This window comes from Clostridium sp. Marseille-Q5894, from assembly GCF_946902305.1.
GTDB lineage: Bacteria > Bacillota_I > Bacilli_A > Erysipelotrichales > Coprobacillaceae > Thomasclavelia.
Genome location: NZ_CAMPPT010000001.1, coordinates 1 through 57,671, shown reverse-complemented (window position 1 = coordinate 57,671; position 57,671 = coordinate 1). Strand labels below are relative to the sequence as shown.

At 30.8% G+C, this 57,671-nt stretch carries 47 protein-coding genes and 1 pseudogene (1 of these 48 running past the window's edge); 38 read left to right on the top strand and 10 right to left on the bottom strand.

The annotated features are described in order from the left end of the window. Positions 1 to 1,891, top strand: partial view of a L,D-transpeptidase family protein gene (locus OC535_RS00240; RefSeq protein WP_498822876.1) — the 3' portion only. It extends 161 nt beyond the left edge of the window; 1,891 of the gene's 2,052 nt are visible here — the last part of the coding sequence; the start codon falls outside the window, past its left edge; it ends in the stop codon at positions 1,889 to 1,891. A 48-nt stretch (positions 1,892 to 1,939) separates the two neighbouring features. Here the strand turns inward: OC535_RS00240 and OC535_RS00235 are convergent, their stop codons facing one another. Next, complete coding sequence (locus OC535_RS00235; protein ID WP_227052978.1) at positions 1,940 to 2,566, bottom strand: LexA family protein; 627 nt, start codon at positions 2,564 to 2,566, stop codon at positions 1,940 to 1,942. A gap of 152 nt (positions 2,567 to 2,718) precedes the next feature. On the opposite strand from OC535_RS00235, the gene OC535_RS00230 reads away from it, so the two are divergent. The 5 genes from OC535_RS00230 (at position 2,719) to OC535_RS00210 (ending at position 4,966) form a co-directional block, all read left to right on the top strand. After that, positions 2,719 to 2,982, top strand: a complete 264-nt coding sequence (locus OC535_RS00230; RefSeq protein WP_498822875.1) for a hypothetical protein — start codon at positions 2,719 to 2,721, stop codon at positions 2,980 to 2,982. A 108-nt stretch (positions 2,983 to 3,090) separates the two neighbouring features. Continuing rightward, a complete protein-coding gene (locus tag OC535_RS00225; protein WP_498822874.1) occupies positions 3,091 to 3,402 on the top strand; it encodes a hypothetical protein in 312 nt (103 codons plus the stop codon). 277 nt (positions 3,403 to 3,679) lie between these two features. After that, a complete protein-coding gene (locus OC535_RS00220; RefSeq protein ID WP_498822873.1) occupies positions 3,680 to 4,087 on the top strand; it encodes a chloramphenicol resistance protein in 408 nt (135 codons plus the stop codon). 2 nt (positions 4,088 to 4,089) lie between these two features. Beyond that, positions 4,090 to 4,575, top strand: a complete 486-nt coding sequence (locus OC535_RS00215) for a hypothetical protein (RefSeq protein WP_024722456.1) — start codon at positions 4,090 to 4,092, stop codon at positions 4,573 to 4,575. A gap of 16 nt (positions 4,576 to 4,591) precedes the next feature. Further along, positions 4,592 to 4,966, top strand: a complete 375-nt coding sequence (locus tag OC535_RS00210) for a DUF6673 family protein (RefSeq protein ID WP_024722457.1) — start codon at positions 4,592 to 4,594, stop codon at positions 4,964 to 4,966. A gap of 162 nt (positions 4,967 to 5,128) precedes the next feature. Here OC535_RS00210 and OC535_RS00205 read toward each other — a convergent pair whose 3' ends face one another. Together OC535_RS00205 and OC535_RS00200 are read right to left on the bottom strand one after the other, a co-directional pair. Beyond that, a complete protein-coding gene (locus tag OC535_RS00205) occupies positions 5,129 to 5,341 on the bottom strand; it encodes a hypothetical protein (protein WP_024722851.1) in 213 nt (70 codons plus the stop codon). Further along, entirely contained in the window at positions 5,338 to 6,744 is a 1,407-nt protein-coding gene (locus OC535_RS00200; RefSeq protein ID WP_498822872.1) for an IS91 family transposase, read from the bottom strand. Before OC535_RS00200 ends, OC535_RS00205 begins: the two co-directional genes overlap by 4 nt. Before the next feature lie 156 nt (positions 6,745 to 6,900). Here OC535_RS00200 and OC535_RS00195 point away from each other — a divergent pair, with 156 nt between their 5' ends. Continuing rightward, positions 6,901 to 8,106, top strand: coding sequence for an ISNCY family transposase (locus OC535_RS00195; RefSeq protein ID WP_498822871.1), 1,206 nt, complete (start codon positions 6,901 to 6,903; stop codon positions 8,104 to 8,106). A gap of 195 nt (positions 8,107 to 8,301) precedes the next feature. Beyond that, positions 8,302 to 9,171, top strand: coding sequence for an IS21 family transposase (locus tag OC535_RS00190; protein WP_051592759.1), 870 nt, complete (start codon positions 8,302 to 8,304; stop codon positions 9,169 to 9,171). Here the strand turns inward: OC535_RS00190 and OC535_RS00185 are convergent. From OC535_RS00185 to OC535_RS00175, 3 genes are read right to left on the bottom strand one after another with little or no spacing between them, the layout of a single operon-like run. Then, positions 9,163 to 9,501: a DUF6618 family protein gene (locus OC535_RS00185; protein ID WP_498823073.1), complete on the bottom strand. Its 339-nt coding sequence runs from the start codon at positions 9,499 to 9,501 to the stop codon at positions 9,163 to 9,165. The two genes, OC535_RS00190 and OC535_RS00185, sit on opposite strands and share 9 nt — an antisense overlap. A 12-nt stretch (positions 9,502 to 9,513) precedes the next feature. Next, positions 9,514 to 10,320 carry an ExeA family protein gene (locus OC535_RS00180; protein ID WP_051592760.1) on the bottom strand — a complete coding sequence of 269 codons (807 nt, stop codon included), beginning with the start codon at positions 10,318 to 10,320 and terminating at the stop codon, positions 9,514 to 9,516. Further along, positions 10,320 to 11,618: a TnsB C-terminal domain-containing protein gene (locus OC535_RS00175; RefSeq protein ID WP_027089463.1), complete on the bottom strand. Its 1,299-nt coding sequence runs from the start codon at positions 11,616 to 11,618 to the stop codon at positions 10,320 to 10,322. Before OC535_RS00175 ends, OC535_RS00180 begins: the two co-directional genes overlap by 1 nt. Before the next feature lie 975 nt (positions 11,619 to 12,593). Here OC535_RS00175 and OC535_RS00170 point away from each other — a divergent pair. From OC535_RS00170 to OC535_RS00140, 7 genes are all read left to right on the top strand, one after another. Beyond that, a complete protein-coding gene (locus OC535_RS00170) occupies positions 12,594 to 14,612 on the top strand; it encodes a type IV secretory system conjugative DNA transfer family protein (protein WP_027090488.1) in 2,019 nt (672 codons plus the stop codon). 13 nt (positions 14,613 to 14,625) lie between these two features. Further along, complete coding sequence (locus OC535_RS00165; protein WP_027090487.1) at positions 14,626 to 16,050, top strand: pentapeptide repeat-containing protein; 1,425 nt, start codon at positions 14,626 to 14,628, stop codon at positions 16,048 to 16,050. A gap of 2 nt (positions 16,051 to 16,052) precedes the next feature. After that, positions 16,053 to 17,138 carry an immunoglobulin-like domain-containing protein gene (locus OC535_RS00160; RefSeq protein ID WP_161635139.1) on the top strand — a complete coding sequence of 362 codons (1,086 nt, stop codon included), beginning with the start codon at positions 16,053 to 16,055 and terminating at the stop codon, positions 17,136 to 17,138. An 18-nt stretch (positions 17,139 to 17,156) separates the two neighbouring features. Further along, complete coding sequence (locus OC535_RS00155) at positions 17,157 to 17,783, top strand: hypothetical protein (RefSeq protein ID WP_027090485.1); 627 nt, start codon at positions 17,157 to 17,159, stop codon at positions 17,781 to 17,783. A gap of 218 nt (positions 17,784 to 18,001) precedes the next feature. After that, a complete protein-coding gene (locus OC535_RS00150) occupies positions 18,002 to 18,739 on the top strand; it encodes a site-specific integrase (RefSeq protein ID WP_027090484.1) in 738 nt (245 codons plus the stop codon). Continuing rightward, positions 18,733 to 19,062, top strand: a complete 330-nt coding sequence (locus OC535_RS00145; protein WP_027090483.1) for a site-specific integrase — start codon at positions 18,733 to 18,735, stop codon at positions 19,060 to 19,062. Before OC535_RS00150 ends, OC535_RS00145 begins: the two co-directional genes overlap by 7 nt. A 475-nt stretch (positions 19,063 to 19,537) precedes the next feature. After that, a complete protein-coding gene (locus OC535_RS00140) occupies positions 19,538 to 20,809 on the top strand; it encodes a YdcF family protein (protein ID WP_498822870.1) in 1,272 nt (423 codons plus the stop codon). Between the two features lie 226 nt (positions 20,810 to 21,035). Here OC535_RS00140 and OC535_RS00135 read toward each other — a convergent pair whose 3' ends face one another. Next, positions 21,036 to 21,899: a LysR family transcriptional regulator gene (locus OC535_RS00135; RefSeq protein WP_024721033.1), complete on the bottom strand. Its 864-nt coding sequence runs from the start codon at positions 21,897 to 21,899 to the stop codon at positions 21,036 to 21,038. Positions 21,900 to 22,005: 106 nt separating this feature from the next. Here OC535_RS00135 and OC535_RS00130 point away from each other — a divergent pair, with 106 nt between their 5' ends. The 4 genes from OC535_RS00130 to OC535_RS00115 all read left to right on the top strand — a co-directional run bounded on the left by OC535_RS00130 (position 22,006) and on the right by OC535_RS00115 (position 28,805). Further along, the gene (locus OC535_RS00130; protein ID WP_024721034.1) at positions 22,006 to 22,602 is read left to right on the top strand and encodes a chromate transporter; all 597 of its coding nucleotides are present in this window, start codon (positions 22,006 to 22,008) and stop codon (positions 22,600 to 22,602) included. Continuing rightward, positions 22,599 to 23,168 carry a chromate transporter gene (locus OC535_RS00125; protein ID WP_024721035.1) on the top strand — a complete coding sequence of 190 codons (570 nt, stop codon included), beginning with the start codon at positions 22,599 to 22,601 and terminating at the stop codon, positions 23,166 to 23,168. Before OC535_RS00130 ends, OC535_RS00125 begins: the two co-directional genes overlap by 4 nt. Positions 23,169 to 23,492: 324 nt before the next feature. Beyond that, on the top strand, positions 23,493 to 24,635 hold the full coding sequence (locus OC535_RS00120) for a hypothetical protein (RefSeq protein WP_498822869.1): 1,143 nt from the start codon (positions 23,493 to 23,495) through the stop codon (positions 24,633 to 24,635). Between the two features lie 186 nt (positions 24,636 to 24,821). After that, positions 24,822 to 28,805 (top strand): SpaA isopeptide-forming pilin-related protein, encoded by a 3,984-nt coding sequence (locus OC535_RS00115; protein WP_498822868.1) that lies wholly within the window; start codon positions 24,822 to 24,824, stop codon positions 28,803 to 28,805. 44 nt (positions 28,806 to 28,849) lie between these two features. Here the strand turns inward: OC535_RS00115 and OC535_RS00110 are convergent, their stop codons facing one another. Continuing rightward, a complete protein-coding gene (locus OC535_RS00110; RefSeq protein ID WP_027089079.1) occupies positions 28,850 to 29,086 on the bottom strand; it encodes an RDAC family protein in 237 nt (78 codons plus the stop codon). 65 nt (positions 29,087 to 29,151) lie between these two features. On the opposite strand from OC535_RS00110, the gene OC535_RS00105 reads away from it, so the two are divergent. Both OC535_RS00105 and OC535_RS00100 read left to right on the top strand, forming a co-directional pair. Next, positions 29,152 to 29,412 (top strand): hypothetical protein, encoded by a 261-nt coding sequence (locus OC535_RS00105; RefSeq protein ID WP_027089080.1) that lies wholly within the window; start codon positions 29,152 to 29,154, stop codon positions 29,410 to 29,412. A 71-nt stretch (positions 29,413 to 29,483) separates the two neighbouring features. Further along, positions 29,484 to 30,461: pseudogene (locus OC535_RS00100) on the top strand (dipeptidase); the annotation flags it as partial. Positions 30,462 to 30,591: 130 nt separating this feature from the next. Here OC535_RS00100 and OC535_RS00095 read toward each other — a convergent pair. Next, positions 30,592 to 31,047 carry a DUF1697 domain-containing protein gene (locus tag OC535_RS00095; RefSeq protein ID WP_498822867.1) on the bottom strand — a complete coding sequence of 152 codons (456 nt, stop codon included), beginning with the start codon at positions 31,045 to 31,047 and terminating at the stop codon, positions 30,592 to 30,594. A gap of 541 nt (positions 31,048 to 31,588) precedes the next feature. Here OC535_RS00095 and OC535_RS00090 point away from each other — a divergent pair. The 7 genes from OC535_RS00090 (at position 31,589) to nrdG (ending at position 45,480) form a co-directional block, all read left to right on the top strand. Continuing rightward, positions 31,589 to 37,393: a GH92 family glycosyl hydrolase gene (locus OC535_RS00090; protein ID WP_498822866.1), complete on the top strand. Its 5,805-nt coding sequence runs from the start codon at positions 31,589 to 31,591 to the stop codon at positions 37,391 to 37,393. A gap of 844 nt (positions 37,394 to 38,237) precedes the next feature. Beyond that, on the top strand, positions 38,238 to 39,080 hold the full coding sequence (locus OC535_RS00085; protein ID WP_024721041.1) for a fumarate hydratase: 843 nt from the start codon (positions 38,238 to 38,240) through the stop codon (positions 39,078 to 39,080). After that, entirely contained in the window at positions 39,077 to 39,631 is a 555-nt protein-coding gene (locus OC535_RS00080; protein WP_024721042.1) for a Fe-S-containing hydro-lyase, read from the top strand. The genes OC535_RS00085 and OC535_RS00080 overlap by 4 nt, the downstream gene beginning before the upstream one ends. 18 nt (positions 39,632 to 39,649) lie before the next feature. Continuing rightward, the gene (locus OC535_RS00075) at positions 39,650 to 40,897 is read left to right on the top strand and encodes a M15 family metallopeptidase (protein ID WP_498822865.1); all 1,248 of its coding nucleotides are present in this window, start codon (positions 39,650 to 39,652) and stop codon (positions 40,895 to 40,897) included. A 40-nt stretch (positions 40,898 to 40,937) separates the two neighbouring features. After that, positions 40,938 to 42,569, top strand: coding sequence for a B12-binding domain-containing radical SAM protein (locus tag OC535_RS00070; RefSeq protein ID WP_498822864.1), 1,632 nt, complete (start codon positions 40,938 to 40,940; stop codon positions 42,567 to 42,569). Between the two features lie 95 nt (positions 42,570 to 42,664). Continuing rightward, positions 42,665 to 44,968, top strand: a complete 2,304-nt coding sequence (locus OC535_RS00065) for an anaerobic ribonucleoside triphosphate reductase (RefSeq protein WP_024721045.1) — start codon at positions 42,665 to 42,667, stop codon at positions 44,966 to 44,968. Further along, positions 44,968 to 45,480 carry an anaerobic ribonucleoside-triphosphate reductase activating protein gene (gene nrdG / locus OC535_RS00060; protein ID WP_024721046.1) on the top strand — a complete coding sequence of 171 codons (513 nt, stop codon included), beginning with the start codon at positions 44,968 to 44,970 and terminating at the stop codon, positions 45,478 to 45,480. The genes OC535_RS00065 and nrdG overlap by 1 nt, the downstream gene beginning before the upstream one ends. 72 nt (positions 45,481 to 45,552) lie before the next feature. On the opposite strand, the gene OC535_RS00055 is transcribed toward nrdG, so the two are convergent. Further along, positions 45,553 to 47,301, bottom strand: a complete 1,749-nt coding sequence (locus OC535_RS00055) for a M24B family metallopeptidase (RefSeq protein ID WP_498822863.1) — start codon at positions 47,299 to 47,301, stop codon at positions 45,553 to 45,555. 387 nt (positions 47,302 to 47,688) lie between these two features. Between OC535_RS00055 and OC535_RS00050 the strand changes: the two genes are divergently transcribed. The 10 genes from OC535_RS00050 to OC535_RS00005 are packed head-to-tail and all read left to right on the top strand — an operon-like array spanning position 47,689 to position 57,541. Continuing rightward, the gene (locus OC535_RS00050; RefSeq protein WP_024721048.1) at positions 47,689 to 47,997 is read left to right on the top strand and encodes a hypothetical protein; all 309 of its coding nucleotides are present in this window, start codon (positions 47,689 to 47,691) and stop codon (positions 47,995 to 47,997) included. A 12-nt stretch (positions 47,998 to 48,009) separates the two neighbouring features. Beyond that, positions 48,010 to 49,041 (top strand): V0D/AC39 family V-type ATPase subunit, encoded by a 1,032-nt coding sequence (locus tag OC535_RS00045; protein ID WP_024721049.1) that lies wholly within the window; start codon positions 48,010 to 48,012, stop codon positions 49,039 to 49,041. 12 nt (positions 49,042 to 49,053) lie between these two features. Beyond that, positions 49,054 to 50,415, top strand: coding sequence for a V-type ATP synthase subunit I (locus OC535_RS00040; RefSeq protein WP_027089088.1), 1,362 nt, complete (start codon positions 49,054 to 49,056; stop codon positions 50,413 to 50,415). Positions 50,416 to 50,425: 10 nt separating this feature from the next. Then, positions 50,426 to 52,318, top strand: a complete 1,893-nt coding sequence (locus OC535_RS00035) for a V-type ATP synthase subunit I (protein WP_227053103.1) — start codon at positions 50,426 to 50,428, stop codon at positions 52,316 to 52,318. 17 nt (positions 52,319 to 52,335) lie between these two features. Further along, positions 52,336 to 52,770, top strand: coding sequence for an ATP synthase subunit C-like protein (locus tag OC535_RS00030; RefSeq protein ID WP_024721051.1), 435 nt, complete (start codon positions 52,336 to 52,338; stop codon positions 52,768 to 52,770). A 19-nt stretch (positions 52,771 to 52,789) separates the two neighbouring features. Beyond that, complete coding sequence (locus tag OC535_RS00025) at positions 52,790 to 53,098, top strand: V-type ATP synthase subunit F (protein ID WP_024721052.1); 309 nt, start codon at positions 52,790 to 52,792, stop codon at positions 53,096 to 53,098. A 12-nt stretch (positions 53,099 to 53,110) separates the two neighbouring features. Beyond that, complete coding sequence (locus tag OC535_RS00020) at positions 53,111 to 53,707, top strand: V-type ATP synthase subunit E family protein (RefSeq protein ID WP_027089090.1); 597 nt, start codon at positions 53,111 to 53,113, stop codon at positions 53,705 to 53,707. A 15-nt stretch (positions 53,708 to 53,722) separates the two neighbouring features. Next, positions 53,723 to 55,474, top strand: a complete 1,752-nt coding sequence (locus tag OC535_RS00015) for a V-type ATP synthase subunit A (RefSeq protein WP_024721054.1) — start codon at positions 53,723 to 53,725, stop codon at positions 55,472 to 55,474. A gap of 13 nt (positions 55,475 to 55,487) precedes the next feature. Then, positions 55,488 to 56,930 (top strand): V-type ATP synthase subunit B, encoded by a 1,443-nt coding sequence (locus OC535_RS00010; RefSeq protein ID WP_024721055.1) that lies wholly within the window; start codon positions 55,488 to 55,490, stop codon positions 56,928 to 56,930. Between the two features lie 2 nt (positions 56,931 to 56,932). After that, the gene (locus tag OC535_RS00005) at positions 56,933 to 57,541 is read left to right on the top strand and encodes a V-type ATP synthase subunit D (RefSeq protein ID WP_027089092.1); all 609 of its coding nucleotides are present in this window, start codon (positions 56,933 to 56,935) and stop codon (positions 57,539 to 57,541) included. Positions 57,542 to 57,671: the final 130 nt, after the last annotated feature.

Sequence of the window (57,671 nt, the reverse complement as noted above, 5' to 3'; positions counted from 1 at the left end):
AGAATTATCAGGTACAACGAATCAATCAAAGAGATTAGAAGCAATTAGAATAAATATTATTAATGATACAGAATACACAGGAAGTGTACAATATCGTAGTCATATTCAGGATATCGGCTGGCAGAGCTGGCAAAGTAATGGAGCAATCTCAGGAACAAGTGGACAATCAAAAAGATTAGAAGCTATTGAAATAAAGTTAATTGGTCAAATGGCTAATTACTATGATATATATTATCGAGTACATGCCCAGGAATTTGGCTGGTTAGATTGGGCCAAAAATGGTGAATCAGCAGGAACAGCAGGATATAGTTATCGTCTAGAAGCGATCCAGATTGTACTGGTAGAAAAAGGAGGAAAAGCACCAGGAGCCACAACAAGACCATTTGTACAGCACTATGTAAGTTATAGTACACATGTACAGGATATCGGCTGGCAAGAAGCAAAATATGATGGAGAAGTTTCAGGAACAAGCGGGCAGTCAAAAAGAATAGAAGGAATAACAATAGCGTTAGAAAATCCTAATTATTCAGGATTGATTCAATATCGAAGTCATGTACAAGATCTTGGCTGGCAGAGCTGGCAAAGTAATGGAGCAATCTCAGGAACAAGTGGACAATCAAAAAGATTAGAAGCTATTGAAATAAAGTTAATTGGTCAAATGGCTAATTACTATGATATTTATTATCGCGTACATGCTCAGGAATTCGGTTGGTTAGATTGGGCTAAAAATGGAGAATCAGCAGGGACAGCAGGATATAGTTATCGTCTAGAAGCAATCCAGGTTGTACTGGTAGAAAAAGGTGGAGAAGCACCAGGAGCCACAACAAGACCATTTGTACAGCATTATGTAAGTTATAGCACACATGTACAAGATATCGGCTGGCAAACAAAAGTATTTGATGGAGCAATCTCAGGAACTAGTGGAAAAGCCAAACAGTTAGAAGCGATAAAGATAACGTTAGAGAATCCTAAATATCAAGGGAATATTCAATATCGATCACATATAGAAGATTACGGCTGGGAAAGTAATTGGAAAGCAAATGGTGAGATATCAGGGACAATTGGAAAGGCAAAACAGCTAGAAGCAATCCAGATAAGATTGACTGGCGAAATGGCAAATCAATACGATATTTATTATCGAGTACATGCCCAAGAATTTGGCTGGTTAGGCTGGGCTAAAAATGGAGAATCAGCAGGGACTGAAGGATATAATTACCGTTTAGAAGCAGTTGAAGTAAAATTAATAGAGAAGGGTGAAGAAACTCCTGACGATACTAAAGAAAGTTTTTATAAATATAATTCATGGGTTGCAAATTTAAAGGCATCTCAAACTAGTTCACAATTAATAATTGTATCAGTATTTAATGGCAGCTATGCGACAGTTTCAATGCATAGTAAAGATGCGGATGGATATTGGATGGATAATTATTCAGTACTTGGTCGTGTAGGAAAAAATGGTATTAACAAATTAGCGGAAGGTGATGGAAAAACTCCTACAGGAATTTTTTCTCTTCATACGCCATTTGGAATAAAAGGGGATCCTGGATGTCCACTAGGTTATATACAAGTGAACAATAATCATTATTGGGGTGGTGGTGATCCTGAATATTACAATAAATTGGTAGATGCTTCTACTATTAGTAACTATAATCCTGCAGGATCTGAGCATATTATTGATTATGGTAATGTTTATAATTATTGCCTTGCGGTTGGTTATAATATGGAGCAGATTGTCGGAAAGGGATCAGCAATATTTTTACATTGTAGTGGAAAAGGTGCTACTGGAGGATGTATATCGATTCCTGAAGACAAAATGATTTATACTTTAAGAAATTTGAGACAAGATACTAAAATTATTATTGATTATGATTTTAATATAAGTAAATATTAAAAATAAAAAGATGATTTAATTCTATTTAAATAGTTTTAATCATCTTTTTTATTGGCGATTATTTATTACAAGAGCAAGTTTACCAATAATTTTAAAACCAGTATGTTTTGAAGTGATAATAATAGGCTGAAAATCATTATTTGCAGGTAGTAACATAATTATAGATGTAACAGGATCTCGTTTAAATATTTTACAAGTAGCTTCATTTTCATCAATACAAAAACATCCAATATCTCCATTATTAATGATATTAGTATGTTCAAAAATAATCAAATCCCCGTCATTAATATTTTCTTCAATCATCGAATTACCCATAGCATAATTGGCAAAATACTTTTTATGAGGTTGTAACATTTTTTTTGGTATAGAAATATAATCAATGATATTATCTTCAGTAAAATAGCCATCACCACAGCATAAGGGCGGATAAACAGGTATTTTTTCAAATTCATGCTCAACTGGTTTAAGGTTTTCTTCCCAGCCTAATAAGTAAGCAGGATCAGTATGTAAAATTTTTGCTGCTAAGGAAATTTTAGATTGTGGAAGATCACTTCTTCCAATTTCTATTTTATTAATAGATGAGCGAGATGAATAACCTAATTTATGTGCTAATTCATCTTGGGTCATTTTATGTTTTTCGCGTAATTGTTTGATTCTATTTCCCATATGTGACATATATTTTCACTTCCTTTTATTATTATAATAACATTATGTTTCTTTTTTTTCAACAAAACAATATAAATATTTTAATGTGTTGACAATTTTTCTATAAAATCTTAATATAGATATGTAGATAATTTTTCTACTAAGAAAAAGGGAGGGAAAAAATGACAAATACCGATAAATTAATGAATTATATTGTTCGAAGTAATTATACTTTGAATACTATTGCAAAAATATTACAGATTTCTAAAACATGTTTAATTAGTAAAATAAATGGTGAAAAAGAATTCAAAGCAGAAGAAATAATAGAAATTGCAAAAATATTAGAAATGAATAAAGCAGAAATGTTATATATTTTTTTGATTGGAAGTAGACAATTTATCTACAAAGAAAGAGGTAATGGGATGAAGGAAAGTAAATATGAATAAAAAAACTGGAAGCGATGGAAACATACTCTTTATTTATTAAAGAAAACAAGAGAAGAATTAAATGATAAAAAAATAATTATTGACGATGAACATCAAGAAATAAATAAAATGATGCAAGATATTGTTAGTAAAATAGAGCATTATGATCTTATTATTTATAATTACGAATTTTTTATCAAAAGACTTGAAGAAGCGATCAATAAAATACTTACTAATGAAGAAAAAACATGTGTATTAATATATGCCAATGAACCTGATAATGCAGCAAAAAGAGAATATACAGCTTTGGAAAAAGGAATTTCAAGAACTGTATATTATAAAACATTAAGTAATGCTTGCAACAAATTAGATAAAGTATTAGCACCTTTTAATGACCAGGATCTTAATAATTATATATGTAAAAAATCTATAGAACTTTAATTGGGATTTATTTGGGACTAAATTATTTACATTTGCTGTTATTATATGGGTGTAGTAAGAAATTACTACAAAAAAATATGCATATTAATAAAGTCTTAGCTAAGCTATAAGGAATTAAATAAGTGTAATTTAAATTAATAAAATACACAAAAAGTATTGATAATCTATCAAAATAGCAAATTGAAAATATCATAGTTTTGCATCAGATAGATATTATTAATTTGAATAAAAAATAGATAAAAAGCAGAATCTATTTTTAGTAAAAAGGAGTATTAAAATGAGTATAACAAAAGCGATAAGAGACTATTTACTAACATGTCCTTATTTAAATCAAAAAAAAATTAATATTGATTATCTTGGAAGTGATGCAGATGAATATTCAATTGAAAAAATTTCATGTGAGCCGGTTATCAAACAGTATATTGATGGTTCTACAATTAGACAATATCAATTTGCTTTAACTTCAATTAAATTTTATGACAGTAATTATAGTATAAATATGGAAAATAATGATTTCTATGAATTATTTGAACAATGGATAAAAAAACAAAACGATGCAAATAATTTTCCTGATATTGAAGGTGTATATGCAATTGAGGTTATTCAAGATAGTAGTTTAGAAACAAAAGAAACTGATACAGCAAAATATCAAATACAATTAAGAGTTTTATATAGGAGGAATTAAAAATGGCAGGAGAACAAACTTTAGTAACAAGAAATAAAAAAGTAGCTTTTTATAAAGTAGGAGATAAATTTTTAAGAATGACAGGATTTACATCAATGGCAAAGAGTGCAAATCCTAAAGAATACTCACGTCAATATGTTGATGAAACTGGTGAAATTACAGATGTAACAGGGTATAGTCCATCAATTGAATACACTTTTGATCAATATACTAATAATGAGGTGCATCAGGATATTGCAGAAATTACTGAAGATGAAAAATTAGGTAATGATGCTGTACGTGAAATTGTTATCGTTGATATGACAGCACCAGTTGGACAAAATAGTAATGAATTTGAAGCAAGAAAACGCTTGTTTGCTGTAGTCCCAGGTACTGATGGTGATAATGCTGATACATATTCTTATACAGGTACGTTAAAATCTAAATCTGGAAGTATTAAAGGTGTAGCAACATTAGATGAAGCTGGAACATCATTAACATTTAAATAAAATTTAGGAGGAGTCTATGAGCCAAGGAAAATGGAATTATAATGGATTAGAATTAGAAGCTGATTTTGAAGATGTTGATTTTTTAGAGAAGTATAGTAAAGCAATGTATAAATTAAGTGATAGTAGCAAGAATTTGCCTAAAGATGGTAAAGATATTGATCGAATTAAGGATATTTGTAAATGTTATCAGAAATTTTTTGATGATGTTTTTGGTCCTGATACATCACTTGCATTGTTTGGAAGTAAACAAAATCTTAGATTATATGAGGAAGCCTTTATTAGTTTAGTGAATTTAAATGAAAAGGTTAATGAACAGATGAATGTTAGAAGAATGTCATTACAGCCTAAAAATCGTGCTCAACATCATAAATCATTTATAAATAATGATTAATCTATTATATGAGTCTTTACCGAACAGCATCGCTGTTCGGAACAAAGACTTTTTAATCTAATAGGAATTTCGATTCGTTTAGGTATAAAATAAAAATATCCAACCATAAGGGTACATTTATTGGCTGGATATTTTTATGTGGCTAAAAAAGTGTTAGAAATATCATTTTTTCCTAACCATTCTTCCATTGCATTTTGGACACTGACAGCTGTATCCTTGATTCTCTTTACCTGAATATATTTCTTCACCTAAAAACTCTTCTAGTATCCATTCCGGTACTTCTTCTTCATAACCACATCTCTTACATTTCATCGGTATCATTACCTCTGGTTCCCCTAATAATTCTGCTAGTTCTTCATCGGTCAGATTGATCACTTGTTTACCTTCTTCCTATGCTCATAGCTGTATTTTGCTTTGAGAATCTTTCGGTCACGATATTCTCTGTCATTTTTATCGTTTCCACCAAATGGTTCATAGCTTTCTTTATATTCCATTGTTTCTCCACATTCACAAAGCAATGGATCCCGTTGAAATGATTTTATCATATTATATCTGAAATGTAACTCTTTTTGTCTCTTTTCTATCATCACCCTTCTGTCATTTTTTAGTTCTTCTACTCTTTTTTGTTTATGGCTCAACAGTTCAGCCATCCTGTTATAGGTCTTTATTGATTTATTTGAATAAAAACCAAAATATCTTACCATCTTGAAGTTCTTTTCAGGACAGTGCATCAATACCTTGTTAAGAAAACTGTAAACAGATTCTGTGACATCTACACGCTTATTATCTTCATGACGATGATAGAACCAATGAATCATTTTCTTATCATCATCATAGTTTACTATCCTGCTTTCAGCCATTATTGGTCTGCTGGTATAACGGGTTATATATTGAACACATTTTTCAATGTCGTCCTTAGTCTGTTCATCTTTGATTTTTGGAGCATAGACATAGAACCCTTCCTCGTATTTTCGGTAGAACCAGCTTTTAAGGCTTTGAAATTCTTTGTCGTTGCCAATGTGTCTGTCAAGATAGCTGAGTAATTGATAACGCCATGTCTGGCGAAGTTTTTTATAGTCCATATAACTGAAGTTTTTGATTTTGTCATCTTTAGAATCATAAGCATCTTCGCATACCAGAACATGGATATGCGGATTCCAGTCAAGAGGTCTGCCAAAAGTGTGCAATGAGGCAATGGCACCAAAGATCACATTATCAGTTGTATCTTTGTAAAGATATTGAGATTTATTGCTTTTTTTATGATAGAAGATACCTTTCTTTTTTTCAAGACGCTTTTGTCTGCGATATTTTCTGTCGTTGAAAAGGGAAGCCAGAGTATTTCTGGCAACGACAAAAAGACCATCAAGCAGTGATCGGTTTTTGATAAAGTAGAAGCGAAGCTGAGCAGGGATGGTAAAGACGATATGACGATGTTTGGATTTAAAAGCCATAGAGCTGACATAAGCAGCGCGTCTTTGACTGGATTTAGAACCACATTTGGTACAGTATCTGGAACTGCAGGTATGAGCAACAATAGTTTCATTGCCGCAGTTAGGACAGACAAAGAGATCATAACCAAGATGGATAGAAGAACAAAGGATAGTTTTTTGAACATTATCAAAAGAAACATCCCTGAGTTTGCCTTTATCATGTAGATTAATGATATAGTCGTAATTGTCAAAGAAGATATATTTAAAAGTATTTTTACCGTCTTTTTTAACAAACTGCTTAAAATTAAAAAGACCTAATGTATCAGAAGGAACAGATAAATCGATCATAAAGTCATCTCCTAAAATCATTATAATACCAAAAAGGATGAAAGGCATTTAAAATGCACTATCACCCAGGTGGACAAAATTTATTTTGTCCCTTTTTTATTGGACAAAAAAGAAATTGTTGATCTGTTGTCTAAAAAAATAAATGGTGATTTAAATATGTCTTATGATCAATTATCTATTCTTACTGGCTATTCTAGGCGTCAACTTATTCGTATTTCTAAATCATTAAAAGAAAAAGGTATAGATTCCACTTTGATTCACGGCAATAAAGGTTTGGCCGCCAATAACCGTGCTTCAAATACTGAAGTTGACTATATCGTCAATTTCAAAAAACTATACCCTAATATCACTATATCACAATTTAGAGATATTTATCTTGAAGATGTTATTTTCAATCCATCTAAAGAGCTTGATGTTCTAAAATATCAGCTTAAACCTAGAAGTATTTCATTCTTTCAGCGCCTTTATAAACAATTCAAGTGGTCATCTCCGGTAAAACATAGAAGTCATAAAAGAGCTTCTCCTCTACATTTATTAAGAAAAAGAAGTCCTCGAGCTGGTATGCTTATTCAAGTTGATGGAACTCCTTTTGACTGGTTTGGTAATGGTCAGCTCTACACATTACATATGGCTGTAGATGATGCAACCAATGATATACTTGCAGGATGGTTTACCAAAAACGAATGTATGTTTGGATATTGTAAAATAATGGAACTGATTATTAGAAAAAAAGGAATTCCCATAGCGATTTATTCAGACAAACATACTATTTTTAAAAGTTCTGAAGGTAATACGACATCTTTTGGATTAATGATGGAAAAGCTCGGTATTGAAATGATTTTCGCTAATACATCACAAGCAAAAGGATTAATAGAAAGATACAATGGAACCGCACAACGAAGATTACCGAATGATATTATTAGATTTAAAATAAAAGATTATGATCAGCTAAACTTATGGTTCAATGACTTCTATATAAAATATCTAAATGAAAAATTTGCGCATTTACCCATTGATCCAATCTATGAATTTGTAGAATTAACCGAAAATTATGATTTAAATTTAGTATTTACAATTTCAAATAAAAGAAAAATCGTTGAAGGTAATATGTTTTCTTATGAAGGTTATTATTATGTTCCATATGATAATAATGGAGAAGTCATAAAAATCAGATCATCAACGGAAATTACTGTTTTATATTTTGTGTTGGAAAACAAAGTAAGAATGAAATATATAGGTAGAATTTATGATTGTGCAATAGTTGGTACTAATCATAAAAACAGAAAAGTTGTGATTAACAATCACAAAGACTTAAATAATCTCATCCAAGAATTAGACAATAAAACAAAGGGTTCTCACTAGTTGAACCCTTCTTCATTTTTGGTGACATTTTCGCTGAACGTTAACAGTTTAAAACGTCGCTCGGTGATAGATCTTACTTGTTATGAATGTAGAATTATAAATGATACTATTAATACGTACAAAAATGATCATATAAAAATGTACAAAATCAATTATATATAATATAATAATCCAGTTTTATTGGAGGATTATATTATGATTATGAATTTATCAGTTAATTCAAGTATCGAAATCAAATCTTTACTTGAATTGAAAGTATTAATAGAGGAGTTAAAATTGAAAGTTAATAAATCACAGATTGCAAGAGAGCTTGGTGTAGATAGAAGATTAATAGATAAATATATGAATGGTTATACCAAGCCAGAGAAAAGAAAAAGAAAAAGTAAGTTAGATGATTTCTATCATATAGTATATGACTTGCTTATCAACCAGAAAACTCAGGTTTTCTTTTATAAAAGAGTTTTATGGCAGTATCTAAAAGATAATCATGGATTAGAATGCTCGGCTTCACATTTTAGAAAATGGATCAGTCAACATGAAGAATTCAACAAATATTTTAATGGAAAAACAAACAGAACAGTAAATGGTGAAGTTAGAAATTGTTCTACTAATCATCAGGCAATCAAAAGAGAGAGTGGTATGGGAGTTGAAGCACAACTAGACTGGAAAGAAAGTATGAATTACACATTAAAAACTGGTGAAGTTATTAATTTGAATATCTTTGCCCTTGTTTATTCCTATTCAAGATATAGTGTTAATTTTATATCACTTACCAAGAAACAAGGAGCTCTATTTCATTATCTTGATCAGGCTTTTGAATCAGCAGGTGGTATACCTGATATCCTAAAGACCGATAACATGAAAACGGTTATGGATGAAGCAAGAACAGAGTATTCGAGCGGAAAAGTCAACGTTAAGTTTCAACAGTTTGCAGATGATTATGGATTTATGGTGAAACCATGTATTGCCGGAAATGTTAAACTGCAAACTCTCCCCACTTTGCAACTGCAAATTAAAATAATCAGATTTTTATACTTTTTGAATTGTAACCGCAAATTATTTTAACTTGTTATCTGTTAAATAAAAAAAGAATGCAATTATGCATTCTCTTGTTTTTTCATATATCGCTTTTATTCCATATGCTATTTTTAAACTTATTTCAATATCTTCAAATACTTCATATATCGCTTTCATATTCCAATAGACATCTCTTGGATGTGCAAGTTCTACATTTTTTCTAATATCAATAAAATGTATGCACCATTCATTTAATAAATGCTCCATCTGACACCATATTATTTTATCTTTTATTTTTATTGAAAAATCATATACTGGTGTTATTACCAGTCCTTCTATTGTTCCTACACACTTTTCTTCTTGTGAATTTCTATATATAATCCATAATCATTACCCAATCATCAATTCCTTGCTTGCTTTCATTATTAATTCACTATCTATTACATCTTTTTTATAATGCATTCCCAGTATCAGACTCTTGTTTATTAAAAGGTTGAGTATTCTTACAGAAGTATTCATTAATGAATATAGTGTATGATAACATTCTTCTTTGAAAAGATCGCTTCTGCAGTTAACTGATTTGAGTCTTGAGACAACATAGTTTTTGACCTCTTCTTCATTGAAGCCAGTAAATGTATAATTCATATTGATGCGTTGTCTAAATGGTTCAAGTGATTTGAGTCTTAATGTTCTTAAAAATTCATTCTGCCCTACAAATATAAGTGTGCAGTAATCTTTAGAATCATAATCAAAATTCATAAGCATGATGAATTCTCTGAGTACTTCTTTTCTTAAAAACTGTGCCTCATCAACAGCTATGATGACTTCCATCTTGTTTTCTGATGTCAGTCTTTTGAGTTCTTCCTGTATCTGATTGAACATTTGCGATTTCTTCGTTGTTTCTTCCAGACCAAGTGCATCATTAAGCATACGATAAAAATCAATCGCTGTTATAGTTGTCATGCATATATAGATGACGACATAACGATTTGGATTGAGTGATTCAAGTGTCTTTCTTAAACATGTCGTCTTTCCCATTCCTGGACTGCTTAAAAATACACCAATACCCCTTGAACGTATGATAAAATCCAGTCTATTTGTCATCTGATTGAAATCATTCGATGCATAAAGTGTTGAAACTGTTGCATCCTTGGTAAAAGGATTTTTATCCATTCCATAATATGTTGTCATTTCCATCAGTAAATGATCTCCTCTCTTCTTGTTTTTCCATTTTCAACTCTATCTGTTCTCTTTAGGAATACTTTTTTCTTTTGTGATGTATCATAAAGATATGTTCCTTCAAAAGTACGAGGATTATAACGAATAATAACTCGAATCCCTATATAAACAGAAGGAACATCAAATAATACATTCTCTATAAGAACTGTTGAATCTCCATTAACCTTTCTTGTCGTTTCATGAAGAAATACATCATCAAGCCATGAAGAATAATCAGCCGGTGATTTATTGGAAAGTCTTGATACTTCAATATCTCTCATATCATACATATACCTTTCAAATGGTGTATGATTATCGTGTTCATCATCTTTCATGGATGAATGGACCGTTCTGTTGTATTCATTGATCCATTTATTGAGATCATCATTCAATTGATGGAGTGACTGATAATCACTTCCTTTATGTACATCTAAAAATCTCATTTTCATGGTATGAAAAAATCTTTCAATAACAGCTTTTCCCGTTGGAGAATAAGGGGGATTATAGATAATCTTAGTTCCCAATTTTGCTTCTATTTCTTTTGTGCTCTTATTTTTATAGCTGCTTCCATTATCTAAGATAATGACTTTGCTTCTCCCATACCTTAAAACAGCATCATGCCACACTTTTTGAAAGTTGACTGCATTATCATTGAAAAAGAATTCAGCACCAACGATCATCCTTGAATGATTATCAATAATAGCTATCAGATATGTTTTTCGATATTCTCCATTTTTATCAAAAATATAAAATGTATGACATGTATCAGCTTCATATCCATCACATGAATGGGCAAATTCCCAAGCCCTTCTTTCTTTGGTCAGTGTTTTACCCTGTCCGTTTCTTAAACCACTGTTTTTGATATAACGCTGAACCGTATCTACCGAACAGTCTCCTTGATTTAACACACCATCTTCGATCATTTTTTCATAGATCATAACTCCTGTTATTTTAGGATATTCTTTAATGAGATTAGCGATATATTTCTTATGTTCCTCATCAAGTTTCCTGACTCTCCCAAGATCGAGTCTATCTTTAGGCATAAGTCCTTCAAAGCCAAATTTTCTGTAAATATGGAGCCAGTATTTCATTGTCTGTCCAGAAAAGTGGCGTTTTGTACCATCAGGCCATTCAATTTCACTGTTTCCAATGCGCTTGAAATAGGCAGTTATAGAATCATCAGTAAATGTATGTGAAACAACTGGCGCAATCATCGAAAATTTGACCTGTGCTACAAGCTTTCGATACTCATAGCTGTCTGTTTTTTGTATATTCATATTATTTTACCTCCTGATTTGAGTATAGAACAGACAATCATGAAATGACATTGCCAACATATTTATTTGATTATCTTTCAAGAACGATCAGGATATTGATTGAAACAGCTTGCGACTGTTTTGAAAAAGAGTATGAAGAGTCATACCGAAAATATCACTGATGAGACTTTCGTAGTCATAGATCAAATGAATGAAGAAATGCATATGATATTTATTTTTTAAAAAGCTGAATATCCTTAAATAATATGAATATTTTTTTATCCAGCGGTAAAGTGTTGAAACAGATATCTGAAATATATTGACGATTTTTTCAATGGTCAATGAAGAAAACATCTTCAAAGAGAGGACATGAAGTACAAAAAATATGGAATATGATGAATGAGGTATGATAAAAGAAGCAGGCAAAATAGAATGAAAATGACCGTCATTACGGCAGTACATCACAGGGACTTCAAGCATCTGATCATCAATTTGGCCATTATGAAAAGAGATATAATGTCTCTGATAGGACTGATAATATTTGATATTGGAAGATTTACAGACGATGCCGTTATGAGTATGTAAAGATGACAGCTCCAAATGATTGAGACAGTAGAATTCGAAATCGCGGATTTGTGAAAAAGAAGGTTCATTATAGAATTTAATATTTTGAGAATCAAAAGCTGACTTGATATTGAGTATAAAATCCTGTATCATATAATTTGTATCATCAGTATCAACTGACGATTGAAAAGGGACAGTGTTAGAGGGTGAGAAGCTTTAACGGGCTGTTTCTTTTCTTTTTCCTTTCATAATATTGATCGATAGATATCATACACTATTCTGCAAATAAAAAACAGATTAAGGTTGATGCAGTGCAGTTTGAAACGGCATCTTTCTTAATCCGTTTGTTTTTTTTATTTGCAGTTTTTGTATTATTTTTTTTGTAGAGAATTTGCGGTTTAACACTTAATGAACAAGAGGGGAGGGAGTTTAATGAAAAAAATAGTCGTTAGCATTATTTCATTTGTATTAACCAAAGTAGTTGTTGATTTTATAGGTATGCAGTTAATTAAGTTATTTGTATTAAAGGATTTTGATTTTAAATATATTTTTGATTATAGTTTGTTATTCTTGGATGGTAACAGGCTTTTTTTATTATTATCTTTTTTTGCGTTTTTAGTATGGTTTGAAATTATCTACGGAATATTTTTTAGAGATGATGTCAAAAAAAGACGTCTTACAAAAAATGAACAGCTTAAATACGCTAAAATTGATAAAACAAGAGATGTAAAGAAATCTTTACTAAGAGTTGATTTTAATAAAACTGGACTGGTTGAACATAGAATGTCAAAACAAGCATTAAAAATCAAAATGACACCAATTATCAATAAAATAAATAACACCACAAAGGATATGCCTATTTTAAATAATACACAAAAGGTATTGATTCCTGCTCAATGTTGGAATATTGGTGATAAGAAATGTTATGTACGTGCTGGATTTCCAATTACAGGAAATAGGAAATGTATTTATGTTGATCCGGGTGATGTTCATAATTTAGTTATAGGTACTACTGGATCAGGAAAGACATGGACTTTTGTAAATGAATATTTAGAGTTGTGTGCTATGTGTGGAGAAAGTGTAGTCGTGAATGATCCTAAGGGAGAGCTCGCAAAACATACTTTGCAGAAATTTAAAGATAAAGGGTTCAAGACTGTTGTAATAAATTTTGTTGATCCTGAATTCAGCAACTGCTGGAATCCGTTTAAACTTGCATTTGATGAATGGAAAAAAGCAGATGAAATATATATAAAAAAATATGAAGAATGGAAAATTAAAAATAAAAATGGAATATTAGAGTATGAATTGCTTGGGCTAGATACAAAAGAAATTGAAAATAAATTAAGAAAACCCAAGCCAAATCATTCAAAAGCAATGGACTTATTAAGAGATGCCTGCAATACAATTTGTTTAGAGGAAAACCCTAAAGATCCAATCTGGACTGAAACAGCTAGGGATATGCTTGTTGGTTGCGGTGCTCTAATGTGCGAAGAGGGTAAGGTGGAGTACATGAATGCGACTTCATTCAAAAAAATTATTGAAATTGGAAAGAAACAGCTACCAGGTATAAGAAATTCTAAAACAATACTGAAAGCTTTTCTTAATTCGGAAAGAAGTATAACTGACTACAGTGTAAATTATCTGGAGGGGTATGTAGGATCAAGTGGAGATACATCGACTGGATTTGAATCTCAGTTTAACAACAAGCTGAGTATTTTGACAGCTAATGAAGATATCCAAAGAATAACAAGTCATAGCGACTTTGATTTTCGTCAAATTGGTAATGAAAAGACTGCTATTTTCTTGATTGTCCATGATGAAAAGAAAACATACTATCCTTTGGTTACACTGTTTATCAAACAACTATATGAAGTGCTGGTACGTACTGCGAGGGATGAAATTAATCTAAGATTAAAAGTACCTATTAATTTGATTTTAGATGAATTTGGTAATATGCCAGCATTACCTGATGTTGATGCAATGTTGACAGCTGCTAGATCACGTGGTATTAGACTAACAGCAATTATTCAAGGACTAGAACAACTGGAAAAACATTATGGAAAAATGGCGGAAACACTTAAAGGTAATTTTACAAATACAATTTATCTACTATCTGGTTCTGATAGCACGGTTGAAGAAATATCTAAAAAGGCAGGCAGTGAACGTGTTTGGAATAAGGATATGAGAAAATATGAAGATCAACGTATTTTTACACCGGAACGTCTTAAGGATTTTAAAATGGGAGAAATTTTGTTTCTTAGACAGAGACATAAGAATCCTTACTACACTAGGTTACTGCCGTATGATAAATACGTGTTTTTTGATAAGAGTAAGTTTTATTTGAATTTACCTATAGTTGAAAAGCCAGATGTAGAATTATTTAACATTGAATATGAATATCTAAAAAGACATGGTAAAGCAGATAAATTTGATAGAATAGTAAGAAGTTAAGGAGTAAATAAAAATGAGCTGGGATGAAAAAGAACAAGCTAAAAAAATTAGAGAAGAATATAATATAAGATATAATAATTATATGACTCTAAACCTGGAACAATTAAATCTATGTGAAGATAAAGAAACTAATGCAAGTGATTTTGAGTGTGAGTCAAGAACATTTGCTGACCGCATAATTGTAGGGAAAGATAGAAAAAGATTTGCGGTCAAGAATAGTTATTTTGAATACATTAATTTCAGAAAATTTGAATGTGAAGAGACAGTATTTATTAATTGTTTTTTCAAGGGAGTTAAATTTATAGATTGTGATGTAGCAAATATTAAATTTATTAATTGTAATTTTGATGACTTTGAGATTATAAGATCTAATTTTATTGGAAGTATATTTTCTGGGTGCTTATTTATTAGAAGCAGAGTTGAAGAAAGTACGTTGGATGAGAGTACATTTCCGCTTTCAAATTATTATGACATAGAAATTGATACAGATAAGAGCAAGCCTAATTATTCGACTGTCAAAGGAGTATTGGCTAGTGAACAAAAAGAGGTTAGCAGTATAGAAACAATTTTAAAATCAGATGAAGTTGTGCTGGTTGAAGTAGAAACTATTGAAAATAAGATATATAAGCATGAAACGATTGTTATTGAGGAATTAAAAAATAATAAATTTGTAAAATGTGAGTTTATCGAATGCGTATTTGAAAACGATAAAGAAACTGATAATTATATTAACGATTTATCAATTGAATTTTGGAATTCTAATTTTAAAAAATGTCTTTTTAATGCGACTTTTTTTAAGACTGTTTTTGATGGCTCTAACTTTTTAGAATGTAGATTTAAAGACAAGTATATAAGATGCAGTTTTTGTGATACTGTATGGAATAATAATATTCTTGAAGATACAGCAATTTTCAATTATTCGATGATTATTAATGCGGTATTGGATTTTGATTTTACATCTATACCAGAAAGAAATAGAAAAAATGTTGGAATAGGAACAACTGCAAATAGCAAAAATATTGTTAATAATCTATCAGAAAAAGAGAGACAAATTGAGCAGCTAAACAAAGATAATAATCTATTAAAGGAAGAGTTGGAAAAGTTAGATGGTAAAAAGAAAAATATAATTTCATTTGAAGAGTTTGATGATCAGCTATTGAATGAAGCATTTAGACTGATTATTGCACGTTGTCAGAGACCAGAGCCTGTCGAATTTGATTTATGGAATGAGATTAAGGCGCACATTGACAGTTTATCGGATTTGGATTTTATACAGTTTGTTAATAATATTAATAACTATAAGTTGTCATCAAATAATCATGTAGATGATGATAAGCAAGAAAAAAATACGGATAAGCCTGATAGCAACTATAGTCATGGGGACACTCAAGAAGAAAAGAAAGAAAAATTACCAGGTTTAGAAGATGGAGTGGTTTAATGATGACTAAGTTAGAAGATTTGAAACATCTTGCTTTTTCTCCGTTACAAATGAATGTTTTACGAAAGGCAGAAAAAGAAGGATTAAATCTTGAGTGGTTGGCTAATACAAATTTAGATTATCTTCAGATGGAAGAAATTTATTTATGCTTAAAATATGATGTAGATCCATCTTCAATATCTGACCCTGATATACCAGCTGAGTCAATGAGATCTTTGCGTGAACATTTATTTGAAATGCAAGGTGTTTATGAGGATGAAAGAATTAAAATTAATAAACAAAAAACAAAACTCACAATTTTAATTGTGGGTTTTGTTTTAGTGCTTTTTTCACTGACGGCAGTTGTATATATTAACAGGGATTATATATCATTGTACTTTGAAGATATTAACCTGACTTTAAAAGCGGATAAAGTTGAAATAGGGATGTCAAAATCTTTTAATCCTAGTGATTATATAAAAGAGTATGATAAAAGGTATGATTTAACGCTCCCAAAGAATACAAATTTTGAAACACCTGGGGAATATACGGTTATTTATAAACTTTCTAATGAAGTAAAATCCATAAAAAAGAGGTTAATTGTGAAAGTTATTGATGATATTGAACCAGTTTTAGTTTTAAATAAAACAAATTTAACATTAGAGTATGGTCAAAATATTAATCTTAAAGACTATATTGAAAAAGCAGAGGACAATATAGATGGAAATCTTGTACAAAAAGTTGATTATAATCAAATTGATACTTCTAAGCCTGGTAATCATGTTGTTACTTATAGTGTAAAAGATAAAGCAGGTAATCATGTTTCGGCAGAGATGAGTATCAATATAAATGAAAAGCTAAAAGTTACTGAAAAATCTACAAATAGTAATACAGAAAATAATGTTCCTACTAATAAATCTAATGATTCAAATAATTCAAAGTCAGGACAAGAAAATATTCCTTCACAATTTGATAAATTTTTTGCAGGTAATAGTATAGATGTGTATAATCAAGCGAATTCCTATGCTGAAGAGATTTTTAGTAGTGGTAAAGTAAAAGGATTTTCAGTGAATCCAACAGGTGAAGGGTTTCAAGTCAGTTTTTCATAATATGAGGAGGTAGGAAGAATGGCGTTGTTTGAAACGGTTAAAGACATTATGTTTGCAGAAATTATGGAAACCACATTAACAGAAATATCGAAGGAACTTCTGAGGGCTAATGAATTGAAAGAAAAGGAGTTAGCACTGAAAAGCAAAGAATTGGAGTTGCTAAATTCTGAAGAATTTAAATATAACCATATAGAAAGATATAAGCGTGCTTTTTTAGATGCGTGCAATCGTTTAGAAGAATTAGATGGGCTATTGTATGAAATGGATCAAACTGTTGAACCTATGTCTAAAGAGGAGTATAAAGAAGCAATATTGTCAAATATTCAAAATATGGATAAAAATCAATATGACTATGATAAAACAAAAGATTTTGAAGTATCAAGTAAAGAATTTATAGATTATATTAATCGGTTTGATTCAGCAAAATTGGAAGATAGAGATTACTATAAAAAAATTAATGAAAAATTTGGAGATAGCTTTATGTATTATGACATGGAAGAACAGCTTTATGTTTGTTACGACTTTTTATATGGCGATGCTGGTTTACCAAATATAGAAACAATAAAAGATAGAAAAATGGCCATAAAATGGCTTGAAGGAAAAATTGAGATGAATGAGGTTATACATAATTCCTGTATTAGATAATACTTTAAAAAAATTATGTGATTAGATTTTTGATAAATGTTAACATGTTCATGCAAAAAAGGAGGTGGAAATGAGCATGATTATGCTATACAATAAAAGTTTTTGAAATAGGAAGATAATTTATACTGAAACTGCTGTTCGCAGTTTTTTTGTAAAAGTTATTTAAATTCAAAGATAACAAAATCGATTAATTGATATTATTCTTAATGGGGGAGTTTATGATGAAAGACTTATTATTCAAAGAAATGATAGAACCATATTACTATAGCAAAAAAGGTACAGTTAGAAATTATACTTTGAAGACATATAGACAAAAGATTGACATACATATATTACCTTTTTTTGAAAATTTGGAGATTAAAAACATTGACAAAAAAGTAATTATTGATTGGCAAAACTGGATGTTGGACAGGGGACAAACAATTAAGAATACAAATAAAATAAGATCTATTCTATACAATATTATTGAATATTTTGTTGCTGAGGAGTTGATGGAAAATAATCCACTTAATAATGTAAAAAGGATGGTTGATAATTCACCAACTGAAGAAATGTTATTTTGGACATATGATGAGTTTAAGAAATTTATAAGAGCAGTAGACGAACCAGTGTATAGAAGATTTTATAAATTCTTATATTATACAGGTTGTCGAAAGAGCGAGGCAAAGGCACTGATATGGAAGCAGATTGATTTTAATAGACATGTTATTGCAATAACCCGGTCATTAGAACGTATAAATGATGATGGTACGCATATTGTAAACAAGCCTAAAAATAAGATGAATAGGCACATACTGATGAATAAAGAATTGGAAGATGAGCTTTATAGTTATTATTTAGATCGAAGAATGCATTTTGACTTTAGCATGAATGAATATGTATTTGGTATAGATAAGCCGCTCGCTGATACTACGATCGAGAAAAAAAGAACAAGTATTGCAATGATGCAATGGTAAAACAGATTAGAATTCATGATTTTAGGCATAGTAGTGCTTCGTTATGGATAAGTATTAATGAGAATGTTATGGTGATTAGCGAGCGATTAGGGCATAGGGATAGGAATCAGACATTAAATCGTTATGCACATCTTTTTCCTAATGCACAACAAAATGGTATAAAGAAAATAAATAGATTATCAAATATCTATGATGAAGCAGATATTAGGCTAGGTGCAATAGTTGTAGATTTTTTAGAAAAATTAGATAATATTGAAAATCCGAATCAGCAGGAGCAAGAATTCATAGACTCATTTAAGCAGCTGGTCTTTAAAAGTAAGTAAGTTAAAATTCAATTTGATAAATTTCATGTAAAAATGTATAATAAAGAAGAAAAAAGTTAAAAATAGTGTTGTGTATCGTTCTACACAATGGTATAATATAGTCAAGTTAGAGAACGAGGATATAAATAATGGGTGGAGTAAAATGAAAAGCTAGATTCCTGTCACCCGCACCATTTAGATATTAAAAGTATATGCGGAAGCGATGGGGATTGATTTCATCGCTTTTTTGCATTTTTATAAAAAAGAAAGTATTATTATAGTGATTAAATTCAAGATTAGTCAGATAACTAGGAATTTATAAGAAATAATAGAATCTATGTATAGTATAAATATTAAAGATTAAAAGTATAACTTTTGATATAGACGATAAGAATTGACAAATATAAAGATGCTTATTAGAATAATTATATAAGTTAAATATTTTACTTAAATTATGGTACGGTAATGATTATTTATATGAGAAAGGATTGGGAAAATGAAAAAAGTATTGAAAAGTGTTTTAGCAGTCTGTATTTCATTTGTTATGTTGTTTTCTGTGACGTCAAATATTTCAGCAGCGAATACTGCAACAGTTGCTGAACAAGATTTGATAAGCCAAATTTTAACATACTACTATAAATATACAGAAGGTGATTTTAATTCAGATAATGGATGGTCAGCCTCTGCTATTAATGCTGATATTGATATCGAAAGATGTTTATCAGAATTAAAAGAATTAAATCCAAATTTGGGACAGGCATACAGTAATATTATTGAACGCTGGATATATGCTGATACAACAATGCCAATTAACAAAGATGTATTACCTGATGGATTACCAAACGATAATAGTTTATGTATTGTAACTTTAGGATTTCAATTAAATCAGGAAACAGGTGAAATGCAGCCAGAATTGATTGATCGTTTAAATGTTACATTGGCAAGTGCTCAAAAATATCCTAATGCATATATTGCTGTAACAGGTGGTGGAACTTCTCCTGCTGATCCAACTAAAACAGAGGGGGAAGAAATGGCGGCCTGGTTAATTGAACATGGTGTTGATGAAAATCGTATCATTGTTGAAAATAGAGCTCCAACCACTGTTGGTAATGCTACTAATACATTTGCATTATTAAAAGAAAGACCAGAAGTAAAATCAATTGCAATGATTTCATCAGCTTCTCATATTCAAAGAGCTGTTGCAATTTTTGAAACAGTTTTCCAATTAGAAGCATATAAAACTAATAGTGAGGCAATTACTATTTTAGATAATGCTAGTTGTCCTGTTAGTAGACAAGAGTCATTGGCTCAACAAGTTGCTGCAGTTGCTCAAGCAACCGAGTTTTGTTTGAATTCAAGTATTGAATTATCAGATTCAATTCAATTATCAAATCTTGATAGCCTTGAATTAAGTATTAATGAAGAATATGTTCAAGGTGCTAAAGTTGAACCAAAAGTTGTAGCAAGTTTTACAACTGCTGATGGTAAACAATTCCAAAGTGATGTTACTAAAAATGCTGTGATTGAAGGAATTGATACAAATAAATTAGGAAGACAAACGATAAAAGCTGAATATAGTTACAATAATGTAACTAAAGAGGTGGCTAAAGATATAACTATTAAAGCTGTTGTTGATACAACTGTAGATTCGTTACCAGAGAAAACACCATCAGTAGCGACTGGTGATGATATGATAATGAGTGGATTTGTTAGTTTAATGATGTTAACTGCTGGTGGTTATGTATATTTAAAAAGAAAAGAAAGTTAATTTTGATGAGTTTAATAATACTGTACTAAAGTAAAAGTTTAATTTAAGAGAATACAGAAATAGGATTGATAATTATCAATCCTATCTTTTTGTTTATTTATTAAAATAATAGATGAAAATGAATTGTTTTAAATAGTAATTAAATGTTTAAAAATTAATATTTTTTCAATAATAATTAAGACAATTGAATAGATTTGATCTAAAAATGGATTTTATTGAAGAAAATTTAAGTAAGAGATTGAAATATTTTTTCATAAATATAATATTTTGGATCACCTTTTCGATATATAAAATAAAGTGGGTGTTGCAACTGATAATCTTTTATTTTAACATGTGCTAATTTTCCGTTACTTAATTCTTTTTTTACCACTCCTTCATATAAAAAAGTTACGGCTGATGATTGTGAAATTAATTTTTTTATTAATAAAATACTCCCAATTTCAATAACTGTTTGAAATGATTGTGGACTGACGTTTCTTTGAGATAACCAATTTTCAAGAATTTCTCTTGTTCCTGAATCTGGTTCTCTTAAAATAAGGGGATAATCTTGTAGTTGTTGTAGTGTAACTTCTTTGTTGGAAAGCGGATGAGTAGAGGCAACAACGGGAATAAATGATTCGTTTTTATATAGTTTTGTTTCAAAGAAAGCTGTATCAAATATTCCCTCAACGAATGCACAGTCAATATCGCCATTTTGTAATTTTTTTAAAAGATTTGTTGTGTTTTCAACTGTGATACGTATACGATCTTTATCTGTTAATAAGTTTTTTATTAGAAATTGCGGCAAGTAATAATCTGCAATTGATAAAGAAGCTCCAATACATAAGGGCCTAACAGTATTTTTTAGGAGATGAAAAAAATGTTTTTCATTTGCTTGTTGTAAACTTAAATATGTATATAGTCTTTTGCCGGCATTTGTAATTTTAATTGTGTGCTGACTGCTATCAACCAGTTTACAATTATAATAGGCTTCTAGTTTATGAATATGTTGAGTTACAGCAGGTTGTGTCATATGTAAAATTTCAGCGGTTTTAGTATAACTTTTATATTTTACAACGGTTAAAAAAGTCTCAATCTTATGATCTAACATAGCAATGCTCCTTATATATAAATATTTATTATATAGTATAATATATCATAATTTGTAATTATTAATAACTAGTGATAGCATATTCTTGGAAAGAGGAGGTAATCTAATGAATAATAAAAGTGATCGTTCAACTTTGTGGCAGCTATTTTGTTCAATGTTTATGTTGAGTGCTTGTACATTTGGTGGAGGGTTTGTTATTGTATCATTGATGAAAAAAGAATTTGTTGAAAAATTAAATTGGTTACAGGAAGATGAAATGTTGGATGTTACAGCTATTGCTCAATCTTCACCTGGACCAATACCGGTTAATGCTTCGGTAATTATAGGTTATAGAATTAAGGGAATAATTGGATCATTAACAGCGGTTTTAGGGACTATAATACCACCAATGGTTATTATATCCATTATCGCGATTTTTTATAAACAGTTTAGATCAAATGTTATCATTGCTATTGCATTGCAAGTTATGAGAGCTGGAGTTGCAGCAGTAATTTTTGATGTAGTTTTAAATTTAGCTAAAAATGTTTGTGCAACAAAAAGATTTATATATATATCTTTAATGATAATTTCATTTTTTTGTGCAGTTGTACTAGATATTAGTGCTATGTTGATTATTCTTGTTTGTTTAGGGATCGGGATAATTGATTTATGTTATGAATTAGTAAAAAAAGAAAAGAGTGTTGGAGGGGATGATGTTAAATGATATTGTTAAAGTTATTTATTAGTTTTATCCAAGTTGGTCTATTTTCAGTTGGTGGCGGGTATGCTGCTATACCATTGATTCAAAATCAAATTGTTAATGTTCGGGCATTGATGTCAATGGCAGAATTTACGGATTTAATTACTATTGCAGAAATGACTCCTGGGCCGATTTCAATAAATTCAGCTACTTTTGTAGGAACACGCTTGGCAGGGCCCCTTGGTGCTTTAATATGCACACTTGGATGTATCATACCATCATTTTTCATTTGTCTTCTGTTAGCACACTTTTATTATAAATATCGGGATTTTAGCGGTGTTCAAAAAGTATTATCGGCTTTGAGACCTGCAGTAGTTGCTTTAGTTGCTTCAGCGGGATTATCTATTTTAGTATTAGGGCTATTTAATTCAGATATGGCAGCAATACATCTAGATCAATTTAGAGTTATAGAATTTATTTTGTTTGTGGGAGCATTATTTTTGTTGAGAAAGTACAAAATGAATGCAATTCTAATTATTTTTGGAACAGGAATTATTGGTACTCTAATGTATTTGCCTATAGTGCTTTAGAAAATATTATGTGATGTATGATTTTATCATGTAAATCTCAAATTTGTCTCAAATTTGTCTCAATAAAATATAGATGATTTTAAAAAAATATACATACAATTTATTATTTTCATAAAAAATATTAAATTATTTTCTTAAATCAAAAAAAATAATTAAATTAAGAAAACAAAGATTTAATTAATAGTTATTTGAAAGAATTGACAAGCCTAGAAAACAATGATAACATAGATGCAGAGATGTAAGTGCGAGATAGCCGTGAAAATGTACCCAGTTGGTGGTACATTTTTGTTTTCTCTAAATAATTTATATAAGAGGGGGATAAAAATGATATCTAAGAAAATGATAAAGTTTAAGGAAATTAAAATAATTGTTTCTATATTGATTGTTTTAATATTAGCAATAGGTGTTTTTCTATTGACTAGACCGAAGGAAGCATTGAAATTAAAGAAAGAGGAAATGATTATTGAATATGGTCAAGCGATTTCAACTGATCCTAAAGATTATTTGAATTTTGATGAGGTAGACAGTAAGAAAAAAATAGAAATTTTAAAAAATGCAAAACTTAAATCCAATATTAGTAATGAAGTTGAAATCATTACTAACGAAGATGGTTCGACAAGTGAAAAAGATAAAGGATATGCTAAAGTTGGTAACTATGAAATAACTTTAACTTATAAAAAAGAAATTAAAACGGTAAAGATTAAAGTAAAAGATACAGTTGCTCCAGAACTAACAGTTCCTGAAAGTGTGGAAATAGTTCAGGGTACTGATCTATCAACTTATGATTTTAAATCATTAATGATGGCAACTGATTTAGCACAGTTATCTGATTATACGATCGATACTGCTATGATCGATGTAAACGTACCTGGTGAGTATAGTGCAAAAGTTAGTATTGAAGATACCAGTAAAAACAAAACCGAAAAAGAATTTAGGGTCATTGTTGTTGCATCTGTAGCTGATCCAAATGTAGAGATAACTAGTGAAGTTCAAACAGATCCAGTTACAGGGCAGAAAAAAACAGTTGTAACAACAAAGCCAAAACAAAATACAACTACTAATAGTTCATCAAATTCTAGTAGTTCAAGTAGCAGTAATCATAGTTCTAATAAACCTTCTAGTGGAAATACAGATAATTCATCAAGTGGAAATTCAGACAGTACAAATCAACCATCAAGTGGAGGTAATTCAAGTTCTGGAGGAAGCGGTAGTTCAGGTAATTCTTCTGGAAATAGTGGCGGAACTTCAAGTGGAGCGAATTCTGATAATGCTGATAAGACAAAAAAATATGTAGAAATTTCATGGTCTTATAAAATAGGTGCTAGAACGATGAATGAATCGTGGGTAGGAAGTGAAGATAAATGGTCAGAGAGTTTAGTTAATTTACCAAAAGATGCTTATGATTATAGTGGTGTTAGTAAAAGATATATAACTTACGAAGAGTATAAATATATAATGGGATATTAGTAGAAGAACACTTCATTTTTGAAGTGTTTTTTATTTTAGGAGGAGCAAAATAATGTTTGGATGTAGAGATCCATGTTAAATGATCTATAATAATTCATATTTATTACAAAATGGGCAACTAGAAGGTTGCTTTTTTAAGTAGAAGGGCATTTAATTTGTTACAAAATTAAATGAAAGGTTGGACAAATGAAAAAAATAATACGAAATTGGAAACAGTTGATCATTGTTACGACAATGATTTTCAGTGTTATATCCACAAATTTAAGTACAGTTAGTGCGGATGGAGGTACAGTTAGTTTCACATGGGGTGAAGAGATCATGTATCCCAGCTGGCTTGGTAACTGGTCAACTAAAATGTGTTATGTTAATGGAAGTTTGGCATACTGTTTAGAAGCAAGTAAAAATACTCCGCCAGAGAATCTTAGTGCATCTTATGTAATCGATAATAATGAAGCGTTGCTTAAAGTTTTATATTATGGCTATGGTGGACCGGCTGATATTTTTAAAGATGATACAGTGTCGACAGATAAGGAAAAATATTTATTTACACATATCATGGCTAGTTATGCATATAGCGGTGATCTATATGGTGGCAATACCTGGGATTATTTGACTAGTATTGGTGTTGGTTTAAAAACGAGATATGATCAAATCCAGTCTATGCCAGTACCTTCAAATGAGCTTTATTTTAATGGTCAGGCAAACCCGATTTTTACTGCTTATTATGAAAGTGGAATTCAGCGTACTGAAAATATCACATTAAATACTAATGAATCAGCAGTTGTATATATTCCTTTGCAGGATGGAGTTGAACTGCATAATGTGACAAAAGGAACTGTTAGTGTTGGAACTGTTACTGTAAATGGCGGTGATACTTTTTATTTGAGTGCGCCAATGAAAGCATTAGATGATTATTCAAGTGGACAGTTAAGTGGTAAAGGATTATTGAAATATGCTCCTCTTGTTATTAGGGGTAATTCAACTTATCAATCAGAAGGTACGTTGTCAAGAATAGAAGACCCTGTATCTGTACAATTAAATGTAAGCTGGTTAAAAGTCGGTTCTTTAGAACTTACTAAAACTAACACTAATAAAGATTTGATCGATGGGGCTGTTTTTAATTTAAAATCAGTATCTTTTGATGGTTATGATGAAAATATTACAGTCACTGATGGTAAGATCAAAGTTGATAATCTGCTTGCCGGTACTTATAAATTGAAGGAAGTTTTGGCTCCTGATGGTTATCTCTTTGATGAAACAGAATATGAAGTTACTATCAATGTCGGTGAAACTACTTCTAAAGTAGTGGAAAATAACGAACCTACTGGTTCTGTTTCACTGACAAAAGAGATCAATACCGCTTTAACTGACGGCAAGTCTGGTGATGCTTATTTACAGGGCAATGAGTATAAACTTATCGCAAGAGAAGATATTACCAATAAGGCTGATACAGTTACTTATTTTAATAAAGGTGATGTTGTCGATACTCAGACAACTGATAATGCCGGTAAATTAGTATTTGATGATCTGCATATCGGTAAATATTATATCGAAGAAAGCAAGAGCAATGAATCATTAGTGTTGAATTCTAAAGATATCAATATCGATATTGAATATGAAGGACAGACTGTTTCTAAAGTTCTACGCTCTACCAATACTGATAATCGTGTCAATATGCAAAAGATTCAGATCCATAAATCAGGTGAAAAAGACGGTATAAGCGGTCTTGTTAAAGGACTGCAGGGGGCTGAATTTACTTTCAAATTAAAAAGTGAAGTAGACCATGTAGGCTGGGATAACGCTGAAGTATACGATGTCATTATTACTGATGAAAATGGTCAAGCTAATACTAAGTATCTGCCTTATGGTGAATATTTAGTTCGTGAAACAAAAACACCTAAGGATTATATCACGGCACCTGATTTTACAGTATCAGTGACTAAAGATTACAGTGAATATCCTGATATCGCTCAAATCAAGATCATTGATATCAATAATCGCCCTTATACAACCCAGTTAAAACTTGTTAAAAAGGATCTCGACAGCAATAAGACTGTTACTTTGAATAGTGCAACGTTTAAAGTAAAAGCCAGAGAAGATATTGTTTCTAATGGTAAGATCATTTATAAAGCCGGAGAGACGATCAAACAAAAAGTTGGCGGTAAGACTTATGATAGTTTTACGACATCTGCAGATAATGTAGTGATCCCATCAGGGTCTTACAATGTTAATGACAGTGATAAAGGTACAATAGTTTTACCGTTACAGTTAGATGCCGGTAAATACTATATCGATGAAATAAAGACACCGACTGGTTATTTATCATTAGAAGATAGAGTTGAATTTGATGTCGAAAACATCAGAGACTATGATAAAGATTCTGATGGTGATCCAATTCTTGAAGTAGTCATTAAAAATGATAAGCCGGTAGGAGAATTGGAAGTATATAAAGATGTATCATATGGAATATTGGCAGTACCTAATTCTTTAGAAAGAGCGCATTTAGGTGATGGATATGATTTTGTTGACAGATCTGATCTAAGTAAGATCAAGTTTAGATTGACAGCTAAAGAAGATATCTTAGATATGGCTGATGGCAGTATCGTTTATGCCAAAGGAGCTCTTGTAGGAGAATATAATTTAGATCGTAGTGGATACTTGAAGGTATCTGATTTGCCGATGGGAACATATGAACTACAGGAGATCGAAACATTAGATGGTGTAGTATTAGATGAAACTAAATATGAAGTCAAATTTGAACAGACAAATCTAACTACTAAAGTTTATAATGTTACTAAAGAACTTGTGAATGAACCAACGATCGTTGAAATAAGTAAAACTGATGTTACTGGTGAAGCTGAATTACCAGGAGCCAAGATGAGTGTTAGTGACGATGAAGGAAATATCATTGCAGAGTGGATTTCAGGTGAAAATGCGATGGTCATTCAGGGACTTAGTGTAGGGAAAACTTATACATTGAAAGAAGATCTTGCACCACTGGGATATGTTCAGGCTAAAGAAATTAAATTTACTGTAGCCAGTACCACAGATATTCAAAAAGTCCAGATGATCGATAAAGTTGTAACGGTAAGAAAAGCTGAAACAAATGGAAAAGCAGTAGAAGGAGCCGTGTTACAGGTCGTATCGAATAAAACGAAAAATGTTGTCGATCAGTGGAAAGTTGATGCAGGTGGAAATCATAATGTAAGAGGACTGCTTGCAGGTGAAACATATATTTTAAAAGAAATCAATGTACCAAAAGGATATGTAAAAGCAGATGATATGATGTTTACAGTTGTAGATGATAATAAAGATCAAATGATTGAAATGACAGATAATCAGGTTCAGGTCATTAAAGAAGATGAGGAAGGTAGTTTATTAAAAGGGGCTAGACTTCAAGTCATCAATAATAAGACGGATGAAATTATTGATGAATGGATCAGCGGCGGACATATTATTGATATAAGTAAAGAAATGAAGTCACTTTTACAAAAGGGAGAGACCATAAATGATATGTATATTGATGAAGAAGATTCATCAGTATTATACAGAATCACACCAAATAAAGATGCCAAAGATTATACATTGATGCTGCAGTCTAATGGTGAAACAGAATATTATCGTATCGATATTGAAGGGAATGAAACCAGTCATTTAGTAAGAGGATTAAATCAAAATGATGAGTACTTACTTAAAGAAGTGGAAGCACCAAAAGGCTATGCAACTGCAGATACTCAGGAGCTAAAAGTTGATAATAAAGATATTGTATTGAAGATGGTAGATGAAATAACGAAAATCGAGATTTCTAAATTAGATATCACAACATCAAAAGAATTACCGGGAGCGCATTTACAGGTGAGTGATGAAGAAGGGAATATCGTAGACAGCTGGATTTCTGGTGAAGAGGCACATATGATCAAAGGGTTATATGTAGGAAAGACTTATACTTTGACAGAAACGATTGCGCCTGATGGTTATCAAGTAGCTCAAAGTATTGAATTTACTGTTGATGATACAGGAGATATTCAAAGAGTTGAAATGTATGATGATTTACTAATACTACCTGAAACGGGAGATAATATGAGTATTGATTCAATTATTCAAATGTGTTTATTATCAGGAATAGTATTTTTAGGTATTTATATCTATTTGAAAAGAGAAAGTGTTTAAAAAAATGGAGCTTTTTGGGCTCCATTTTTTTGATTAGAATAATGTTATTTAAGAATAAGATTATAAGGATTGATAATACCAGGTGCTACTTCTAAATATTCATTTTTTAAAAATTCATTGATGATACTACATAGTTCATTGATATCAGCATCGTTGCCTATACATTGTAAGAAAAGACTTTGACTGCCGCAAGTATCTTTAAGTTTTAAAATATAATCATAATTTTTTTGTTTTAATAAGTTATTAATATCTTGTACTTGAAAAATAGAAATAGTTTTCATGTTTTTGACTCCTTTTATTAAAATAATGATATAATTTCGATATAGAAATGTCAAGGAGGATGAATATGACAAATTCAGAAATAGAGAAGGCAACTAAATTAGCTCATAAATTAGTTGCTTATGAAGAAAGTGAACAAAGTGATATTAAGGCTAGTGATAATAAATTTGATGCTTTATGGCAAAGTATTTATGATGTTTGCTCACTAGTACATTTTGGAATTTTAGATGAAGTTTTAAGTGAAGAAGAATATTTAGAAGGAGTAAATTGGTTAAAAAAGTATCAATCTTTAACAAAAGATTATCAAGAAAAAAAATTAGAATTATAAGATGGGTTAAAAATATAAAATTAATGATGATGAATAGCATGATATTATGCGCATAAGATGAAGTAGGTGAGAAAATGAAAATAGTTGATATGCATTGTGATACCATTTTAAAAATATATGATGATGGTGGTAGTTTATTAGAAAATGATTTTAACATTGATTTAAAAAAAATGTTGGCGGGAGATTATTTGTTGCAGAATTTTGCGATGTTTGTAGATCTTAAAGATTCGCTGGATCCTTTAACAAAAGCTCAAAGATTGATAGATTTATATTATCGTGAAATTGATAAGTATAAAGATTTAATTAGACCCGTATTTAGTTATGATGATATTATTAGTAATTATGATAAAGGAATAATGTCAGCGATGTTAACCCTTGAAGAAGGTGCAGTAGTAAATAATGATTTAGCGATACTTCGAAACTATTATCGTTTAGGAGTTAGGATGATTACTTTAACTTGGAATTATCCTAATGGGATAGGATATCCTAATTTGGCAGGTACAAAAGAATATCAAGATTTGTATCGTATCAATGACCATGATGGGTTAACTGATTTTGGAATTGAATATATTAAAGAAATGGAACGTCTAGGGATAATTATTGATGTTTCTCATTTAGGTGATGCTGGTTTTTATGATGTTCTAAAATATACAACTAAACCATTTGTAGCATCACATAGTAATGCTCGTAGTGTTTGTGGTGTTGCTCGAAATATGTCGGATGACATGATTAGACAGTTAGCTAAACGTAATGGGGTTATGGGAATAAATTTTTGTGGCGATTTTTTAAGACCTTCATCTAGTGGTGGAGCACGTTCGTGTATAGAAGATATGGTAAAACATATTTTGTATATTAAAGATCTAGTAGGGATCGATTATATTGGTTTAGGAAGTGATTTTGATGGAATTAGTCAAAATCTTGAGATAAAGGATGCTTCAATGATGCCATTGTTAGAAAAAGCATTATTAGAAGCAGGCTTGACGGTTGAAGAAGTTGAAAAAGTATTTTATAAAAATGTATTACGATTATATAAAGAGGTTTTACGTTAACATGACGATTCGTCATGTTTTTTCTATTGAGTTAATGTGTAATTTATTACATATTAACTAATTTTTTTACTGTATTTGCTGTGCGAATCGTAATTTTATCACTTATATTTGAAGTGGCGGTTTTTGACCATCAATTTGTTTTTTGATAATTTTTACGACTAAAAGACCAAAAAATAGAATTTTTATAATTATATACTCTTTCATATTCTTCTTTAGGATTTCCGATTTCATTTAAAAGTTCATTATAAGATAAAGAAGGAAACATAAAAATAAGATTATCATATATCTCTTTATTCTTATTTCCCCACCAGTCGGGAGCATTATCTAAGATATTTTTTATTTCTTTTTGTAAAAAAATAAGAACAGGTATATCCAATTTGAATTTATTTTTTATCATTGATTCTATTGTATTTGTAAGAACATTTAGATCATCTATATCACTTAAAAAGATAACATTACCACTATTAAGATATGTTGATACTTCTATAAATCCTAGTTCTATAAAATTTGCTTTTAATTCAGACATAGATATCTTATTTTTCCCGCTTACGTTTATTCCCCTTAATAATGCAATATATTTTTTCATATAACAATTTCACCTCTAATAATTTTTATTTATATTTTCTGTTTTTACATTAGTTATGATAAAGATCTTTTTACTTTTCAGAATTTTATTGCTATCATCATATTTTCTTATTTGATTTTCAAATCTTGTTTGTAAAAAACATAATAAAGAATATTAATATGATAACATATTTATTTTATCGATACATAAATATATTGATAACAATTTAAATACTGGTTACTTGTTATTAGTATATTTTATTGCATTAGGATCTAATTGTTAGATAATATTTTAAAATATACGACCAAACTATTTTAATTAGATATTCAAAAGTTGTTTGTTTAATAAAAAATATTTTTTATTGAATATGTAAACATGCTTACATATTTTGATTTTATATATAGCTTTTAATCGATATAAATTCAATATTTTTTTAATTCGTCTTTTTTATATAAAAATAGTAGGTTACAAAATTTGGAAAAAATAATTACGAAAGCTACAAATTGTAAGAAATTATGAATGATATTATACTAAAATTAGATAATAATTAAGGAGAGAGAATATGGAAAGAATGGAAAAGAGATTATTTAAGATTTTTATTAGTGCTGTATTGGGATATTCAACAATTATTACTAGTTTTCCAGGATTATATGCTCAGAGTCAAACTACTAATAGTGATGAAGAAATTACTTTATGGCAGGAAAGTTTTGAAGGTTCACAGGATGAGTTTATAAATTCATTAGTGGATGAAGACAAGGGAAGTAAAAATGTAAATCGAATTCAAGATGAAACAACACTTGAAGGTGATATTATGAGGTTTTTGGATTTGGGATCAATAGAAGCTTCAAAGCCACATAATTCAACCGAAATTGTTGATAATCTATTTGATGGAACGACGGTGTCAAAGTTTTTAACAAATGCAAATGTGCCTAGCTTAGATAATCCGATTTGGGTAAAATTTGCTTTAAGTCAGGGAATATCTATTAGTCGTTATCAGATAGCTAGTGCAAATGATTTTGAAAGTAGAGATCCAGCGTCATGGAAATTATATGGTTCAATAGATGGGATAACATATGATCTTATTGACGAGCAAAATGACATTATTTTTAATGATAGATATGAAAGAAAGACTTTCGATTTAGCTGGGGTTACAAATAAATATCAATATTATCGACTTGATATTACAAAAAATCGTGGAAATGGGGAAATGACCCAGTTTTCAGAAATTGTTTTAGGTAGTGATGAAGAATTTTTGGAAGAAAATGAACAAGAAGGTATGACGACAAAGATCGTTGGAGGTCCAATTTCAGCCTGGGTCGGAGCCCAGGGTGTAGGCTGGAGTGGTGATAAATCATTAGAAGTTAGTGGAATTCATTATGGAAAAGAACGTGGATATTCATATAATAAACTTTATGATTTAAGTAATCAAAATATTGTTGTCACAAAAGATACAAAGCTGGAATATATGATTTTTCCAGATTTGATTGATGAAGCTGATTATGATTATAACTATACTCAGATGCATATGGCAGTAGATATAAAATTCACAGATGGTACATATTTGAGTGATTTAAAGGCTTTAGATGATCACGAAAATGTACTTGCTCCAATGGAACAAGGTGATAGTCGAACTTTGGTAACTAGACAATGGAACCATGTAAGTGGAAATATTGGCAGTGTTGCTTTAGGTAAGAAAGTTGATAGTGTTTTAATTGGTTATGATAATGATAAAAATGATCAGTTCCCAGAAGATCGTGATTATCGAGCATTTCGTAGTTATTTAGATGATATACGTATTTATCAAGCAAGTGATCCTGTGTATGAGCATTTAGCTGATTATGTAAATATATTACGAGGAACTAATGATTCACCTGATTTCTCTCGGGGATTAAATGTTCCAGCTGTTACTTTACCACATAGCTTTAATTTTTGGGTACCGGCAAATACTCAGGTGAATGGTCGCGGATATGCAGAACAAAGAAAGATATATACTTATCAAGAAAATGATAATTATTTTAAACATATGACCGTTAGTCATGAAGCGAGCTATTGGGTTGGTGATCGTGGTACATGGCAATTTATGGTCAATACTTCGATTGATCCAAAAACGGGGACATTTGGAGTAGATGAAAGAAAAGTTCCTTTTTCACATGATAATGAAATTGCAAGAGCATATTATTATGGAATTACATTTGATGAAGGTTCTAATGCATCTAACACTAAGATGGAGCTTTCACCAACTGATCATGGGGCAGTAGTTAGATTTACGTTTCCGCAGGATGCTAAATATAAAAATGTAATTTTTGATTCTTTATATGGAAATAGTAACGAACCAAATACAGAAATTTTAGAATATGATGAAGAAACAAACAGTTTTAAAGCATTTACTAATGATACAAGTAATGGCATTGGAATGAAAGGAATGTATATTTATGGTACTTTTGATAAACCAATGACTTATTCTAGAGCTGTAGATGGAAAGCAGGGCGTGGCTTCTTTTGAAGATGATGTAGTAGAAATGAAAGTAGCAACATCTTTTATAAGTTTTGATCAAGCTAAACATAATTTAGAATTAGAAATAGCAAGTGATGATACATTTGATACGATTTATGATCGAGCATTAAAAACTTGGGATGATAAATTAGATGTTATTGAAGTTGAGGGTGGAACATTTGATCAAAAAGTATCATTATATTCTAATATGTATAGAATGTTTATGTATCCAAATTTATTAAGTGAAAATGTTGGAACGAACGAAGATCCAGAATGGCAATATTCAAGTCCATATGGTGGAAGTAATACTGAACCAGAAATCAAAGATGGTAAAATGTATTACAATAATGGATTTTGGGATACTTTTAGAGCAGCATGGCCAGCATATAATATTTTTTCAACAGATATGAGCAGTGAGCTAGTAAATGGTTTAGTACAACATTATAAAGATGTTGAATGGGTACCTAGATGGTCAGCACCTGGAGGTACATACTTTATGTCAGGTACTAGTAGTGATATTGTCTTTGCTGATGCAATGGAAAAAGGAATTGAATTTGACAAAGAAGATGCATTTAAATCAATGATTAAAAATGGTGCAGTTGTATCAAAAGATGATAATTATGGAAGAAAACAACTAACAACATCAATATTTAGAGGTTATACTTCAAAAGAACAAGATTGTGGTTTTTCATGGTCGATGGAAGGTTATATCAATGATTTTGGAATTGCTAAAATGGCAGAAGATCTAGGTTATGAAGATGAAGCGGCATATTATGCTAATCGTTCTTTAAATTACGTTAATTTATTTGATAAACAAGGTGATGATGTTGATGAAATGTGGTTTAAAGGTAAAGATGCTTCAGGTAACTGGTATGGACCAAGTCTTTATGGAAGCGATATTTTTGATCCGTTATATTGGGGTGAAAATTATGATGAGACAAATGCCTATAACATGGCGGTTACAGTTCAACATGATGGTCAGGGATTAGCTAATCTTTATGGAGGTCGTGATAAACTTGCTGAAAAATTAGATTCTATTTTTGAAACAAAAGGTGAAATAAACGGATGGGGCAGTGATATTAATGGTGTTGGTTATGGACATAAAGAGTTAAAAGAAGCTCGAGAAGTGAAAATGGGTCAATACCATCAATCAAATCAACCAGCAAATCATATTATTTATATGTATAACTATGCTGGACAACCTTGGAAAACTCAAAAATATATTCGTGATTCATTACAACGTTGTTTTATTGGAAGTGAAGTAGGTCAAGGAATGATTGGCGATGAAGATAATGGTGGAATGGGAGCATGGTATGTATTTAGTGCTCTAGGTTTCTATCCAGTAACTGTAGGTAGTGATGAATATGCGATTGGTTCGCCACTGTTTGATAAAACAACGATTCATTTAGATAATGGTAATGATATTACAATTCGCGCTAATGGTAATAGTAAAGAAAATGTTTATATTCAATCTATGACTTTAAATGGTGAAACTTATAATAAAAACTATTTACGTCACGAAGATTTGATGAATGGTGCGGATATTGTAATGGAAATGTCTAATACACCTTCTAAATGGGGAAGCGCTGAAGATAGTGTTCCAACATCAATTACTAAAGGAAATGAGGTAGCTGATCCTGAAGAAGATGTGACCTCAAAAGATGTGCATGTGACAGATAGAATTACTGGTGATGTATATTTAAATAGTGCAAGTGCTCAAAATATCGAAGATGTTAAAAATTTATTTGATAACACATCTGATACTAGTGCAAAATTAACAAAAGATGGTTCTGAACTGATTTACAGTTTTACTAAACCACAATACGTTGATATGATTACGCTTACTTCTGCAAAAGAAGGTAAAGCTCCTGATAGTTTTAAAGTATATGGTTCTAATGATGCAAATGAGTGGCAATTGATAGAAACGAGAAGTGATTTAGAATTTACCTGGTCACAATATACAAGACCATTCATCATTCATCAGGCTGATAAATATAAGCATTATAAAATAGAATTAACTGGTGGTGAAAATTTAGCTGAAATTGAGTTATTTTCACAATTAGAAGATTTAAATGAAGTAACTTTGGATGATTTAAAAGGACTAGTAGCACACAGTGAAAACGTTGATTTATCAAATAGTCATGAAGAAGTAGTCAAATTAATTCATCAAAGAATTGATGAAGCTAAGGAAGTAATAAATCAAGAAGGGGTTGAAGCAGAAAAAATGAGACAAGTTTATCAAGCTTTACAAAAAGCATTGCAAGCTATATCTTCAACTAGTTTAGCTTATGAAAAACAAGAAGCTGAAAATTATAATAGTCATTCTGGAATAGTTAATGATGGACCAAATATTGGAAGTTTAAATCCTGGTGATTGGGTTTGTTATTACGATATGATTTTTGAATCAAACGCTAACTTTTTTGAATTATATTATTCTGTTGAAGACTTCACTCAATGTGATAATCCTTTGATTGAGGTTCGTTTAGATAGTCGAGATAATGATCCAATCGTAACATTTGTACCACAAAAAACAGGAACTTGGAAAGATTATATATATGGTAGTACAATGTTTGATTCATCACAGAATATTCAAGGTGTTCATGATGTTTATTTAACATTTAGCGGTGATGTAAAAGCTGGTGAAAATGGTGGACTAGCAAGACAAAATGTAGCTAATATCGATTGGTTTAGCTTTAAAGAATTAATATCACTTGATGTAAAAGAAATGGAACACGGAAAAGTTTTAAATGAGGATCTGACAGTTGAATATGGAAAAGATTATACAATTAACTTTGTTCCTGATGAAGGTTATGTTTACGATCAGATCTTAATTGATGGTAAATCATTTGAAGGTAAAGTAGAAAATAATAGTTTTACTTTAGAAAATATTAAAAAGGCTCATGAAATCGTTATTACATTTAAATTAAAAGATGAACAACCAGTTAATAAAAGTGACTTGAAGATTGCTGTAGAATTAGCCAATAATATAACCGAAGAAGATTTAGAAAAAGTTGTTCCAGTAGTGGTAGCTGAATTTAAGATTGCTTTACAAGAAGCAAATAACGTTTTAGCAGATGAAGCAGCTAGTCAAGAAACAGTCGATTTAGCGTTTAGTCGTTTAGCCAATGCAATGCATATGCTGGAATTCTATAAAGGTGATAAAACAGAATTACAAAATTTGATCAATCAAATAGAAAAATTAGATGTAAATAATTATACAGTGGATTCTTGGATGGCATTAACAGAAGCATTACAAGAAGCTAAAGATGTAATTGATAATGAAAATGCTTTAGAAAGTGATGTTGAAGAGGCTTATAAAAATTTAAGTAATGCATTTACAAGTTTGCAATTACGAGTAGATAAAACAAGATTACAAAATTTTGTTGATAGTGTAGAAGATTTGGATAAAAACAAATATACAGATACATCATGGGCTCGATATGAATTAGTATTACAAAAAGCAAAAGATGTTTTAACAAAAGAAGATGCAACACAGTCAGAAGTAGACAGTGTATATAATGAAATCATTAAAGCATACTTGGATTTAAGACTAAAACCAAATAAAGATGCTTTAAATGAATTAATTAATAAAGCTAGTTTATTGAATAAAGCAAATTATAGTGAAGCATCATGGAAAGTAATGCAATCAGCATTAGAAGAAGCTAAAAATGTTTTAGCTGATCCAGAAGCAAATGAACAAGAAGTAAAAGCAGCTGTAGAAATATTAGAAGCAAGTATCGAAAAATTAGAAATGAAAACAAGTATAAAAAAAGAAGCTGTGAAAACTGGTGATACAACAAGCATGTTTAGTGCATTAGGATTGATGGCATCATTGAGTGCGGTTGCATATCTTTCAAAAAGAAGAAGAAAATAGTTTTTAAATTATTGGAGGGGTAGGTCTAAAATTTATAAATAAGTTAGACCAAACAAAAAGTACCATTTGATATCAAATGGTACTTTTTTGTCTTATAGAAAATAAGATTCTTTTTGAAAGAAAAATTTAATTATATGGATGTAGATACAGGTTAGATTTTTTGGGGTTATAAAATACATCTTAATTTTTAAATAAAGAAATATGTAAAATTTTAATTTAAGAAATCATGTTAGTAGAATATTACGATATGATGTTTCAATTAACTTAGGAAGGGGTTATCCTATATGTTGTTTTATTTAGATTAAGTTATTGTATTAGATAATAATTTGCTTTAAATATTTTTATTTTATAAATGAAAAATGACAAGCCGGGAAATTACTTGCCATTTTTCTTTATTAGTTATCAGGGAAAGGATACTAATAATTACATGATATCAAAGAAGGATATCTTTATGATTTTGTAGTCAATATTATATTGAAGGGAAAATCGAATATTTCTTTTGACTACATTGTTAGTATAGAATTAAAGAATGGTAATAATATATCAAAAATATCTTAAAATATGTGATAATAATTTTTAGTGATAGTAATGGTACTATTTTAAATTGTCGAAATTTAGTGTATAATACAGCTGATGGAGAGTAGCATCAGTTCGCTTGATATTAAAGAACGACTATTTTTTAAGAATTGTTTGGTATTCCTTCAGGTTATATTATAAGAAAACAATTCTGTAGTACTCGGGGTTGTTTTGATTAAGAAATTGTAATATTTAAAGAATGCAAAATGTAGAATTGATAATGAAATATGTTATTAAAAATTTTACTTTTTTTGTGAAAGGAAAAATTATGCGAGAAATAAAATGTATAGATATTATTGAAAAGGTTAAGCAGTTGTGTATTGAAGCAGCGTGTGATTTACCTGACGATGTTTTAAATGCACTTATTAATAAAAAAAATGAAGAAGATTATTCTTTGGCTAAAAAAACACTCGATGTTTTGATAGATAATGCTGATCTAGCCCGTGAAAATATGATGCCGATTTGTCAAGATACAGGGATGGCATTTGTTTATGTGACGATGGGCCAAGAGGTACATATTGATGGTGATTTAAAAGAAGCTATTAATGAAGGGGTTCGCCAAGGATATCAAGAAGGATATTTACGGAAATCGGTTGTTGACGATCCACTATTTGATCGTATCAATACTAAGGATAATACACCAGCGATTATTTATTTTGATATCGTAACAGGTGATGAATTTAAAATTGTTGTTGCTCCAAAAGGTTTTGGTTCAGAAAATATGTCACAGATAAAGATGTTAAAACCAAGTGATGGAGTACAAGGGGTTAAAGATTTTGTTTTAAAAGTCGTTAATGATGCGGGACCAAATGCTTGTCCGCCAATGGTAATTGGTGTTGGAATAGGAGGATCATTTGATAAAGTAACGTTGCTTTCAAAGCAGGCGATGATGCGTGAAATAGGGAGTCATCATCCCGATTCACGTTATGCTGATTTAGAAACAGAACTTTTAGAAATGATAAATGCGACAGGAATTGGACCAGCTGGATATGGTGGTAAGACAACAGCTTTATCACTTAATATTGAAACTCATCCAACACATATTGCAGGGATGCCGGTTGCTGTTAGTATTTGTTGTCATGTGGCACGTCATAAGGAGGCTAGTTTATGATAAAGTTAACAACACCACTTACAGTTGAAAAAATAAAACAATTGCATGCTGGTGATGAGGTGATGCTTAGCGGTATTGTTTATACTGGTCGCGATGCGGCTCATAAGCGATTAATGAGTCTAATCGAAGAAGGAAAAGAATTGCCATTTCCACTTATGGATCAAGTCATTTTTTATGTTGGACCTACTCCGAGTAAACCAGGAAAGGTCTTTGGTAGTGGGGGACCTACGACATCAGGAAGAATGGATGCTTATGCGCCAACATTGATCAAACTTGGTTTACGTTCAATGATTGGAAAAGGTTATCGTCTTCAAAGTGTTAAAGATGCAATTGTTGAAAATAATGGTGTTTATTTTGGAGCGATTGGTGGTGCTGGAGCACTAATGTCAAATTGTATCAAGAAATGTGAAATAATTGCATTTGATGATTTAGGTCCTGAAGCAATTCGGAGATTAGAAGTAGAAGATATGCCATTAGTAGTTATTATTGATAGTTATGGTAATGATCAGTACATTTTAGGTAGAAATGATTATTTAAATATGAGTAAATAAGTTAGGAGTAATGTTATAATGTTTAAAAAAAGAAGAGATTATTCATATTATAGTTCATATAACAGCGGTCATAGAAGTCGTTTAAAAGTAGGACGAGTTGCAATCGTTGCAGTGATTGCTGTAATTTTGATTGTAGGGGTAACAACTTTTTTAAATTTAAATCGAATTAAATTGTTAGTGAAAGGATATTCTTTTTCTCAAACAAGTGAAATTTTATCTTTACCAAAAGAAGATGAAGAAGAAATCATATCTCATGATAAGATGGATCATATCACTAATTGGATCAACGAGTCATCTAAAGTTACATTATATGATGAATACGAAAAGTATTTAGGAATGAATAAGAAGATGGAATATGCTGATGTAGTAGCATATGTTGATAACTTATTTGAAAGTCAGGTACCAAAGTTAAAAAGTATGGGCTATACTGAAAAATTGATTTGGAATTTAATCGATGAAGGAGCTCTACAAGACGATTTTCAATATTTGATCGATCATAAATACACAGCTAGTGATCTAGCACCATATCGTAAGGTAAAGGGTTATAAACTTCAAAATTTAGAAGCTTATATGAATGCATATAGTATCTATAATAATTATAATTATGCAGTTTGTATTACTAATTATCCATTTATTATTTCAAACAACGGGGAACCAGCAGATAAATATACAATTACTAATCCAGATAATTTATTAACATTAGTAAAGAAAGGATTTTATTTACCAGAAGATTATGAACCTGAATTAGTTGATCCAGAAATTCCAGTTGCGCCTGATTGTCAAAATTCAAAAATGACCAAAGAAACATCTGCAGCTTTAACGAAGATGTATGAGGCAGCTAAAAAAGAAGGACTCGAATTAGTCTTAAATAGTGCTTATCGTTCATATCAAACTCAAGTTGAGACAATGGCTGATTTTGTAAAACGCTACAATACCCAATATGCCAATGAATATGTTGCTCAGCCTGGAGCAAGTGAGCATCAAACAGGATTAGGAATTGATTTAACAGCCCAAAGTGTTGTTGAAGGTAAACGAATTACTTTTGGTGATACTGATGAATATAAATGGGTAATCAAAAACTGTTCTAAGTATGGATTTATCATTCGTTTTGAAGATGGAACTGACGGGATTACGGGAATTGCTCACGAACCTTGGCACTTACGATATGTTGGTGAAGATGTAGCAAAAGAAATCGTAGAAAAAGGCTGGACTTTTGAAGAATATTGTTTATATAATAATGTTATGCCAGAAGTGAAGAAACAATAATCTAGAGAATTTCTCTAGATTATTTTAATGAGGTAAATAAATGAAAATATTGATTACAACTTTAAACTCAAAATATATTCATAAGTCGCTGGCGTTACGGCTTTTATATGTAGCCACTAAAGATTATCATGATGTGGACTTTAAAGAATATACGATCAAAGAGGATCTTGAAAAAATCGTAGATGATATTATTTCTATGGAGATCCAGGTATTAGCTATCAGTGTCTATATTTGGAATGTTGATTTAATTAAAGAATTATGTGTTAAGTTGAAAAAAAGAAATAAGCATTTGATTATTGTTTTAGGTGGGCCTGAAGTTAGTTATGAAATAGATTATTTTTTAGATAATTTTGAAATAGATTATGTTATTAGTGGTGAAGGTGAAGTTGCTTTTAAACAATTATTGGATTGTTTAAAGAACCAGCAGGAAATTGCTGTACAAGGCATTAGTAGAAAAGATAAACGTGATTATCGACAAACGCACCCGGTTGATCTGCAATATTTACAGACACTTGATTCCCCCTATTTATTAACACGGGATTTGGCTGATATGTCAAAAAGAGTTTTATATTTTGAAACTAGTCGTGGCTGTCCGTATCAGTGTCAGTACTGTTTATCATCATTAGAAAAAGGATTACGCTTTTTTAGTCTCGATTATTTAAAAGAGCAGTTAGATTTATTGATGGCAACTGATGTAAAAATAATTAAGCTGTTAGACCGAAGTTTCAATGCTAAAACTGAGCATGCTCTTGCGATATTGGAACATATATTCAAACATTATCGTCCAGGAATACAATTCCAGTTTGAAATCAATGGTGATGTTTTGGATCAAAGAATTATTGATTATATTAATGAATATGCCCCAGATGGTCTGCTTAGGTTTGAAATAGGGATTCAATCGACTTATGAACCTACTAATGAAATAGTTAAAAGATATCAGAATTTTGAACGCTTAAGTGAAGTTATCAGACAGTTGCAAACTAATGATAAAATAGATTTTCATTTAGATTTAATTGCCGGTTTACCGCTGGAAAATTTAGAAAGATTTGCTAAATCATTTGATGATGTATTTAGCTTTTATCCTAAAGAATTACAACTCGGATTTTTGAAGCTTCTTCGTGGTACTAGTTTGCGAAAAGAAGCCAAAAAATATGGTTATGTATATGATGAAAATCCCCCTTATGAATTGCTTTACAGTAACGATCTATCAAAAGAGGATATTGTTAAAATCCATTTAGCAGAAGATATGTTAGAAAAATATTGGAATAGTGGTAAGATGAAGATCACGATGAATAAAGTGATGAGAAAAGCTGCTTCACCGTTTTATTTCTTTTTAGATCTGGGAAATTATTATCAGCTTCATCATTTTAAAAGAATCGGTTATCAAAATGATGAATTATTTAAATACTTAAATGAGTATTTAAAAGGTGAGTATTTAGATGAATTGATTGAAGATTATTTGCTTTTAACAAAAATCAAACCTAAAAGATGGTGGAAAACTACTCTTAATAAAGAAAGAAGTCGAATAATAATGCATAAATTAATTGAAAAATATAATTTAAATCAAGAAGATTTATTTAGATATAGTATTATTGAGGAACTTAGAGACTGTTATATAGTAGCGACATATAAAAACTATCAGCCAGTAATCAAAAAATACCCTAAGATATAATTTTTATCTTAGGGTTAAATCTTGCTAGTGATAGTGTATTTTAAATGATTTTTTGTTTCAGGTAAGTTATACTGAATATGCGTGGAGGAAAAAATATGATAGAAAATATAAGAAAAAGAGATGGCCGTTTAGTATCTTTTGAAACAGATAAAATAGCCGGAGCTATTTATAAGGCTTTTGAGGCTTGTGGTGGTAAATATGAATTAAAAACTGCAATTGATATTGCAAAAATGGTGGAAAATAAGTTAGAAAAAAAGAAAAGTGCGTTGCCAACTGTTGAACTTGTTCAAGATACGGTTGAAGAAGTGCTGATTGAACAAGGATATGTTCGCGTAGCTAAGGCGTATATTTTATATCGAGCTAATCGTACGCGAGAAAGAGATATGCGATCACGATTAATGAAAACGTTTGAAGAAATAACATTTGCCGATAGTAAAGATAGTGATTTAAAAAGAGAAAATGCTAATGTTAATGCTGATGCACCGATGGGAACGATGCTAAAATATGGGGCTGAAGCGGCAAAACAGTTTAATGAAATGTTTGTGTTAAACCCTAAACATGCGCGTGCTCATATTAATGGTGATATTCATATTCATGATATGGATTTTTTGACTTTGACAACAACTTGTTGTCAAATTGATATTGTTAAATTGTTTGAAAAAGGATTTTCTACAGGACATGGAGTTTTAAGGGAACCTAATAGCATTAGTGTTTATGCAGCTCTTGCTTGTATTGCAATCCAGTCAAATCAAAATGATCAACATGGCGGGCAAGCTATTCCTAATTTTGATTATGGGATGGCACCAGGAGTTAAAAAGTCTTATATAAAACATTTTTATGATAATCTTGCTAAAGCCATAACTTTGCTTGCAAAATTGGATGGTGATAAAATCGTTGTTTCTGTTAAGGAACAAATACAGTTACAGCCGACTTTAGATGTTGATCTAAAATTTAATCAAATGCTAAAAGAAATTTTAATTGCGAATAATATTGATGAATCGATACTTGATGAAATCATTGATTTTACAATTTCAAGTGCTTATAAAGAAACAGATAAAGAAACTTATCAGGCAATGGAAGCCTTTATTCATAATTTGAACACGATGCATTCAAGGGCTGGGGCGCAAGTACCATTTAGTTCCATAAATTATGGTATGGATACATCAAGTGAAGGTAGAATGGTAATGCGTAATATTTTATTAGCTACAGAAGCGGGCTTAGGGCATGGTGAAACACCGATCTTCCCAATTCAAATTTTTAGAGTTAAAGAAGGGATTAATTATAATGAAGGAGAGCCAAATTATGATTTGTTTAAATTAGCATGTAAAACCTCTGCAAAACGGTTATTTCCTAATTTTTCGTTTATTGATGCGCCTTTCAATCGACAATATTATAAAGGTACGCCAGAAACGGAAATTGCCTATATGGGATGTAGAACAAGAGTTATGGGAAATGTTTATGATAAAGAGAAAGAAATTAGTTTTGGGCGTGGTAATTTAAGCTTTACATCAATCAATTTACCAAGACTGGCAATTTATGCTAATGGCGATGTTAATAAATTTTTTGATAAATTAGATGAGATGTTAGAGTTGTGTATTCAACAGCTTCTAGAACGTTTTGAAATTCAATGCCGTCGTAAAGTTAGAAACTATCCTTTTTTAATGGGGCAAGGTGTTTGGCTAGATAGTGATAAATTGAAAGCGGATGATGAAGTTCGTGAAGTTTTAAAGCATGGGACATTGACGGTAGGTTTTATCGGGCTTGCTGAAACTTTAAAATCTTTAATTGGTGTTCACCATGGTGAAAGTGAGCAAGCTCAAGTTTTAGGACTGCAGATAGTTGGACATATGTCTAAAGCAATGGAAGCGGCGACAAAGAAATATAATTTGAACTTTAGTTTGATTGCAACACCAGCCGAAGGATTGTCAGGTCGTTTTGTGAGAATGGATAGAAAACTGTTTGGAAAATTAGAAGGAATTACAGACCGAGATTACTATACTAATAGTTTTCATATTCCGGTGTATTATCCTATTAGTGCTTTTAAGAAAATAAAATTAGAAGGACCATATCATGCTTTAACTAATGGTGGACATATAAGTTATGTAGAAATGGATGGTGATCCAACTAAAAATTTAGCGGCGTTTGAAAAAATAGTTAGAGCGATGCATGATAATGGAATTGGATATGGAGCAATAAACCATCCTGTAGATCGTGATCCTGTTTGTGGCTATAATGGAATTATTGATGATATTTGTCCGTTATGTGGAAGAAGTGAAGAAGAACATCATGGTTTTGAAAGAATTCGTCGTATTACCGGTTATTTAGTTGGAACTTTGGAACGATTTAATGATGGAAAAAAAGCTGAAGAACAAGAGCGCGTTAAACACGGTATTGAATAATGAAGATTCGTTTATTTGGAACTGTTGATGATTCAATCGTTGATGGGCCAGGACTTAGATATACAATTTTTACTCAGGGTTGTTTTCATAATTGCAGCGGTTGTCATAATCCTAAAAGTCATGATATAAATGGTGGCTATTTAAAAGATATTCAAGATATTTTATCAGAAATAACTGCTAATCCACTATTGGACGGAATAACTTTATCTGGTGGAGAACCGATGTTGCAGGTAAAGCCATTAATTGAGATATGTAAAGAGGTTAAAGCAATGGGATTAAATATCGTTGTTTATAGTGGTTTTACTTATGAAGAAATACTTAAAGATGCTAAAAAGAAAGAGCTATTACAGTTATGCGATATGTTGATCGATGGTAAATTTGAACAGGATAAAAAAAGTTTAGCTTTATTGTATAGAGGTTCAGCTAATCAGCGTTTGATCAATGTACAGGAGTCATTAAAACAAGGAAAAGTGATTGAATATCAAATCATTGATAATGAAGTTAAAATATAGGGGCAATATTATTACTTTTAATAATATTGCTTTTTTATAATAAAAGAAGCCAGTTATTTGGCTTCAAAATAATTAGTTTTTAATTAATAAGTTTGCTTGTAACCAGGTTCTTTCTTCATTAGATAGATATGGTGCAACATGATCAAAAACTAGCTGTTGATAGTCGTTGATTTGTTTAATTTCATGATCTGATAATAATTTAAGATCCAAACCATCTAAATCAAAAGGAACCATCGTAATTGGCTCAAATTTTAAAAATTGTCCATATTCATTGTTAGTGACTTCAACACATAATAATTCATTTTCGTGGCGAACGCCATGACTTCCTTCAATATAAATACCTGGTTCATCAGTAGTGATCATCCCTGGTTCAAAAGCACACATTGGTGCCCAGCCAGGACGATCATGCGGTCTAAATCCGTTTGGTCCTTCATGAACGTTTAGGTAATGACCAACGCCATGACCAGTTCCACAGCGATAATCTAAATTATATTCGTAAACAATTCCTCTAGCTAAAATATCTAAATTTGGGCCTGTTGTACCAGCTACAAAATGAGCAGCTTGTAAGCGCATCATAGCTTTTAAAGCAATCGTAAAATCACGTCTTTCCTGGTCACTGATAGGTCCTAAAACAAAAGTTCTTGTCGTATCGATCGTACCGTCTAAATATTGACCACCAGAGTCAATCAATAACATTCCTTCATTTGTTACTTTTGCACATTTACCAGGCTGAGCTTTATAATGCATTAAAGCAGCATTAGCTTTATAACCACAAATTGTATCAAAGCTTAAATCACGAAAATCATTTTGAACTTTTCTAAAAGCAGTTAATTTATCACTAATTGAAATTTCATCTAATTCGATTTTTCCAACATTTGTTTTTAGCCAGTACATAAATTTTGTCATGGCAACACCATCTTTAATATGCGCATTTTTAGTAGCTTTGATCTCGGTTTCGTTTTTTATAGCTTTAAAGCGCTGGGTTGGATTAATCATATTTTTAATTTCACAATTTAAATTACTGCAGATTTGATAATTAACGATTTGCTTATCTAATAATACTTTACCAGTTAATTTTTTAACATCTTCATAAATGTCATTATATGCTTTGATATTAATGCCATCTCTTTTTAAAATAGCTGCCATTTTAATATCAACAACATTGTTTTGAACATATAATATAGCATCATCTTTATTGATAAGGGCATAAGCTAAGACAACGGGATTACATTCAACATCATTACCGCGGATATTAAATAACCAGACGATATCATCGAGGCTCGTGATAATATGATGTTGGCAATCACCCATTGCTTCACGTAGACGCTGTAGTTTTGAAGCTCTTGATTCGCCGCAATATTTTTCATCATATAAGTAAGCTGGTTCTTGTGAAATATTAGGACGATCATGCCAAACTTCATCAACTAAATCGATATCAGTAATCAATTTGTTATTTAGGTGTTCAGCTTCTTGAGCAGACATCACGCGACCGTCAAAGCCTACCGTTTTATCGATGTTTTGATCAAGATATTCTTTAATAGTAGGGATACCTGGCATTGCCATTTTCATTAAAATGATACCACTGCCTTCTAATTGCTGTTTAGCTTGGATAAAATAACGACCATCAGTCCATAGACGAGCTTCGTTTGAGCTGATGACTAAAGTACCTGCAGAACCAGTAAATCCTGATAAGAATTTACGGCCATTAAAGTATTCACCGACATATTCGCTTTGGTGAAAATCACTAGTGGGAACGATATAAATATCAATTCCTTTTTCTTTCATTAAATTTTGTAATTTTTTTATATTTTCTTTTATCATCTTTACAACCTCACTAGTTATACTTTATCACAAGTAGTTGGGGCTCTCAATGGATATGAAGACTTTTATTTAAATTTATTTACAAAAGTAATGATGGTAAAAGCAGGGACAAAATTATAAATCTCTTGATAAAAGAGCTAGGTATTTTTGATTAGACAAAACTAAAGAATTGTCTAATGAATTTTTTTAGTTAAAAGTTATAATAAAACATGTTAAAAATGTATATTTGCTTATTTAAAATGTAAAGATAATATTAAGAAATCTCTTGTAACCCCTGATATGACTAGGGTTACAGCAGAAATGATAAAATTTTTAAAATGATAGATTATTATCATTGCATTTTTTTTAGATAGGAGTATACTTATCTCAAGCAAAGGGGGTTGTACTGTGGATGATGTAATTCAAAGATTAGTAGAAATAGACCGTAAGTGTGTTGAGCGCGTTGAACTTGCAAAAGCAAAGAAATTAGATGCGCAAACAAACATGAATGAGAAAAGAAAAGAGATATATGAAGGTTTTGTTGCAGAGCAAAACAAAAAGATTGAGGAACATAAGACAGAATTAATGAATAAGAATCAAGAAGATGCTAAACAGCTTGATCAAGATTATAAAGATACGTTAGCAAATTTAGAGAATCTTTATAATCAAAACAAAGACAAATGGATAGATGAAATTGTTAAAAGATGTTTAAAGTAAGAAGGTGAAGGAATGGCTTTATCGTCAAATGCACTATGTGCTAAGGCAAAAGCGATGTATGGTTATCGAATCGGTGAAGAAGGTTATAGTGATTTATGCCGGAAACAAACACTTGGTGAAATGGTAACGTATTTAAAATCGCAAACAAAGTATAATGGTGTTTTACAAGATATTAATGTTAGAAATGTTCATCGCCGTCAATTAGAAGCTTCTTTAAATAAAGAGTATTTTGAACGGTGTGCTAGATTAATGAAGTATGCACCAAAAAAGAATCAAGATTTTTATAATCAGGAAGTTGTAGGAATTGAGGTTCAATTAATTGTTGATAAGGTTGTCAGTATTAAGGAAAAGGATCAGGCGAGTTTTTCCTTAGAGATACCGGATTATTTAGCGGGTAAAATGAGTTTTAATATTTATGGTTTGATCAATGTTGATAATTATAAGGATTTAGTAGTTTATTTAAGAGGTACCAGGTATTATAAAATTTTAGCTAATTTTGATTTTACTGCTCCGATTGATATCAATGCATTAGAAAGACAGTTAAAATCTTTGTATTATAATACTTATGTAGATGCTATTAAAAGTAATTTTAAGGGTAAGGAGCAAAAAGAACTATTAGATGTTTTATCAACATCGATTGAGTTAGCTAACATTACTAAAATTTATCGATTTAAAAAATATTTTAAAGAATCGAATGAAACAATCAGAAATTCATTATGTTTAGAACATTGTAGAATGTCTAAAACAATGTTAGATTCATTGATTGAAGCACGGAGTGCTAAAGAATTGTTGGAACTGCTGGCTAATTCAAAATATAAGTTATATCTTGGAGATAAGGAGTATGCTTATATTGAATACTATGTAGAGGAGATTAAGTATAATATTGCAAAACGATATATGCGCTTTTCTGGTGATGCACCACTAGTTTATTTAACTTATTCAATCTTACAAAAGGTTGAAATCGATAATTTGAAACATATTATTGAAGGGATTAGATATAAAAGAGATGCATCAAGTATTGAAGAGATGCTGATCTTTGCATAGGAGGGATTATTAATGGCTATTATAAAAACACATTTCTTTAATATTTCTTTTGAACATAAAGATTTAATGAAAGTGTTGATCAAAATGAGTGAGCATCAAGATGAAATGTTTCCACAAGATTCTAAAAAGATAGCGAATAATGTTAAAGGGGTGTCAATTATGGATGAAGTCAATCCTTATAATGAACCACTTGATAACATTTATCATATATTAAGTCGTTTAAATCTTAATAGTGATATTCAAGATAAAGAATTTAAGGAAATTAATTTGTATAATGTAAATAAATTAATTGATGATATTAATAGTCAAATTGATAATATTGTTAATATCAAAGAAGGAATCATTAAAGAAAAAGATGAAAATGATGAGGCTGTTATATTATTAAGAAATCTTGAAGAATCGAAAATAAGTGTAGATGATGTTCAAAATACAAAATATATTACTTGCCGCTTTGGGAAAATTCCTGTAGGTGAGTTTACTAAGATTCAATATTATCGAGATTATGAATTTGTTTTTAAAGAATTAAATCGCTCAAAACAATATGTATGGATCGTTTATGCGGGACTTACTAATAACATTTCAGAAATTGATAATGCATTTTCTTCAATGTCATTTGAACTTATTAATTTACCTGATTTTGCACATGGTAAAATTCATGATGCAATCAATGAATTAGTTGAAGAAGCAGCAGCAATGGAAGAATATATAAAAAGAATGGATACAAAATTAGAAGAAGTAAAAAATAAGTATCAAAAAGAATTATTAGAAGTATTTACTAGATTATATAATTTGAAACGATTATATGATAAATGTCGTTATGTTGTTGATTTTTCACAAAAAGCATCAGTTTATACTTTCAGCAGTCTTGATTTAAAAGAAGTTGAAACTAAATTTAATGATATCGACAGCATTAAAATAATTGAATTACCAGTTGATATTTATGAAAAAAGAAATATTATTGCTCCAGTTATTGTAAAGAATAATACGTTGTTTCAACCATTTGAAAATGTTTTAAGTGTTACCCTTGGAGATGTTTTCGATCCAACAGCGTTAGTTGCGATACTTACGATGATAATTAGTGCTGTATGTGTTGGAGATATTGGTGTTGGTATTTTATTGTTAGTATTAGGATTATTAGTAAATATTAAGAAAACTAATAATTTTGGTGGCATGTTAAAGCGAATCGGAGCTGCAATTTTAGTTGGCGGATTATTTTATGGAACATTGTTTTATCAAATTGAGTTATATAAACCGCTTTTCAATTTACCAATGCATATAATTCATACATTTTTATTTGGATTTGGTATTTGGATCATTACAATGATTATTTTGATAATTGCAAAAAAAGTTACACGGAAGTCGATAAGGATATAGGAGGGATATAATGGCAATTTCAAGATTAAACTTAGTCAGTATTAATTTTGATAAGTATTGTTACAATGAAGTTTTATTAAAACTTTTTAACCATGATGATTTTCATCCTGAGTTAGCCTCTAAGTTTATTGATAGTGTAACAGGGCTTAGTGTTTATAATCAAGATAATCTTTATGAAGAAATCTTGGTACGTTTAAATGATGCCTCTAACAAATATCATTTTAAACTTGAAGAAATACCAGTTGAAAGTAATCAAATAAATGTATTAGGGGTTAAAGAATATTTAGATGATTTGTTACTTGATGTTGAACGTATTGATGCGGTAAAAGTCCAACTTGATCAAATGGTGATCGAGAATCAAGAAGCAATCATTCAGTTACAGCATGTTGCGGATATCGATGTTGATTTTGATGATTTGTTTAGCTGTAAATATCTTCAAGTAAGGTTTGGTAAGATTCCAGCAAACAATGTTGCAAAATTAGATTATTATGAATCACTACCGTTTGTATTTAAACCGTTTCATAATGATAGTCAATTTGTTTGGTGTATGTATATCACAACACCTGGAGATGCACCGGAAGTTGACAATATTTTTTCGTCACTGTATTTTGAAAGAATTCATATTCCTACGTTTGTTCATGGTTCACCAGAACTAGCGATCAGCGAAATTCAAGAAGAGGCAAATGTAGCTATTGAACATAGTAAGAAGCTGGAAATGCGCATTAATAAGATGTTTGCAAATAATCAGGATAAACTAAATGAAATTTATACGATTGCTAAACACTTAAATGACGTATATATCATGCAAAAATACGTAGTTGTTATTGGTGATAAACTTACTGTAAATGGTTTTGTTCCAACTAAAAATACAAAGAAATTTAAAGAAGATTTTGAAAGTATTGAAGCAGTAACTGTTGATGTAAAACCAGCTAATAGCGATGTTAGGTTGTCACCGCCAACATTACTTAAAAGTAATTGGTTTTCTCGACCATTTCGAATGTTTGTCGAAATGTATGGTGTACCGAAGTATAGCGATGCGGACCCAACGTTACTAGTTTCGTTGTCGTATACTTTATTATTTGGAATCATGTTTGGTGATGTCGGGCAGGGAATCATTCTTTCCCTAGTTGGATTAATTGCTTATAAAAAGTTTGGTTTGCAATTAGGTGCAGTAGGAATTCGTTTAGGAATTTCGAGTACTTTATTCGGGATTGTTTTTGGATCGGTTTTTGGAAATGAAGAAATTTTAATTCCGATGTTTAATGCTATGTCACCAGATAACACAATGACATTATTGATAGCAGCAATCTGCTTAGGAATTATTTTAATTATTATTTCAATGTCATTTAATGTTGTTTTGAATTTGAAAAAGAAGAATATTGGTGAAGCTGTTTTAAGCCAAAATGGAGTGTGTGGATTAGTATTCTATGTTTCTATTTTAGGTTTAGTGTTGAATATATTTTTAGGATTAGGTTTTGTTAATATGATTTATGTAATTATATTAATTATTATTCCGTTATTATTTATATTCCTAAAAGAACCGCTAATTAGAAAATTTGAAGAACATGAAGCAATGTTTCCAAATGGATTTGGGGCTTTCTTTGTAGAAGGGTTCTTTGAATTGTTTGAAGTAGTTTTATCTTTTATCACTAACACAATGTCATTTTTAAGGGTTGGTGGATTTGTTTTGTCACATGCCGGGATGATGTTGGTTGTATATACTCTAGCCGAAATGGTTGGAGGCGTTGGTGAATTAGCCGTTATTATATTTGGTAACGTTTTTGTAATGTGCTTGGAAGGATTGATTGTAGGAATTCAAGTTTTACGTTTAGAGTTTTACGAAATGTTTAGCCGATATTATGAAGGAAACGGTATCCCATTTAAAACTATTAAAGAGGATTAAAAATCGAGGAGGAAATTATTATGACAGTTTTAGAATTTATTTTACCAGCATTAGTAGTTATTTTATTATCATTACCTTTAATTAAAGTATTTACAGGAAAAGTAAGTGTAAAAAGTGCAAAAATTAGATTAGCATCACATGTTGCTGGTTTTGCTGGCGCTGTATGTTTAGCTTTATATTTAGCAGCAATTACTAACGGGGTATATGCAGAAGAAGCAGCAGTTATTACAGGAACGATTGCTCAAGGTTTAGGATTTGTTGCCGCTGCTTTAGCTACAGGTTTATCTGCATTAGGAGCTGGGATTGCGGTAGCTGCTGCAGCACCTGCAGCAATTGGAGCATTCTCTGAAAATGAAAAGAACTTTGGTAAGTCATTGATTTTTGTAGCCTTAGGTGAAGGGGTTGCAATCTACGGGTTATTGATCTCAATTTTGATTATCAACAAAATCTAATCGAAAGAATGTGATTATTGTGCGATTTTATTGTATAAGTGATAATGTCGATACTCAGATTGGACTTAGGCTAGTAGGAATCGAAGGACAGGTAGTTCATAAAAGAAGAGAGTTTCTAGAACTATTGGAAACAAAATTAAAAGATGATTCAATTGGAATCATCTTGATTACTACTAATCTGATTGAACTTGCTCCTGATATTATTTCAGAAATTAAATTAAAACAACAAAAACCGTTGCTTGTAGAAATTCCTGATCGTCATGGTGAATCAAAGATTGGTGAGACTATTGATAAATATGTTTCTGAAGCAATTGGTGTGAAGTTATAGAGAGGGAATGCTATGGAAAAGAAAGAACAAGTATTTCTTTATATGAAAGAAGAGATTGAAAGGCTAGCTAATCTAGAAGAAGAAAAGATTTTGGCTGAAGCTAAAGAACTTGAAGAAGAGGCTTATAATCAAATTAAAGCTGAAGCTAAAAAAGATGCTGAGGCATTATTAGCTAAAGAACTAGTAGAGATTTCTTCTAGTGCTAGTGTCGAGGCTTCTTTATCTCAAGAGGAAAAAACTAAAAAATTAGTTGTTAAAAGAGATGAGTATGTAGCAAATATTTTTAAAGAAGCTAAAGAAAAATTAGTTGCATTTGTAGCTAGTAAGGATTATCAAAAGTATCTTATTGAGCATATCGAAAAGATTGGTAAATTATATCAAATGGAAGATTCAACTCTTGAACTTAGAGAAGAAGATATGAGATATAAAGATGAATTAGTAAAAGCTTATGGTGTGGATTTGGAAGTTGAAGTAAGCGATAAAATTAAGATAGGTGGTTTTATTATTGAAAATAAAGCTACTAATGTCGTTGTTGACGAATCATTAGACTCTGCTTTAGAAAACCAAAAAGACTGGTTTTATAAAACATCAGGATTAATGATTAAATAGACAGGGGGTTAACATATGAAAAATGATGTAATTTATTCAATTAATGGGCCCGTTGTAAAAGTAAAAGATACAGTTTCTTTTTCAATGTTAGAAATGGTATATGTAGGTAATGATTCATTAATGGGGGAAGTAATTTCTGTTTCTAAAGAATTTACTACTATTCAGGTATATGAAACTACTACTGGTCTTAAACCTGGTGAACCAGTTGTTTCAACCGGATCACCAATTTGCGCAACGTTAGGTCCTGGGATCTTAAGAAATATTTTCGATGGAATCGAACGTCCTTTAAAAGCTCTTGAAAAAGAATCTGGAGCATTTATTAGAGCAGGAAGTAATGTTGATTCTTTGGATGTAAATAAAAAATGGGATGTAACAATGACAGTTAAAGCTGGTGACCAAGTTAAAGGTGGCGATATCTACGCAACAACTCCAGAAACTGATTTAATTGTTCATAAATGTATGGTTAGCCCGTTGATTAGTGGTAAAGTTATTGAAGTGGCTAAAGATGGTCAATATACGATCAATGATGTAATTATGAAAATTGAAGATGAAAATGGAAAAATCATTGAATGTACATTATGTCAAAAATGGCCAATCAAACAAGCTCGCCCAGTAACAAAAAGATTACCGATAGGAATTCCTTTAGTAACAGGACAACGAGTTATTGATACGTTATTCCCAATTGCTAAAGGGGGTACCGCAGCTATCCCAGGTGGTTTTGGAACTGGTAAAACAATGACGCAGCATCAAATTGCAAAATGGTGTGATGCCGATATTATTGTTTATGTAGGATGTGGAGAACGTGGTAACGAGATGACACAAGTTCTTGAAGAATTTAGTGAATTGATCGACCCTAAAAGCGGTAAACCACTTACTGATAGAACAGTGCTGATTGCTAATACTTCAAACATGCCGGTAGCAGCTCGTGAAGCCAGTATTTATACAGGAATCACTTTAGCTGAGTATTATCGTGATATGGGATATCATGTTGCTATCATGGCGGATTCAACTTCACGTTGGGCTGAAGCACTTCGTGAAATTTCGGGACGTCTTGAAGAAATGCCAGCTGAAGAAGGTTTTCCAGCATATCTGCCATCACGTTTATCACAATTCTATGAACGCGCTGGTTACATGGAAACATTGAATGGAAAAGAAGGATCAGTATCGATCATTGGTGCAGTTTCACCTCAAGGGGCCGATTTTTCAGAACCAGTTACTCAAAATACTAAACGATTCGTTCGTTGTTTCTGGGCTCTTGATAAAGCATTAGCTTATGCTCGTCACTATTTTGCAATCAACTGGACGCAAAGTTATAGTGATTATGTTTATGATCTAGAAAAATGGTATAGTAAAAATGTTGGTCCAAAATTTGTAAGTGATCGTCAGGAAATTGCTTATATCTTAGCTGAAGAAGCGAAGTTAAATGAAATTGTTCAATTGATGGGACCAGATGTGTTACCAGAAGATCAAAAATTAATTATTGAAGTTGCTAAGGTAGTTAGAGTAGGATATCTACAACAAAATGCTTTCCATAAAGATGATACTTATGTTCCAATGGAAAAACAATTGAAAATGATGGAAGTAATTTTATACTTAAATAAGCGTTGTAAAGAAGCTGTTAGTCAAGGTAAGGTTGTCAGACGAATCGTCGATACAGGTATCTTTGATCAAGTTATTAAGATGAAATATGATATTCCTAATGATAATATCGATAAATTAGATACTTACTATCAGGATATTGATGAAGCAATTAAATCAGTAGCGTAGGAGGAAAATGATTATGTCACTACAATATGTAGGATTAAATGAAATTAATGGACCATTAGTTGTTTTAGACCACGTTAAAGGTGCTTCATACGATGAGATGGTTGAAATACAATTAAAAGATGGAACAACTCGAGCTGGTCGAATTGTTCAAATTGAAGGTGAAAAAGTTGTTATTCAAGTATTTGAAGGAACGAACGGCTTATCACTTGAAAATACTAAAACAAAATTATTAGGTAAACCAATGGAGTTACCAGTTTCAAAAGAAATTTTAGGACGAATTTTTTCTGGAGCTGGTCGTCCAATCGATGGTTTAGGTGAAGTTTATGCTGAAGCTGAGATGGATATTAATGGATTACCATTAAATCCCGTATCACGTGTTTATCCACGTAACTATATCAATACAGGAATATCTTCAATCGATTGTTTAGCCACTTTGATTCGTGGTCAAAAATTACCGATTTTCTCAGTGTCTGGGTTACCTCATGATCGTTTAGCAGTTCAAATCGTTAAACAGGCAAAAATTGCTGATGAATCTGGAAAAGGATTTGCTGTTGTTTTTGCGGCTATGGGGGTTACTAATGATGTTGCTGAATACTTTAAACGCAGTTTTAAAGAAGCTGGAGTTATGGAAAGAGTAGTAATGTTCTTGAATCTATCAAATGATCCAATTATCGAACGTATCTTAACGCCGCGTTGTGCTTTAACTGCTGCTGAATATTTAGCGTTTAAACAGGATATGCATGTGCTAGTAATTTATAGTGATGTTACTTCTTATTGTGAAGCTTTACGTGAATTCTCTTCTAGTAAAGGTGAAATTCCAGGACGTAAAGGATACCCAGGATATTTATATTCCGATTTGGCTTCATTATATGAAAGAGCAGGAATCATTAAAGATGCTAAAGGATCAGTAACTCAAATTCCGATCTTAACAATGCCGAATAATGATATTACTCACCCTGTTCCCGATTTAACAGGTTATATTACTGAAGGACAGATTACCTTGGATGTTGATCTAAATTCAGCAGGTATTTATCCTCCAGTTGGAGTTTTACCATCACTTAGTCGTTTGATGAAAGATGGTATTGGTGAAGGGTATACCCGATCTGATCATCAAGATATCGCAAACCAGTTATTTGCGTGCTATGCCCATGTTCAGGATGTACGTTCTTTGACATCGGTTATTGGTGAAGATGAATTATCAGACATAGATAAAAAATACATTAGTTTTGGTCGTTTATTTGAAGAATATTTTATTAATCAAGGATTTAATGCTAACCGTAGTATTGAAGAGACATTGGATCTAGGTTGGGATTTAGTATCCGTTCTACCTCGTGAGGCATTAGATCGTTTGGATAATGCGTTGTTAGATCAATACTATAATCATGAAAAAGCATTAGAACGTTTTAATATTAAAGAAAAGAAGATTATTAAAGAATTACAAGAAGCAGGTGATTAGTTATGGCTTTGAAAGTAGTTCCGACTAAGGGTAATTTAATTGCAATGAAAAAATCATTGCAGCTTGCAAACTTAGGATATAATCTAATGGATAAAAAACGTAATGTTTTAATTAAGGAAATGATGACTTTATTGGATGATGTTAAAATTATTCGTGATCAAATTACTTCATCATATCAAGAAGCTTATGATGCTTTGCAGGAAGCTAATATTTCAATGGGATTAATTACGGATATTGTCAATAGTACACCAGAAGATTATGGGATTTCGATTGCATATCGTAGTGTTATGGGGGTAGAAATTCCTAAGATTTCATATGATAAACAGCCTTTAAAGATGGCTTATGATATTGAACGTTCTAATTCAAAGGTAGATTATGCATATAATTGCTTCTACAATGTAAAACAATTAACTGTTTTATTAGCTGAAGTAGAAAATAGTGTTTATCGTTTGGCGAATACTATTCGTAAAACCCAAAAACGTGCTAATGCTTTAAAGAATATTTCAATTCCACGTTTTGAATCAACAATTAAAGTTATTACAGAAGCATTAGAAGAAAAAGATCGAGAAGAATTTACACGTCAAAAAGTTATTAAGGAAATGAAAAAATAAGAATATATCAATTTAAGTTATAAATAAAAGATGGTTTGATTAATAATAATTAAACCATCTTTTATTTTTGATAATACTATTATTGAAATTAAATTATTAAGAAAGATTTTATTTTTGAATAAATTTTATG

Bases quoted from the DNA above. Each gene is read 5' to 3' on its own strand.
- OC535_RS00015 (WP_024721054.1), top strand. From the start codon at position 53,723: ATGAAAAATGATGTAATTTATTCAATTAATGGGCCCGTTGTAAAAGTA.
- OC535_RS00055 (WP_498822863.1), bottom strand. From the start codon at position 47,301: ATGATAAAAGAAAATATAAAAAAATTACAAAATTTAATGAAAGAAAAA.
- OC535_RS00230 (WP_498822875.1), top strand. From the start codon at position 2,719: ATGACAAATACCGATAAATTAATGAATTATATTGTTCGAAGTAATTAT.
- OC535_RS00080 (WP_024721042.1), top strand. From the start codon at position 39,077: ATGATAAAGTTAACAACACCACTTACAGTTGAAAAAATAAAACAATTG.
- OC535_RS00065 (WP_024721045.1), top strand. From the start codon at position 42,665: ATGATAGAAAATATAAGAAAAAGAGATGGCCGTTTAGTATCTTTTGAA.
- OC535_RS00105 (WP_027089080.1), top strand. From the start codon at position 29,152: ATGACAAATTCAGAAATAGAGAAGGCAACTAAATTAGCTCATAAATTA.
- OC535_RS00035 (WP_227053103.1), top strand. From the start codon at position 50,426: ATGGCAATTTCAAGATTAAACTTAGTCAGTATTAATTTTGATAAGTAT.
- OC535_RS00045 (WP_024721049.1), top strand. From the start codon at position 48,010: ATGGCTTTATCGTCAAATGCACTATGTGCTAAGGCAAAAGCGATGTAT.
- OC535_RS00235 (WP_227052978.1), bottom strand. From the start codon at position 2,566: ATGTCACATATGGGAAATAGAATCAAACAATTACGCGAAAAACATAAA.
- OC535_RS00125 (WP_024721035.1), top strand. From the start codon at position 22,599: ATGATATTGTTAAAGTTATTTATTAGTTTTATCCAAGTTGGTCTATTT.
- OC535_RS00160 (WP_161635139.1), top strand. From the start codon at position 16,053: ATGACTAAGTTAGAAGATTTGAAACATCTTGCTTTTTCTCCGTTACAA.
- OC535_RS00170 (WP_027090488.1), top strand. From the start codon at position 12,594: ATGAAAAAAATAGTCGTTAGCATTATTTCATTTGTATTAACCAAAGTA.
- OC535_RS00095 (WP_498822867.1), bottom strand. From the start codon at position 31,047: ATGAAAAAATATATTGCATTATTAAGGGGAATAAACGTAAGCGGGAAA.
- OC535_RS00190 (WP_051592759.1), top strand. From the start codon at position 8,302: ATGATTATGAATTTATCAGTTAATTCAAGTATCGAAATCAAATCTTTA.
- OC535_RS00165 (WP_027090487.1), top strand. From the start codon at position 14,626: ATGAGCTGGGATGAAAAAGAACAAGCTAAAAAAATTAGAGAAGAATAT.
- OC535_RS00040 (WP_027089088.1), top strand. From the start codon at position 49,054: ATGGCTATTATAAAAACACATTTCTTTAATATTTCTTTTGAACATAAA.
- nrdG (WP_024721046.1), top strand. From the start codon at position 44,968: ATGAAGATTCGTTTATTTGGAACTGTTGATGATTCAATCGTTGATGGG.
- OC535_RS00200 (WP_498822872.1), bottom strand. From the start codon at position 6,744: ATGATCGATTTATCTGTTCCTTCTGATACATTAGGTCTTTTTAATTTT.
- OC535_RS00020 (WP_027089090.1), top strand. From the start codon at position 53,111: ATGGAAAAGAAAGAACAAGTATTTCTTTATATGAAAGAAGAGATTGAA.
- OC535_RS00210 (WP_024722457.1), top strand. From the start codon at position 4,592: ATGAGCCAAGGAAAATGGAATTATAATGGATTAGAATTAGAAGCTGAT.
- OC535_RS00115 (WP_498822868.1), top strand. From the start codon at position 24,822: ATGAAAAAAATAATACGAAATTGGAAACAGTTGATCATTGTTACGACA.
- OC535_RS00225 (WP_498822874.1), top strand. From the start codon at position 3,091: ATGATGCAAGATATTGTTAGTAAAATAGAGCATTATGATCTTATTATT.
- OC535_RS00010 (WP_024721055.1), top strand. From the start codon at position 55,488: ATGTCACTACAATATGTAGGATTAAATGAAATTAATGGACCATTAGTT.
- OC535_RS00175 (WP_027089463.1), bottom strand. From the start codon at position 11,618: ATGAATATACAAAAAACAGACAGCTATGAGTATCGAAAGCTTGTAGCA.
- OC535_RS00145 (WP_027090483.1), top strand. From the start codon at position 18,733: ATGGTAAAACAGATTAGAATTCATGATTTTAGGCATAGTAGTGCTTCG.
- OC535_RS00135 (WP_024721033.1), bottom strand. From the start codon at position 21,899: ATGTTAGATCATAAGATTGAGACTTTTTTAACCGTTGTAAAATATAAA.
- OC535_RS00150 (WP_027090484.1), top strand. From the start codon at position 18,002: ATGATGAAAGACTTATTATTCAAAGAAATGATAGAACCATATTACTAT.
- OC535_RS00110 (WP_027089079.1), bottom strand. From the start codon at position 29,086: ATGAAAACTATTTCTATTTTTCAAGTACAAGATATTAATAACTTATTA.
- OC535_RS00180 (WP_051592760.1), bottom strand. From the start codon at position 10,320: ATGGAAATGACAACATATTATGGAATGGATAAAAATCCTTTTACCAAG.
- OC535_RS00215 (WP_024722456.1), top strand. From the start codon at position 4,090: ATGGCAGGAGAACAAACTTTAGTAACAAGAAATAAAAAAGTAGCTTTT.
- OC535_RS00130 (WP_024721034.1), top strand. From the start codon at position 22,006: ATGAATAATAAAAGTGATCGTTCAACTTTGTGGCAGCTATTTTGTTCA.
- OC535_RS00090 (WP_498822866.1), top strand. From the start codon at position 31,589: ATGGAAAGAATGGAAAAGAGATTATTTAAGATTTTTATTAGTGCTGTA.
- OC535_RS00005 (WP_027089092.1), top strand. From the start codon at position 56,933: ATGGCTTTGAAAGTAGTTCCGACTAAGGGTAATTTAATTGCAATGAAA.
- OC535_RS00155 (WP_027090485.1), top strand. From the start codon at position 17,157: ATGGCGTTGTTTGAAACGGTTAAAGACATTATGTTTGCAGAAATTATG.
- OC535_RS00120 (WP_498822869.1), top strand. From the start codon at position 23,493: ATGATATCTAAGAAAATGATAAAGTTTAAGGAAATTAAAATAATTGTT.
- OC535_RS00075 (WP_498822865.1), top strand. From the start codon at position 39,650: ATGTTTAAAAAAAGAAGAGATTATTCATATTATAGTTCATATAACAGC.
- OC535_RS00070 (WP_498822864.1), top strand. From the start codon at position 40,938: ATGAAAATATTGATTACAACTTTAAACTCAAAATATATTCATAAGTCG.
- OC535_RS00220 (WP_498822873.1), top strand. From the start codon at position 3,680: ATGAGTATAACAAAAGCGATAAGAGACTATTTACTAACATGTCCTTAT.
- OC535_RS00085 (WP_024721041.1), top strand. From the start codon at position 38,238: ATGCGAGAAATAAAATGTATAGATATTATTGAAAAGGTTAAGCAGTTG.
- OC535_RS00195 (WP_498822871.1), top strand. From the start codon at position 6,901: ATGTCTTATGATCAATTATCTATTCTTACTGGCTATTCTAGGCGTCAA.
- OC535_RS00140 (WP_498822870.1), top strand. From the start codon at position 19,538: ATGAAAAAAGTATTGAAAAGTGTTTTAGCAGTCTGTATTTCATTTGTT.